Source organism: Streptomyces sp. NPDC057617 (assembly GCF_042800555.1).
GTDB lineage: Bacteria > Actinomycetota > Actinomycetes > Streptomycetales > Streptomycetaceae > Streptomyces.
Map to the genome: position 1 here is coordinate 544,775 of NZ_JBHVGV010000003.1, position 57,671 is coordinate 602,445.

Annotated in this window: 43 protein-coding genes (1 of these 43 cut by a window edge); 22 read left to right on the plus strand and 21 right to left on the minus strand. The window is 70.4% G+C overall.

Features of this window, described 5'->3' with window-relative positions:
- Positions 1-142 precede the first annotated feature (142 nt).
- The 4 genes from ACFU9P_RS11300 to ACFU9P_RS11315 all read right to left on the minus strand — a co-directional run bounded on the left by ACFU9P_RS11300 (position 143) and on the right by ACFU9P_RS11315 (position 5,567).
- Entirely contained in the window at positions 143-1,381 is a 1,239-nt protein-coding gene (locus tag ACFU9P_RS11300) for a branched-chain amino acid ABC transporter substrate-binding protein (RefSeq protein ID WP_376375178.1), read from the minus strand.
- 267 nt (positions 1,382-1,648) lie between these two features.
- A complete protein-coding gene (locus ACFU9P_RS11305; protein ID WP_384078758.1) occupies positions 1,649-2,218 on the minus strand; it encodes a Tat pathway signal sequence domain protein in 570 nt (189 codons plus the stop codon).
- 315 nt (positions 2,219-2,533) lie between these two features.
- Positions 2,534-3,010: a PaaI family thioesterase gene (locus ACFU9P_RS11310; RefSeq protein ID WP_384078760.1), complete on the minus strand. Its 477-nt coding sequence runs from the start codon at positions 3,008-3,010 to the stop codon at positions 2,534-2,536.
- Positions 3,011-3,227: 217 nt separating this feature from the next.
- Positions 3,228-5,567, minus strand: coding sequence for an FdhF/YdeP family oxidoreductase (locus ACFU9P_RS11315; RefSeq protein WP_384078762.1), 2,340 nt, complete (start codon positions 5,565-5,567; stop codon positions 3,228-3,230).
- 155 nt (positions 5,568-5,722) lie between these two features.
- On the opposite strand from ACFU9P_RS11315, the gene polA reads away from it, so the two are divergent.
- Complete coding sequence (gene polA, locus ACFU9P_RS11320; protein WP_384078764.1) at positions 5,723-8,431, plus strand: DNA polymerase I; 2,709 nt, start codon at positions 5,723-5,725, stop codon at positions 8,429-8,431.
- Positions 8,432-8,719: 288 nt separating this feature from the next.
- Positions 8,720-10,405 (plus strand): lytic murein transglycosylase, encoded by a 1,686-nt coding sequence (locus ACFU9P_RS11325; RefSeq protein ID WP_384078766.1) that lies wholly within the window; start codon positions 8,720-8,722, stop codon positions 10,403-10,405.
- Between the two features lie 97 nt (positions 10,406-10,502).
- Here ACFU9P_RS11325 and ACFU9P_RS11330 read toward each other — a convergent pair whose 3' ends face one another.
- Both ACFU9P_RS11330 and ACFU9P_RS11335 read right to left on the minus strand, forming a co-directional pair.
- Complete coding sequence (locus ACFU9P_RS11330) at positions 10,503-13,229, minus strand: ATP-dependent helicase C-terminal domain-containing protein (protein ID WP_384078768.1); 2,727 nt, start codon at positions 13,227-13,229, stop codon at positions 10,503-10,505.
- A 147-nt stretch (positions 13,230-13,376) separates the two neighbouring features.
- The gene (locus tag ACFU9P_RS11335) at positions 13,377-14,270 is read right to left on the minus strand and encodes a class I SAM-dependent methyltransferase (protein WP_384078770.1); all 894 of its coding nucleotides are present in this window, start codon (positions 14,268-14,270) and stop codon (positions 13,377-13,379) included.
- 351 nt (positions 14,271-14,621) lie between these two features.
- Between ACFU9P_RS11335 and rpsA the strand changes: the two genes are divergently transcribed.
- Positions 14,622-16,127: a 30S ribosomal protein S1 gene (gene rpsA, locus ACFU9P_RS11340; RefSeq protein WP_066956593.1), complete on the plus strand. Its 1,506-nt coding sequence runs from the start codon at positions 14,622-14,624 to the stop codon at positions 16,125-16,127.
- A 174-nt stretch (positions 16,128-16,301) separates the two neighbouring features.
- Here rpsA and ACFU9P_RS11345 read toward each other — a convergent pair whose 3' ends face one another.
- On the minus strand, positions 16,302-17,282 hold the full coding sequence (locus ACFU9P_RS11345) for a sheath polysaccharide-degrading enzyme (protein ID WP_376375205.1): 981 nt from the start codon (positions 17,280-17,282) through the stop codon (positions 16,302-16,304).
- 330 nt (positions 17,283-17,612) lie between these two features.
- Between ACFU9P_RS11345 and ACFU9P_RS11350 the strand changes: the two genes are divergently transcribed.
- From ACFU9P_RS11350 to ACFU9P_RS11365, 4 genes are all read left to right on the plus strand, one after another.
- Positions 17,613-19,136: a flavin monoamine oxidase family protein gene (locus tag ACFU9P_RS11350; RefSeq protein WP_384078970.1), complete on the plus strand. Its 1,524-nt coding sequence runs from the start codon at positions 17,613-17,615 to the stop codon at positions 19,134-19,136.
- A gap of 110 nt (positions 19,137-19,246) precedes the next feature.
- On the plus strand, positions 19,247-20,191 hold the full coding sequence (locus ACFU9P_RS11355) for a PAC2 family protein (RefSeq protein WP_376375208.1): 945 nt from the start codon (positions 19,247-19,249) through the stop codon (positions 20,189-20,191).
- Positions 20,192-20,358: 167 nt separating this feature from the next.
- Positions 20,359-20,964 (plus strand): dephospho-CoA kinase, encoded by a 606-nt coding sequence (coaE, locus tag ACFU9P_RS11360; protein WP_376375211.1) that lies wholly within the window; start codon positions 20,359-20,361, stop codon positions 20,962-20,964.
- 131 nt (positions 20,965-21,095) lie between these two features.
- The gene (locus ACFU9P_RS11365) at positions 21,096-21,482 is read left to right on the plus strand and encodes a tetratricopeptide repeat protein (protein ID WP_376375214.1); all 387 of its coding nucleotides are present in this window, start codon (positions 21,096-21,098) and stop codon (positions 21,480-21,482) included.
- Positions 21,483-21,609: 127 nt separating this feature from the next.
- Here the strand turns inward: ACFU9P_RS11365 and ACFU9P_RS11370 are convergent, their stop codons facing one another.
- Entirely contained in the window at positions 21,610-21,939 is a 330-nt protein-coding gene (locus tag ACFU9P_RS11370) for a DUF6343 family protein (protein WP_384078774.1), read from the minus strand.
- 104 nt (positions 21,940-22,043) lie between these two features.
- Positions 22,044-22,385 (minus strand): hypothetical protein, encoded by a 342-nt coding sequence (locus ACFU9P_RS11375; RefSeq protein WP_376375220.1) that lies wholly within the window; start codon positions 22,383-22,385, stop codon positions 22,044-22,046.
- A 194-nt stretch (positions 22,386-22,579) separates the two neighbouring features.
- Here ACFU9P_RS11375 and ACFU9P_RS11380 point away from each other — a divergent pair, with 194 nt between their 5' ends.
- The 4 genes from ACFU9P_RS11380 (at position 22,580) to ACFU9P_RS11395 (ending at position 28,726) form a co-directional block, all read left to right on the plus strand.
- Positions 22,580-23,638, plus strand: a complete 1,059-nt coding sequence (locus ACFU9P_RS11380; protein WP_384078776.1) for a slipin family protein — start codon at positions 22,580-22,582, stop codon at positions 23,636-23,638.
- A 388-nt stretch (positions 23,639-24,026) separates the two neighbouring features.
- The gene (locus ACFU9P_RS11385) at positions 24,027-26,921 is read left to right on the plus strand and encodes a DEAD/DEAH box helicase (RefSeq protein ID WP_384078779.1); all 2,895 of its coding nucleotides are present in this window, start codon (positions 24,027-24,029) and stop codon (positions 26,919-26,921) included.
- Positions 26,918-28,237 carry an SWIM zinc finger family protein gene (locus ACFU9P_RS11390; protein WP_384078782.1) on the plus strand — a complete coding sequence of 440 codons (1,320 nt, stop codon included), beginning with the start codon at positions 26,918-26,920 and terminating at the stop codon, positions 28,235-28,237. The genes ACFU9P_RS11385 and ACFU9P_RS11390 overlap by 4 nt, the downstream gene beginning before the upstream one ends.
- 57 nt (positions 28,238-28,294) lie before the next feature.
- A complete protein-coding gene (locus ACFU9P_RS11395) occupies positions 28,295-28,726 on the plus strand; it encodes a hypothetical protein (RefSeq protein WP_384078785.1) in 432 nt (143 codons plus the stop codon).
- A gap of 54 nt (positions 28,727-28,780) precedes the next feature.
- On the opposite strand, the gene ACFU9P_RS11400 is transcribed toward ACFU9P_RS11395, so the two are convergent.
- From ACFU9P_RS11400 to ACFU9P_RS11410, 3 genes are all read right to left on the minus strand, one after another.
- Positions 28,781-30,667 (minus strand): DNA/RNA helicase domain-containing protein, encoded by a 1,887-nt coding sequence (locus tag ACFU9P_RS11400; protein ID WP_376375235.1) that lies wholly within the window; start codon positions 30,665-30,667, stop codon positions 28,781-28,783.
- Between the two features lie 204 nt (positions 30,668-30,871).
- Positions 30,872-31,072, minus strand: coding sequence for a hypothetical protein (locus ACFU9P_RS11405; RefSeq protein WP_376375238.1), 201 nt, complete (start codon positions 31,070-31,072; stop codon positions 30,872-30,874).
- A gap of 551 nt (positions 31,073-31,623) precedes the next feature.
- Positions 31,624-32,757 (minus strand): S1 family peptidase, encoded by a 1,134-nt coding sequence (locus tag ACFU9P_RS11410; protein ID WP_376375363.1) that lies wholly within the window; start codon positions 32,755-32,757, stop codon positions 31,624-31,626.
- A 194-nt stretch (positions 32,758-32,951) separates the two neighbouring features.
- On the opposite strand from ACFU9P_RS11410, the gene ACFU9P_RS11415 reads away from it, so the two are divergent.
- Complete coding sequence (locus tag ACFU9P_RS11415; protein WP_384078788.1) at positions 32,952-34,310, plus strand: cytochrome P450; 1,359 nt, start codon at positions 32,952-32,954, stop codon at positions 34,308-34,310.
- A gap of 57 nt (positions 34,311-34,367) precedes the next feature.
- A complete protein-coding gene (locus ACFU9P_RS11420) occupies positions 34,368-35,099 on the plus strand; it encodes a hypothetical protein (protein ID WP_217309159.1) in 732 nt (243 codons plus the stop codon).
- A 473-nt stretch (positions 35,100-35,572) separates the two neighbouring features.
- On the opposite strand, the gene ACFU9P_RS11425 is transcribed toward ACFU9P_RS11420, so the two are convergent.
- Positions 35,573-36,784 (minus strand): pyridoxal phosphate-dependent aminotransferase, encoded by a 1,212-nt coding sequence (locus tag ACFU9P_RS11425; protein WP_376375242.1) that lies wholly within the window; start codon positions 36,782-36,784, stop codon positions 35,573-35,575.
- 80 nt (positions 36,785-36,864) lie between these two features.
- Between ACFU9P_RS11425 and ACFU9P_RS11430 the strand changes: the two genes are divergently transcribed.
- The 3 genes from ACFU9P_RS11430 (at position 36,865) to ACFU9P_RS11440 (ending at position 41,045) form a co-directional block, all read left to right on the plus strand.
- Complete coding sequence (locus ACFU9P_RS11430; RefSeq protein ID WP_384078793.1) at positions 36,865-37,539, plus strand: winged helix-turn-helix transcriptional regulator; 675 nt, start codon at positions 36,865-36,867, stop codon at positions 37,537-37,539.
- A 207-nt stretch (positions 37,540-37,746) separates the two neighbouring features.
- Positions 37,747-40,326 carry a SpoIIE family protein phosphatase gene (locus ACFU9P_RS11435; protein ID WP_384078795.1) on the plus strand — a complete coding sequence of 860 codons (2,580 nt, stop codon included), beginning with the start codon at positions 37,747-37,749 and terminating at the stop codon, positions 40,324-40,326.
- 80 nt (positions 40,327-40,406) lie between these two features.
- A complete protein-coding gene (locus ACFU9P_RS11440; RefSeq protein WP_384078798.1) occupies positions 40,407-41,045 on the plus strand; it encodes a uridine kinase in 639 nt (212 codons plus the stop codon).
- 109 nt (positions 41,046-41,154) lie between these two features.
- On the opposite strand, the gene ACFU9P_RS11445 is transcribed toward ACFU9P_RS11440, so the two are convergent.
- The 5 genes from ACFU9P_RS11445 to ACFU9P_RS11465 all read right to left on the minus strand — a co-directional run bounded on the left by ACFU9P_RS11445 (position 41,155) and on the right by ACFU9P_RS11465 (position 46,174).
- On the minus strand, positions 41,155-42,084 hold the full coding sequence (locus ACFU9P_RS11445) for a carbohydrate kinase family protein (protein WP_384078801.1): 930 nt from the start codon (positions 42,082-42,084) through the stop codon (positions 41,155-41,157).
- Positions 42,081-43,001 carry a pseudouridine-5'-phosphate glycosidase gene (locus ACFU9P_RS11450; protein ID WP_384078804.1) on the minus strand — a complete coding sequence of 307 codons (921 nt, stop codon included), beginning with the start codon at positions 42,999-43,001 and terminating at the stop codon, positions 42,081-42,083. The genes ACFU9P_RS11445 and ACFU9P_RS11450 overlap by 4 nt, the downstream gene beginning before the upstream one ends.
- Positions 43,002-43,165: 164 nt before the next feature.
- Positions 43,166-44,395: a formaldehyde dehydrogenase, glutathione-independent gene (fdhA, locus tag ACFU9P_RS11455; protein WP_384078807.1), complete on the minus strand. Its 1,230-nt coding sequence runs from the start codon at positions 44,393-44,395 to the stop codon at positions 43,166-43,168.
- 248 nt (positions 44,396-44,643) lie between these two features.
- Entirely contained in the window at positions 44,644-45,189 is a 546-nt protein-coding gene (locus tag ACFU9P_RS11460) for a methylated-DNA--[protein]-cysteine S-methyltransferase (RefSeq protein ID WP_384078810.1), read from the minus strand.
- A gap of 82 nt (positions 45,190-45,271) precedes the next feature.
- A complete protein-coding gene (locus tag ACFU9P_RS11465; RefSeq protein ID WP_384078813.1) occupies positions 45,272-46,174 on the minus strand; it encodes a glycerophosphodiester phosphodiesterase in 903 nt (300 codons plus the stop codon).
- A gap of 308 nt (positions 46,175-46,482) precedes the next feature.
- Here ACFU9P_RS11465 and ACFU9P_RS11470 point away from each other — a divergent pair, with 308 nt between their 5' ends.
- The 5 genes from ACFU9P_RS11470 (at position 46,483) to ACFU9P_RS11490 (ending at position 53,788) form a co-directional block, all read left to right on the plus strand.
- Complete coding sequence (locus tag ACFU9P_RS11470) at positions 46,483-47,388, plus strand: MHYT domain-containing protein (RefSeq protein ID WP_384078816.1); 906 nt, start codon at positions 46,483-46,485, stop codon at positions 47,386-47,388.
- 72 nt (positions 47,389-47,460) lie between these two features.
- On the plus strand, positions 47,461-49,599 hold the full coding sequence (gene uvrB / locus ACFU9P_RS11475; RefSeq protein WP_376375273.1) for an excinuclease ABC subunit UvrB: 2,139 nt from the start codon (positions 47,461-47,463) through the stop codon (positions 49,597-49,599).
- 183 nt (positions 49,600-49,782) lie between these two features.
- Complete coding sequence (locus ACFU9P_RS11480; RefSeq protein ID WP_046502670.1) at positions 49,783-50,349, plus strand: TerD family protein; 567 nt, start codon at positions 49,783-49,785, stop codon at positions 50,347-50,349.
- 130 nt (positions 50,350-50,479) lie between these two features.
- A complete protein-coding gene (locus ACFU9P_RS11485) occupies positions 50,480-52,504 on the plus strand; it encodes a TerD family protein (RefSeq protein ID WP_384078819.1) in 2,025 nt (674 codons plus the stop codon).
- A 222-nt stretch (positions 52,505-52,726) separates the two neighbouring features.
- Positions 52,727-53,788 (plus strand): TerC family protein, encoded by a 1,062-nt coding sequence (locus ACFU9P_RS11490; RefSeq protein ID WP_384078822.1) that lies wholly within the window; start codon positions 52,727-52,729, stop codon positions 53,786-53,788.
- Here ACFU9P_RS11490 and ACFU9P_RS11495 read toward each other — a convergent pair.
- The 3 genes from ACFU9P_RS11495 to ACFU9P_RS11505 form a co-directional block, all read right to left on the minus strand.
- The gene (locus ACFU9P_RS11495; protein WP_384078825.1) at positions 53,778-54,833 is read right to left on the minus strand and encodes a S66 peptidase family protein; all 1,056 of its coding nucleotides are present in this window, start codon (positions 54,831-54,833) and stop codon (positions 53,778-53,780) included. The genes ACFU9P_RS11490 and ACFU9P_RS11495 overlap by 11 nt on opposite strands.
- Positions 54,834-54,926: 93 nt before the next feature.
- Positions 54,927-55,580: an MBL fold metallo-hydrolase gene (locus ACFU9P_RS11500; RefSeq protein ID WP_384078828.1), complete on the minus strand. Its 654-nt coding sequence runs from the start codon at positions 55,578-55,580 to the stop codon at positions 54,927-54,929.
- Between the two features lie 10 nt (positions 55,581-55,590).
- A complete protein-coding gene (locus ACFU9P_RS11505; RefSeq protein ID WP_384078831.1) occupies positions 55,591-56,277 on the minus strand; it encodes a maleylpyruvate isomerase family mycothiol-dependent enzyme in 687 nt (228 codons plus the stop codon).
- A 228-nt stretch (positions 56,278-56,505) separates the two neighbouring features.
- Here ACFU9P_RS11505 and uvrA point away from each other — a divergent pair, with 228 nt between their 5' ends.
- Positions 56,506-57,671: the 5' portion of an excinuclease ABC subunit UvrA gene (gene uvrA / locus ACFU9P_RS11510; protein ID WP_384078834.1), read on the plus strand. The gene runs 1,780 nt beyond the window's last position; the window shows 1,166 of its 2,946 coding nt (coding positions 1-1,166); its start codon is at positions 56,506-56,508; its stop codon lies off the right edge, out of view.

Sequence of the window (57,671 nt, forward strand, 5' to 3'; positions counted from 1 at the left end):
GGAGAGGTTGGGGGGAGGTTGGGGAGGACGGCTTTTCCACGGGGGGTCCGGGGGGGGGGGGGGGGCAGGGCACGCCCGGGGGGGTTTTTTTTCCCCCCCCCCCGCGGTGTGGGTGTACAGGGTGGGCCGGATCGGGCCCGGGTCAGCCTCCGAACTCGCCGCTCTTGACCGGGACGTGCTTGCCGCCCTTGACCTCGTAGAGGGAGAGCTGCTTGTTCGTGGTGTCGCCGAACTCGTCGAAGCCGACCTTTCCGGAGACACCGTCGAAGGTGACGGTCTGCATGGCCTCGGTGACCTGCTTGCGGGCGTCGTCGCTCTCGGGGAGCTTGCCGTCGTTCTTCTCGGCGACGGCCTTGACGGCCTGGATGATCGCCCAGGTGGAGTCGTAGGCGTAGCCGCCGTACGCCTCGTAGGCGTCCTTGTAGCCGGCCGCCTCGTAGTCCGCTATGAACTTCTTGGCGGTGTCGAGGGTCTCCAGGGGCGCGCCGACCGAACTGGCGAAGTCGCCTTCGGAGTTCTGCTTGGCGAGCTTGATGTACTCGGCGCTGAAGAGCGCGTCGCCGCCGATGGTCGGGACCTTGGCGCCGGCGTTCTTGATCTGGCTGGCCAGCGGGGCGCCGGCCGGGTACTCGCCGCCGTAGTAGACGAAGTCGGGCTTGGCCTGGGCGACCTTGCTGGCGACGGCGGAGAAGTCCTTGTCGTCGGGGTTGATGTGGTCGGTGCCGACGATCTGCCCGCCGAGCTTGGTGAATTCGGTGCTGAAGGTCGCGGCGAGTCCGGCTCCGTAGGTCTTCTTGTCGTCGATGACGTAGACCTTCTTGAGCTTCTTCTCGTTGTACATGTACTGCGCGGCGTACGGGCCCTGGATGGCGTCCGTCGTGGCGGTACGGAAGTACGTCTTGAAGCCGCGGACCTTCTTGCCGCTCTGCCAGTCCTTGCCCTGGGTCAGCTCGGGGTTGGTGTTGGCGGGCGAGACCTGGACGACGTTGGCGTCGGCGAAGACCTTCTGCATGGACTGGCCGACGTCGGAGTTCAGGGGGCCGACGACACCGAGGACGGAGGTGTCGCCGACGAGCTTGGTGGCGTTCTGCTGGCCGGTGGCGGCCTGCGCGACGTCGTCGAGGGCCTCCAGCTTGAAGGTGACGCCCGGGACTTCCTTGTTCTTGTTGGCGGTCTTGATCGCGAGATCCGCCGAGTTCTTGATGCCCTGGCCGAGCGCGGAGAGGTCGCCGGTGAGCGGCGCGTCGAGGCCGATGGTGACGGTGGTCGTGCCGCCGCCGTCACTGCCTCCGGAGCTGTCGTCGCGGGAGCCGCAGGCCGACAGAGTGAGGGCCCCTGCGGTAACCGCGGTAGTGATGATCAACAAAGAACGGTGACGCACGATCAGTCCTTTCCCCTGGCGCGGCGGTCCCTGCTGGAACGCCGGGTCGAGCGCTGGAACCGAACTGAAGGGAATCCGGTGGCGCGGTGACTGGCCGTGACTCTAAGCGCGCTGGTGGGACTGGTGCAGAGGTCCGAGCAATGCTGTGACTCTCTTGTTATGACGCGAGTCATTGGAAGATTGGATGCATGGGGCGGAAAGGGCGGTTTAATACTGTTCGGCAGTCCGGATAGTGAGAACCAGCAGGACGGCGCGGATCCCCGCCGGCTAGGGCGAGTTGCGGGGGCAGGCCTGTTGGAGGGCGGCCGTGAGGTCGTCCGGATAGCTGGAGCCGAGTATGAAACTCTGCTGTTGTATTGCGCGCTTATTACGCAGTGTTACATCGAGGAAAGGGAGTCCGGCATTCCGCTGGACTTTTCCGCAGTCACGGACGTGCACCGTAATGATCGTCTTCTGCGTGGACGAGGTCCGTACGGTGAACGGTGGCTCGGGTTCCGCGGTCAGTGACAGCGCGACCGAGGGCTGGGTGATGTCCTCGACGGTCACGGGTTCGCCCTCCTCGCCGGAGAGCAGGACGGCGAAGCTGAGGGCGCCGTCGCCGTGCGGCGCGGGGGTGGCTCCGCCGTAGCGGAAGTCGACTACCTGCGTGGGCCAGGGCGGCGGGGCCTCGGCGGGTGGCCGGGGCTCGGTGAGTCCGGGGACGCAGAGCGCGGTGACGGCGAGGGCGGCGAGCGCGGCGGTGGTACGGCGGCGGGCGGCCGGGACCGGTGGGGCCGCTGCGAGCGGGGGCTGGAGGAGGGTGTCCGCTCCCGCTTCGACGGGGCCTATGCCGGTCATGTCATGACGCTAGCCGTCAATGCCCGGGGCCACAATGGACCGTAGGGCAGAGCCGCTACGGAAGGTGACGAAGCGGGGTGTTCGTGACGGGCGGGCGGCCGCCCGATGCCCGGTTCGGGCGCCCGCGGTGCCCGGATGCCCGCTCCGGGCGCCCGCCTGACGGCCCGCGGTGTCCGTTTCGGGCGGTGCTTCGGGCGGTCCGCCGCGTGCTGTACGGGTACGGGGCCGGCGGCGGCGGGGCCGTACGGGCAACACTGCGCCCGCCGACGGCCGTTGACGTCCTCCGTACGGGTACGGCCAGGGGGGGCGGCGTGCTCAGCCGTCGGTGCCTGCCGCCGGGGCCACGTCGCGCAGCAGGCAGGTCAGCCGGGCCGTGCAGACCCGCTTGTCCTGCTCGTCGGTGATGACGATCTCGTACGTCGTGGTGGTCCGCCCCCGGTGCACGGGGGTCGCGACGCCGGTGACGACGCCGCTGCGGACCCCGCGGTGGTGGGTGCAGTTGAGATCCACCCCCACGGCGATCTTGGAGCTGCGGCCGTGCAGCATCGCGCCGACCGAGCCGAGGGTCTCGGCGAGGACCGCGGAGGCGCCGCCGTGCAGCAGCCCGTACGGCTGGGTGTTGCCCTCGACGGGCATGGTGCCGACGACGCGCTCGGGGGACGCCTCGACGATCCGCAGGCCCATGCGGTTGCCGAGGTGCCCGGCGGAGAAGAGCGCGGGCAGATCGACACCGAGCGCGGAGTACTCGTCGATGATGTCCTGCGGGAACGTCGTGGTGGAGTGCTCACCCATGGGCCCGGGCTCCGATCGGATCGTCTGCGGTCGTTCGGCGGTGCACCGCGCGCTCCTGCGCGGTGCACCGTCCTGCTTATCAGATGACTGAGCGAACGCTTAGACGAGGGTGAATGCCCGGACGGTGGATCGTGGGTCCGCGCGGGACGCGGGACGGCCCGCGCGGCGCGGGGCCGGGTGTGCGGGACCCGGCCGGGCGCGCCTCGGCGGCCGTCCCTCAGGCCGCCTCTCCGCCCGTCTCTCCGTCCGTCCGCTCGAAGCGCACGATGACGGACTTGCTCGTCGGAGTGTTGCTCGTATCGGCCGTGGCCCCGAGGGGCACCAGTACGTTCGTCTCCGGGTAGTAGGCGGCCGCACAGCCCCGGGCGGTGGGGTAGTGGACGACCCGGAAGCCGGGGGCGCGCCGCTCCACCCCGTCCTTCCACTCGCTGACCAGATCGGTGTACGAGCCGTCGGGGAGCTTCAGTTCGGCCGCGTCCGCGGGGTTGACCAGGACGATCCGCCGGCCGCCCTTGATGCCCCGGTAGCGGTCGTCGAGCCCGTAGATCGTGGTGTTGTACTGGTCGTGCGAGCGCAGGGTCTGGAGCAGCAGCCTGCCCTCGGGGAGCTTCGGGTACTCGACCGGCGCCGCCGTGAAGTTGGCCTTGCCGGTGGCCGTGGGGAAGCGCCGCTCGTCGCGCGGGGCGTGCGGCAGCGCGAAGCCGCCGGGCCGGGCCACGCGCTCGTTGAAGTCCTCGAAGCCGGGAATCACCCGGGCGATCCGGTCCCGGATGTTCGCGTAGTCCTTCTCGAAGTCCTCCCACGGGGTGATGGAGGCCGGGCCGAGCGTGGCGCGCGCGAGCCGGGTGACGATGGCCGGCTCGGAGAGGAGATAGGGGCTGGCGGGCGGCAGATTGCCCCGGGAGGCGTGCACCATGCCCATGGAGTCCTCCACGGTCACGATCTGCCGGACGCCCGCCTGGAAGTCCTTGTCGGTACGGCCCAGGGTCGGCAGGATCAGCGCCCGCGTGCCGGTCACCACATGCGAGCGGTTGAGCTTGGTCGAGACATGCACGGTGAGCCGGGCGCGGCGCATCGCGGCCTCGGTGACATCGGTGTCAGGAGACGCGGCGACGAAGTTCCCGCCCATGGCGAAGAACACCTTGGCCTTGCCGTCGCGCAGCGCCTCGATGGACCGTACGACGTCATAGCCGTGGTGGCGCGGCGAGGTGATGCCGAACTCCTTGTCCAGGGCGTCAAGGAAGGCCGGGTCGGGCCGTTCGAAGATGCCCATGGTGCGGTCGCCCTGCACATTGGAGTGTCCGCGCACCGGGCAGACCCCGGCGCCGGGACGCCCGATGTTGCCGCGCAGCAGCAGGAAGTTGACGACTTCGCGGATCGTCGGTACGGAGTGCTTGTGCTGGGTCAGGCCCATCGCCCAGCAGACGATGGTGCGCCGCGAGGCGAGGACGAGGGCGAGCGCCTCCTCTATCTCGGCGCGCTCCAGTCCGGTGGCGGCCAGCGTCTCGTCCCAGTCGGCGGCTTCGGCGGCGGCCGCGAACTCCTCGTACCCATGGGTGTGTTCGGCGACGAACTCCTCGTCGACCGCGCCGGGCGTGCCCAGGATCAGCTTGTTCAGCAGCCGGAAGAGGGCCTGGTCGCCGCCGATCCTGATCCGGAGGAAGAGATCGGTGAGGGCGGCGCCCTTGACCATGCCCTGGGGGGTCTGCGGGTTCTTGAACCGCTCCAGACCGGCCTCGGGCAGCGGATTGACGGAGATGATCTTCGCGCCGGCCGCCTTGGCCTTCTCCAGCGCGGAGAGCATCCGGGGGTGGTTGGTGCCCGGGTTCTGCCCGGCCACGATGATCAGGTCCGCCTGGTGCAGGTCCTCCAGGGAGACGCTGCCCTTGCCGATGCCGATGGTCTCCACCAGCGCGGAACCGGACGACTCGTGGCACATGTTGGAACAGTCCGGCAGGTTGTTCGTGCCGTACTCGCGGGCGAAGAGCTGAAGCAGGAACGCGGCTTCGTTGCTGGTGCGGCCCGAGGTGTAGAAGAGGGCCTCGTCGGGGGAGTCGAGGGCGGTCAGCTCCTCGGCGATGAGCGCGAAGGCCTGCTCCCAGCTCACCGGTCTGTAGTGGTCGCCGTCCTCACCGTCCGCGGCGTCCTTGCCGTCTGCGTGACCGGTGCCACGCTCCAGAAGCATGGGGTGGGTGAGCCGGCCCTGCTGCCCCAGCCAGTAGCCGCTGCGGGCGGCGAGGTCGGAGACGGAGTGCGCGGCGAAGAACTCGGGGGTGACCCGGCGCAGCGTGGCTTCCTCCGCGACGGCCTTCGCGCCGTTCTCGCAGAACTCGGCGGTGTGCCGGTGATCGCCCTCGGGCCAGGCGCAGCCCGGGCAGTCGAAGCCGTTCTTCTGGTTGACCTTGAGAAGCGTCTGGGCGGTCCTTCGCGCTCCCATCTGCTGGTGTGAGATGAGGAGCGAATGCACGACGGCGGGGATTCCCGCCGCGGCGTGTTTGGGGGCCGTTACCCGCGGTGAGTCCTGTACCGGATCACCTGCTGGCGGCTTGCTGGCCATCACGCTCTCCTTGTGCCTGAGTGTCGACTGTCTACAGTATTCAATTCTCCCACGCCTCTGTGGCAACGTTACGTCCGGCCGGTATCGGGCTCATTGCGGGGCGGGGTTGTCTTGCCGGCGCGGCGTTGTCAGTGCGACGTGGCAGGATCGGGTCTGTGGCTGAGACAGCGTCGAAGAAGACCCCAGACAACCGTCCGCGCCTGCTCCTCATGGACGGGCACTCCCTGGCGTACCGGGCGTTCTTCGCGCTGCCCGCGGAGAATTTCACGACCGCGACCGGTCAGCCGACCAATGCCATCTACGGCTTCGCGTCCATGCTGGCGAACACCTTGCGTGACGAGTCGCCCACGCACTTCGCCGTCGCCTTCGACGTCTCGCGCAAGACCTGGCGCTCCGAGGAGTTCCCCGAGTACAAGGCGAACCGCTCGGCGACCCCCGACGAGTTCAGGGGACAGGTCGAGCTGATCGGGGAGCTGCTCGACGCGATGAGCGCGCACCGCTTCGCGGTCGACGGCTTCGAGGCGGACGACGTGATCGCGACGCTCGCCACCCAGGCCGAGGCCGAGGGCTTCGAGGTGCTGATCGTCACCGGCGACCGGGACTCGTTCCAGCTCATCACCGAGCACACCACGGTGCTGTATCCGACCAAGGGCGTCTCCGAGCTGACCCGCTTCACCCCGGAGAAGGTCCAGGAGAAGTACGGCCTGTCGCCCGCGCAGTATCCGGACTTCGCGGCCCTGCGCGGCGACCCGTCCGACAATCTGCCCGGTATCCCCGGGGTCGGTGAGAAGACCGCAGCGAAGTGGATCAACCAGTTCGGCTCGTTCGAGGAGCTGGCCGCGCGCGCCGACGAGATCAAGGGCAAGGCCGGACAGAACTTCCGCGACCATCTGGAGTCGGTGCGGCTCAACCGCCGGCTCACGGAGATGGTGCGCGATGTCGAGCTGCCCAGGACGGCGCTGGAGCTGGAGCGCGCGCCGTACGACCGGGCGGCCGTGAAGCGGGTGCTGGACGTGCTGGAGATCCGGAACCCGAGCCTGCGCGAGCGGCTGCTCGCGGTGGACCCGGGCGCCGCCGAGGACGAGACCCCGGCGCCCGCCGCCGGAGTGGAGCTGGACGGCGCGGTGCTGGGCTCCGGCGAGCTGGCGCCGTGGCTCGCCGAGCACGGCGGGCAGCCGCTCGGCATGGTCACGGTCGACACCTGGGCGCTGGGCGCGGGCAGTGTCAGCGAGGTCGCGCTCGCCGCGGCCGGCGGCGCCGCGGCCTGGTTCGACCCGTCCCAGCTCGACGAGGCCGACGAGCGCGCCTTCACGGAGTGGCTCGCCGCCCCGGACCGCCCCAAGGTCATGCACAACGCGAAGGGCGCGATGCGGGTCGCCCCCGAGCACGGCTGGCGGGTCGACGGCGTCACGATGGACACCGCGCTCGCCGCCTATCTGGTCAAGCCCGGCCGCCGCTCCTTCGCGCTGGACGCCCTCGCCATCGAATACCTGGGCCGTGAGCTGGCACCGGCCGCCGCCGACGGACAGCTCGCCTTCGGCACGGACGAGCAGGCCGAGGCCGAGGCGCTGATGACCCAGGCCCGCGCCGTCCTCGACCTGGGCGACGCGTTCACCGAGCGGCTCGGCGAGGTCGGCGCGACCGGCCTGCTCGACGAGGTGGAGCTGCCCACCTCCGAACTGCTCGCCCGGATGGAGCGGCACGGCATCGCCGCCGACCGGGCCCATCTGGAGTCCATGGAGCAGCAGTTCGCGGGCGCGGTCCAGCAGGCCGTGAAGGAGGCGCACGCCGCGGTCGGCCATGAGTTCAATCTCGGCTCGCCCAAGCAGCTCCAGGAAGTCCTCTTCGGCGAACTGGGCCTGCCCAAGACCAAGAAGACCAAGACCGGTTATACGACGGACGCCGACGCGCTGGCCTGGCTCGCGGCCCAGACCGAGCACGAGCTGCCGGTGATAATGCTCCGCCACCGCGAGCAGGCGAAGCTCCGCGTCACCGTCGAGGGCCTGATCAAGACCATCGCCGCGGACGGCCGTATCCACACCACCTTCAACCAGACGGTGGCGGCGACCGGACGCCTCTCCTCCACCGACCCCAACCTCCAGAACATCCCGGTGCGCACGGACGAGGGCCGCGCGATCCGCCGCGGCTTCGTGGTCGGCGAGGGCTACGAATCGCTGATGACAGCCGACTACAGCCAGATCGAGCTGCGCGTCATGGCCCATCTCTCCGAGGACGCCGGGCTGATCGAGGCGTTCACCTCCGGCGAGGACCTGCACACCACCGTCGCCTCCCAGGTGTTCGGGGTGGAGAAGTCCGCGGTCGACCCCGAGATGCGCCGCAAGATCAAGGCGATGTCGTACGGACTGGCCTACGGGCTCTCGGCGTTCGGCCTCTCCCAGCAGCTCAGCATCGAGGCGGCCGAGGCGCGCGGGCTGATGGAGACGTTCTTCGAGCGCTTCGGCGGTGTACGGGACTATCTGCACCGCGCGGTCGTGGAGGCCAGGGCCACCGGTTATACGGAGACGATGCTCGGCCGCCGCCGCTATCTCCCGGACCTCAACAGCGACAACCGCCAGCGCCGCGAGATGGCCGAGCGGATGGCGCTCAACGCCCCCATCCAGGGCACCGCGGCGGACATCGTCAAGGTCGCCATGCTCAAGGTCGACCGCGCGATGACCGAAGCCGCCCTGGAGTCGCGGATGCTGCTCCAGGTCCACGACGAAATCGTCCTGGAGATCGCCCCCGGCGAGCGCGAGCAGGTCGAGGAGCTGCTGCGGCGCGAGATGTCGGGCGCGGTCGAGCTGAGCGCGCCGCTGGATGTCTCGATCGGCGTCGGTACGGACTGGGAGTCGGCCGCGCACTGACCGGCGGCAGAGTCACGCGGCGTACGGGAGGCCCCCGGCGCGTCCGGACGGGAAGTCCGGGCGCGCCGGGGCCTCGTCTGTTGCGGGGGTGTTACGACCGGGCGCCTGAACAGGGGATGGCCTCGGGGATTCTTCATACCGGGCCCAGCGGCACTTGAGGGGCTGGGAGGTGGCGAACTGGTGAATACCGGTCACGCACCGGTGTGCTGGGGCCTGGAGTTGACGTAGTGTCGCCTGAGTCCACGCGCGGGGAGCGCGAACCGCCGTCCACCGGGAGGGACCAGACCCATGGCAGCGCTATTCGGCCGCCGACTGCGCAGAGGAGCCACGACGACAGCGGTGGCCGCGGCGGCGATCGCCGCGCTGTCCGCCTCGCAGGCACCCGGCGCGATCCCCAGCGACACGGACACCGACACCGGCAGCAATGCCCAGGCGGCCGACGCGACCCCGCCCCCCGGCACCCCGGTCAGCGGCAACTCCCCGTACTACACCGAGCTTCCGCCGCTGACGACGCCCGACACACCGGGCACCTCGATCGATCTGCCCGCCATCACAGGACCGGCGGAAGCGGGCATTCCGGCCACCGTGCTCGCCGCGTACCAGCAGGCCGAGCAGGCACTCAGGGAGAGCAAGCCCGGCTGCAACCTGCCCTGGCAACTGCTCGCCGCCATCGGCAAGGTCGAGTCCGGACAGGCGCGCGGCGGGCGCGTCGACGCCTTCGGTACGACGACGTCGCCGATCCTCGGCCCGGTCCTCAACGGTGTCGGCTTCGCCAACATCACCGACACCGACGGCGGCGCGTACGACGGGGACACCACCCACGACCGCGCGGTCGGGCCCATGCAGTTCATCCCGTCGACCTGGGCCACCTGGGGCCAGGACGCCAACAACGACGGGCGCAAGGACCCGAACAACATCTACGACGCGGCGCTGGCCGCCGGGCAGTATCTGTGCGCCGGCAACCGTGACCTCTCGGTCGACGCCGACCTGCACGAGGCGATCCTCGGCTACAACCACTCGCAGGAGTACCTGAACACGGTCCTGTCCTGGTTCGAGTACTACAAGAACGGGACGCACGAGGTCCCGGACGGCACCGGAGTGCTGCCCGTCGGCCCCGGACCCGGCAGCCCCGGCCCGGGCACCTCGCCGAGCCCCAGCCCCGGCCCGTCCACCCCCGCCAAGCCCGGCCCCACGCCGTCGAAGCCGGGCACCAGCCCCTCGAAGCCGCCCACGACCGGCACCCCGAAGCCGCCCGGGCCGGGCACCGGCGACCCCAGCACCCCCGCCCCGGATCCCGTCGTCGCCCGGATCGAGAAGACGGCCACGGGCGCGCTGAGCGCGGTGGCCGGCGGCGCGTTCGGCGAGCGCCCCGGCGTACGGGCGGAGGACGCGACGGGCAAGCCCGTCGCCGGCGTCCCCGTACGCTTCGAGATCGTCGGCAGCACCGACGCGAGCTTCTCCGGAGGCGCGTCCGCCGTGACCGTCGAGACCGGCGCGGACGGTACGGCCACCGCGCCGGCCCTCCAGGCGGGCGAGCAGACCGGTGAGTTCACGGTCCGCGCCTCGGTCGCCGTCACGGGTGTCGACGCCGTCGAGTACGCCGCGAGCGTCACGGCCCGCCAGGCCGACGCGCTCGCCAGGACCGATGACGGGGAGCTGACGGCCGCGCCCGGCGCGGAGTTCGCCGGCACGGTCGAGGTCCAGGCCACGTACGGGGGAGTGGTCGCCGGGGGTGTCGCGGCGACCGCCGAGATCACCTCGGCGGACGGTGCCACGACCGCGGGCCCCTACTTCAAGGACGCGGCGGGCAACCCGCTCCGGAGCCTCTCCGGCCTCACGACGGACGCCAACGGCATCCTCCAGCTCCCGAAGATCTACGCGGACGACGCCGTGGGCACGTTCCTGCTGCGCCTCCAGACCGAGGGCGGCGCGACGCTCACCATCGAGCTGAAGGTCGTCGCTGCCGCCGCCTGACTCCGGCACGCGCCGCGCGCTCGGTTCCACAGGACGCCAGCCGCCCTCCGTCCCGTCCGGACGGAGGGCGGTCCGGTTTCGTTCAACGCCCGTCGTTTCAGCGCCGGTTGTTGGTACGGCGCGTCGCCACCGCCGCCGAGGGGTCCTCGGGCCAGGGGTGGCGGGGGTAGCGGCCGCGGAGTTCGGCCCGTACCGCGCGATAGCCGTCCCGCCAGAACGACGCCAGATCAGCCGTCACCGCGGCGGGCCGCCCGGCCGGCGAGAGCAGATGGACCAGGACCGGGACGCCCGCGACCCTCGGGGTCTCGCTCAGCCCGAACAACTCCTGGAGCTTCACGGCCAGTACGGGCTGCGGCCCGCCGTACTCGACCCGTACCCGCGAGCCGCTGGGCACCTCGATACGCTCCGGCGCCAGTTCGTCCAGCCGTGCCGCCTCGCCGGACGCCCAGGGCAGCAGCCGCCGCAGCGCCTGCCCAGCGTCGATCCGTTCCAGATCGGCGCGGCGGGCGGCGCGGGACAGCTCCGGCTCCAGCCAGTCGTCGGTACGGGACAGCAGCGCGGCGTCCGAGACATCCGGCCACGGCGCACCCGCCTCGCGGTGCAGAAACGCCAGCCGGTCGCGCAGCGCCCGCGTGTCCCGGGTCCAGCGCAGCAACCCGAGCCCCTCCCGCTCCAGACCCTCCAGCAGAGCGGTCCGTACGAGCCCGGGAGCGGGCCGCTTCAGCGGCTGTACGGAGAGGTCCACGGCACCGAGCCGTTCGACACGCCGGGCGACCACATCGCCGTCCTCCCAGCGCACCTCCTCACCCGCCACCCGCAGCCGCCCGGCCGCGGCCCGGGCGGTGTCCTCGTCGATGACGGCAGCGAGCCGCACCCGCGCGGAAGCGGCGTGCGCGGGCCGGTCGGCCACGGCCACCGCCAGCCACCCGGCCCCGCGCAGCCCGGAGCCTTCCCCCACCTCGGCCCCGGTCCCGGAAACCATGAGAAACGCGGTCTCACCACGCGCCCGCGCGACCCGCTCGGGAAACGCGAGAGCGGCCACGAGCCCGGCGGCGGCGTCATCGGAGGCGGCCCAGGGCCGGGACCGGGCCGCGGGCTCGACTCCGGACGTGGTCCCGGCCCCGGGCTGCGGCATCGAGTCGGTCCTGGCCGCGGGCCGTGCGTCGGCCGGAGGCCCTGTGGCAGACGGGTGTTCGGCCCCCGAGCCCCACTCGGCTTCGGTCTGCGGCCCCGGCCCGGCTCCGGGCTCGGCCTCTCGCCCGCGCCCGGCCTCCGGCTTCGGGCCCCGGCCGGAGCCCTCGCTCTCCACCGCCGCGGTCAATCGCCGTACCTCCTGGCGCCAGCGCGTCGCGTAGCCGTCTCCGCCTCTGCGGGCCGTGCGCCAGGCCGCCGCCAGGTCGTCTCCGTACTCCCTCGGCGGCTCCTCGCTCAGCAGGGCCACCACCTCGGCCGCCCGGCGCGCGCCCACCTCGGTCGCGCCGTCCAGGAGGGCGCGGGACAGGCGGGGGTGGAGGCCCAGGCGGGCCATCCGGGTGCCGCGGTCGGTCGCGCGACCGGAGCCGTCGACCGCGCCGATCGCGGTCAGTACGGAGCGCCCGGCGGCCAGCGCGCCCGCCGGGGGCGGGTCCAGCAGCGCCAGGCCCTGCGCCGAGGGGTCGCCCCAGCAGGCCGCCTGGAGCGCGAAGGCCGTCAGATCAGCGACCTTGATCTCGGGGGAGGGGAAGCGGACGAGCCGGCTGTCCTCGGCCTCGCTCCAGCAGCGGTAGACCGTTCCTGGGGCCTCGCGCCCCGCCCGCCCGGCCCGCTGCCGGGCGCCTGCCTGGGACACCCGTACGGTCGTGAGCGCGCTCAGCCCGCGCGCGTGGTCGGTACGGGGCTCCCGCGCCAGCCCCGCGTCCACGACGATCCGTACCCCCGGAACGGTCAGGCTCGACTCGGCCACCGCCGTGGCCAGCACAACCCGCCGACGCACCGCAGAACTCGCGGAGCCCGAAGAACCGGCCAGGACCGCGTCCTGCACCGCCGCCGGCGCCCGCCCGTGCACCTGGAGCACCTCGGCACCGGTGTCCGTCAACTGCCCCGCCACCCGGCCGATCTCCCCCACACCCGGCAGGAAACAGAGCACATCGCCCGCCCGCTCGGCCAGCGCCCGCCGTACCACCGACGCCACATGCGCCAGCAGCGCCGGATCGACCCGCATCCCGTGCGGCGGCCGCACCGGCCCGCGCGGCGGCGCCCACACCACCTCCACCGGATAGGACACGCCCCGTGCCTCGACCACCGGCGCGTCCCCCAGCAGCCGCGCCCACCCTTCCGCGTCGGTGGTCGCCGAGGCCGCCACCAGCCGCAGTTCGGGCCGGAGCGCGGCCCGTACGTCCAGCAGGAACGCCGCCACCGTGTCCGCGTCGAGATGCCGCTCATGGCACTCGTCGAGAATCACCGCGTCGACCCCGGCCAGCTCCTGGTCCCGCTGGAGCCGCTGGAGCAGCACCCCGGTGGTCACCACCTCCACCACCGTCGCGCGCCCCACCGCACGCTCCCCGCGCACGGTGAAGCCCACGCGCTCCCCGACCTGCTCGCCGAGCAGCCAGGCCATCCGCCGGGCCGCCGCGCGGGCCGCGATCCGCCGGGGCTCGGCGACGACCACCCGCCGTACAGGACGGCCGTCGCCGAGCAGCCCGGCCAGCACCAGCGGCACAAGAGTCGTCTTGCCGGTCCCCGGCGGCGCGCAGAGCACCGCGCAGCCGTGCGCTTCCAGCGCCCGCTCCAGCGCGGGAACGGCGGTACGGACGGGCAGGCCGGCAAGGATGTCGTCGCGGATCACCCGCTCAGTGTCGTACGAGCACGACACCCGGTCATACGAACGGCCCCCGGCGCCGCACCGGAGGCGCGCCCGACGCCCTGCCCTGCCCCGTACCCGTACGTCGTAGCCCGGCGCCCTGCCCCGTACCCGTACGCCGTACCCGTACGTTCAGTCCCGTTCGCAGACGAAGATCGCCGTCCCCGGGATCAGACTCCCCCGCAGCGGGGACCAGCCGCCCCACTCCTGCGTGTTCCAGTCCGGCCACTCCGGCTCCACCAGGTCGACCAGCCGGAACCCGCCCGCCACCACGTCCCGTACCCGGTCACCGACCGTCCGGTGGTGCTCGACATAGACCGCCCGTCCCCGCTCGTCCTGCTCGACATAGGGCGTCCGGTCGAAGTACGACGCCGACACCGAAAGACCCTCGGGCCCCGGCTCGTCAGGGAACGCCCAGCGGATCGGATGCGTCACGGAGAAGACCCACCGTCCGCCCGGCCGCAGGACGCGCCGTACCTCCCGGAACACCCGCACCGGATCCGCCACGAAGGGCACCGCGCCGTAGGCCGAGCACGCCAGGTCGAAGGAGCCGTCACGGAAGGGCAGCGCCCCGGCGTCCGCCTCCACCAGCGGAAACGCCAGGGAGCGGCCCTCGCCTATCCGCAGCGCGTGCTGGAGCTGGCGGTGCGACAGGTCGAGCGCCACCGGCCGCGCGCCCTGCCCCGCAAGCCAGCGCGAGCACTGCGCCGCGCCCGCCCCGATCTCCAGGACGTCCAGGCCCTTCAGCGACTCCGGCGGGCCCAGCAGACCGGCCTCCACCTCGTCGAGCCCCTCGGGGCCCCAGACGAACCGGTCGTCACCGAGGAAGGTGCCGTGCTCGTTCTGGTACTCGTCGGCGTTCCTGTCCCACCAGCCGCGGTTGGCCCGGCTGCTCTCGGCGGAACCGCTGTCGCGGCGGGTCGCCTCGGGCTCCCGAGCCTCGGACCCCTGGGTCTCGGGCTCCTGGGTCTCGGGCTCCCGGCGCTCAGGTTCCCGCGGCGCTTCTCGCTCGTGCTCTTGGATCATCGTGTCCGTCGTCGTAGTGTGCTGGCAGTAGTGGTGAGCGGCGGGCCGGCCGGGCGCGCTGGCCTCATCAAACGCGGGTTGTGCCGGGTATGTGAGGTTCTGCCCCGGGTGTGCGCCTTCGCGCATTGACCGTGCCCGGCTGCCCCCGTATGCTAAAGGTTGCGCTGCGGGCCTGCGCGCCTCAGACGTAGCAGCCGCGCTCGCATCTGTATGAAAGTCTCCTCGGTTTTCGAGGCGCTTTCCCTGCACCGGGGCAGCGCTTCCTTGGCTGTCCGGCTTGTGCAGAGGCGATACGGGTTCCCGGCGTGGCAGTACCTACGACTCAATGTCCGTACCGGAGCCCTTTCCCACATGACGAGCAGCACCGAGACCACCGCCACCACCCCGCAGGTTGCGGTCAACGACATCGGTAACGAGGAAGCCTTCCTCGCCGCGATCGACGAGACGATCAAGTACTTCAACGACGGCGACATCGTCGACGGCGTCATCGTGAAGGTCGACCGGGACGAGGTCCTGCTCGACATCGGTTACAAGACCGAAGGCGTCATCCCCTCCCGCGAGCTTTCCATCAAGCATGACGTCGACCCCAATGAGGTCGTCGCCGTGGGCGATGAGATCGAGGCCCTGGTTCTCCAGAAGGAGGACAAGGAAGGCCGTCTCATCCTGTCCAAGAAGCGCGCGCAGTACGAGCGCGCCTGGGGCACGATCGAGAAGATCAAGGAAGAGGACGGGATCGTCACCGGTACGGTCATCGAGGTGGTCAAGGGTGGTCTCATCCTCGACATCGGCCTCCGTGGCTTCCTGCCGGCCTCCCTCGTCGAGATGCGCCGCGTCCGCGACCTCCAGCCCTATGTGGGCAAGGAGCTCGAGGCCAAGATCATCGAGCTGGACAAGAACCGCAACAATGTGGTCCTGTCCCGCCGTGCCTGGCTGGAGCAGACCCAGAGCGAGGTCCGTCAGACCTTCCTCACGACCCTTCAGAAGGGCCAGGTCCGCTCCGGCGTCGTCTCCTCGATCGTCAACTTCGGTGCGTTCGTGGACCTCGGCGGGGTCGACGGTCTCGTGCACGTCTCCGAGCTGTCCTGGAAGCACATCGACCACCCCTCCGAGGTCGTCGAGGTCGGTCAGGAAGTCACCGTCGAGGTGCTCGACGTGGACATGGACCGCGAGCGTGTCTCCCTCTCGCTCAAGGCGACGCAGGAAGACCCGTGGCAGCAGTTCGCCCGGACCCACCAGATCGGCCAGGTCGTCCCCGGCAAGGTCACCAAGCTCGTTCCGTTCGGCGCGTTCGTCCGTGTCGACGAGGGCATCGAGGGTCTGGTGCACATCTCCGAGCTGGCCGAGCGCCATGTGGAGATCCCCGAGCAGGTCGTCCAGGTCAACGACGAGATCTTCGTCAAGGTCATCGACATCGACCTGGAGCGCCGCCGTATCAGCCTCTCGCTGAAGCAGGCCAACGAGTCCTTCGGCAGCGACCCGGCCTCGGTCGAGTTCGACCCGACGCTCTACGGCATGGCCGCGTCGTACGACGACCAGGGCAACTACATCTACCCCGAGGGCTTCGACCCCGAGACCAACGACTGGCTGGAAGGCTTCGAGAGCCAGCGCGAGGCGTGGGAGGGCCAGTACGCCGAGGCGCAGCAGCGCTTCGAGCAGCACCAGGCCCAGGTCATCAAGTCCCGCGAGGCCGACGAGGCCGCTGCCGCCGAGGGCGCGGCCGCTCCGGCCGGCGGGGGCAGCGCCCCGGCCGCCTCGGGCGGTTCGTACTCCTCGGAGTCGGCGGACAACTCCGGTGCGCTGGCGTCGGACGAGGCCCTGGCGGCTCTGCGCGAGAAGCTGGCGGGCGGCCAGAGCTGACGCTCGGGCTTCTTGCAGTCGGTAGGTAGCTGTATCCGAACGTACGGAAGGCCCGCTCCCCAATGGGCAAGGGGAGCGGGCCTTCCGCATGCCTGGCGCCGCTGAGTACGGGCCTCAGAGCATGGGCCTCAGGGGGTGACGCCTCAAAGGGCGACGCCTCAAGGGGGCGACGCCTCAGGGGGTGACGGCGATATTCGTCAGGCCCTTGCCGCCCGTCACGGTGTTGCTGCTGTAGACGGTGGTACGGCAGCTCGAACTGCTGTTGGTGACATTGATCGCGAGCTGATTGGCGCCCGTCGAGCCGCCCAGATCGGACTTGTTGGAGCGGAAGACCGTGCCGCAGCCCCAGCCGCTCTGCTGGGTGTGGGTCTCATAGCCGTTGTTGGTCGTGTTCTTGCCGGTGTTGCCCTCGACAAGGACGTTGTTGCCCTTCACATCGACCCATGAGTCGTCGTAGTTGGCGCCGGTGAGACCGCCGCCGTCGAAGGTGTTGCCGATGATGCGCGCGCCGGTGGTGCCCTCCTTGATGTCGACATTCTCGCCGCCGACATCAGGGCCGATGGTGTTGTTGAGGATCTGCGCGTTGTCGCTGCGGTCGGAGAGGGTGTTGGCGGTGCCGACGTACACGCCCTCGCCCATGCCCCGGCCGTCGTTGCCGGTGTCGTAGATCCGCGAGTTCCTGAGGATGCCGTCGCTGCTGGACTGGCGGAAGTGCACGCCCTCCATGTCCAGGTTGTGCACGGTCACCGAGTCGATGACGACCCCGTTGGCCGCGTCCGCGACGATGCCCTTCTGGGCGTCGGTGAGGGTGATGCCCTTGACGGTCCAGTACGCGGCGCCGTTGAGGTGGAGCGCGTACCCCCCGCCGCCGGTGGTGAGGACCGCAGCGGAGGAACCGGTGAGCGTGATGCGCGACCCCGAGGTGCCGGGGGTCGTCGCCTTGAAGTTGCCCTTGTACGTGCCGTTCGCGAGCTGGATCGTGTCGCCGGGGCGTGCCGCGGTGAGCGCCGCCTTGAGTTCCGCGGCCGTGGTCACCTGGATGACCGCCGCGGCTCCGGCGGGTCCGGCGGCGCCGGCCTGCGGGGCGAGCAGGGTCAGTCCGCCGGTGGCGAGCAGCCCTGTCAGAAGGGCCGGGAGGAGTGCTCGGGTGCGCATGGGGGTGCCTTCCCGTAGATGTGGGGGTTTCGGCGTTCTTATGTGTGAACACTGACTGTGTTTCTGAACCCTCGCTGTCCTGTGACCGTAAGGATGCGATCTGAGCATGTCAAGGTCCAGACCAATTCCCGTGTGCGGGAGGCGGTGAGCGGAGGGCAACGCGTGGGACACACACCCATCTGCTGGGCCGTAACAAGCGGTTGCCAGGATCCCGGCACATCTGAAGACCGGAAGGGGTAGCGGGACATGAGTCATGCGCCGAACACCATCACGGGCACCAGCCGCCGCGGCTTTCTGCGTCAGGTGGGCATTTCCGGGGGAGCGGGAGCGATGCTCGCCACCATGGGGGCCCTGGGCCTCGCCCCCACCGCCGAGGCCGCGAGCCGCGAACCCGTCTACCGCGCGCCTCGTACGGGGGACTTCACGCTCACGGGCCGGGGCGCGGCGAGAGTCGTCATCGTCGGCGGCGGCATAGCCGGTCTGACCACCGCGTACGAGCTGGGCAAAGCGGGGTACGACTGTACGGTCCTGGAGGCCCGGGACCGTACCGGCGGGCGCAACTTCACCGTACGCGGCGGGGATTCGAACCTGGATCTGTACGGCAACCGCCAGACGGCCCGGTTCAGCGACGGCCAGTATCTGAACGCGGGACCGGCCCGGATCGCACAGTGGATGGTCACCCTTGACTACTGCCGTGAACTGGGCGTTCCCGTCGAGGTGTTCACCAATACCAACTCCAGCGCCTATATCTACAACGAGAAGGCCGGGATGACCGCCCCGGTGCGCTACCGCACCGCCAAGGCCGATGTGTACGGCTATGTCGCCGAACTGCTCGCCAAGGCCACCGGCAAGGGCGCGCTGGACGGGGAGATCACCGCGGAGGACCAGGAGCGGCTGCTCGAATTCCTCAGGGGCTTCGGGGACATCGGCAGCAAGCTCGCCTACACCGGCAGCGAGCGCCGTGGCTACAGCATCGACCCGGCGGCGGCCGGCACACCCGGTGTCGAACTCGGTCCGGTGCCCTCCGCGTCCGAGGTGTTCGCCAGCGGGGTCGGCCGGTACTTCTCGTTCGAATTCGGCTATGACCAGGCCATGCTGATGTTCCAGCCGGTCGGCGGCATGGACCGGATACCGGCGGCGCTGACCCGGGAGATAGGCGGGCACCGCATCAAGACCGGCGCCGCCGTCGAGAAGATCACCGACAAGGCGCACGGCGTGACCGTCACCTACCGCCACAACGGCCGGGTCCGCACCATCGACGCCGACTACTGCGTCGCGGCCCTGCCCCCCAATATCCTCGCCAAGACCGCCCACAACCTCGGCCCGGCCGTCCAGACGGCGCTGGAGGCCTGCCGCCCCTCGTCGGCCGGCAAGATCGGTCTCGAATACCGCAGCCGCTGGTGGGAGAGCGACCACCGGATCTACGGCGGTATCACGGAGACCGATCTCGATCTGGCCCATGTGTGGTACCCGTCGTACGGGCATCACGGTCGGCGCGGGGTGATCGTCGGCTACTACAACACCGGCGCTTCGGCCGACGCGTACGCCCAGCTCTCACCGCGCGAGCGCGAGGCGCGTGCGGTGGCGCAGGGCGTGAAGATCCACGGCGAGAAGTACCGTACCGAACTGGTCTCCTCCTTCTCCCAGCACTGGCGGCAGACCCCCTACCTGGAGGCCGCCTGGCACTCCCTGTCCGGCGGGCCCGACGCGCCGGTCTTCGATCCGCTCAACAAGCCGACGGGGCGCGTGTACTTCGCCGGTGACCACCTCTCGTACGCCGATGCCTGGCAGCACGGCGCCTTCACCTCCGCGCGCAAGACCGTCACCGCACTGCATGAGAGGGTTCTCGCCTGAGGCGATGAGAAGGGTTCTCACCTGAGGCGCGGGTTTGTCGCATGGGGCGCGGGGAATGCCTGCGCCCCATGACGTGTTCTTCGTTACGAACACGAGGAGGAGCGGTAATCGTGCTTGATCCGCAGGGTTTGTACGAATGGGAGCCCAAGGGCCTGGCCGTCGTCGACATGGCGCTGGCGCAGGAGTCGGCGGGCCTGGTCATGCTGTACCACTTCGACGGCTATATCGACGCGGGCGAGACCGGCGACCAGATCGTCGAGAACCTGCTGGAGTCGCTGCCGCACCAGGTGGTGGCCCGATTCGACCACGACAGGCTGGTCGACTACCGCGCCCGGCGACCGCTGCTGACCTTCCGGCGTGACCGCTGGACGGCCTTCGAGGCGCCGACGCTGGACGTACGGCTCGTGCAGGACGCGACGGGAGCGCCGTTCCTGCTGCTGTCGGGACCCGAGCCGGATGTGGAGTGGGAGCGCTTCGCCATCGCCGTACGGCAGATCGTGGAGCGTCTCGGCGTACGGCTCTCCGTCAACTTCCACGGCATTCCGATGGGCGTTCCGCACACCCGCCCCGTCGGCATCACCCCGCACGGCAACCGTACCGACCTCATGCCGGGCCATCGCAACGCCTTCGACGAGGCACAGGTCCCCGGCAGCGCCGAGTCGCTCGTCGAGTACCGGCTGATGGAGTCGGACCACGACGTCCTCGGCGTGGCGGCGCACGTTCCGCACTATGTGGCGCGGTCGTCGTACCCCGACGCGGCGCTCACCGCGCTGGAGGCGATCACCGCCGCGACCGGTCTCGTACTGCCGAGCGTGGCGCACTCCCTGCGCACGGAGGCACAGCGCACCCAGACCGAGATCGAGCGGCAGCTCGGCGAGGGCGACGAGGAACTGGTCTCGATGGTGCAGGGACTTGAGCACCAGTACGACGCGATCGCGGGCGCCGAGACCCGGGGCAATCTGGTCGCCGAGCCGGCGGAGCTGCCGTCGGCCGACGAGATCGGCCGGGAATTCGAGCGGTTCCTCGCGGAGCGGGAGGGCGAGGGCGGAGCGTAACCGCGGGGCCCCGGTGTGTGGTTTTCGGGGGTCCGTGTGCGTGTTTTCCGTCCCGAGTGCTTCCGGCCGTACGGTGTCCAGCCCGCCTGCTGGGGCCGTGCGGCCGCTCGGCGTCCCGGCGGGGGTCCGGGCCGGGTGACATCCGGGTGACGGCCTAGGCTGGGCGCATGCTGAGGCTGGGACTGACGGGTGGGATCGGTGCGGGCAAGAGCGAAGTCTCACGCCTGCTGACCGGTTACGGAGCGGTGCTGATCGATTCCGACCGGATCGCACGCGAAGTGGTGGAGCCGGGGACGCCCGGACTGGCGGCGGTAGTCGCCGAGTTCGGGCCGGAGGTGCTCACCGGGGAAGGGCGTCTGGACCGGCCCAAGCTCGGCGGGATCGTCTTCGCCGACCAGGACCGGCTGCGGGCGCTGAACGCGATCGTGCATCCGCTGGTCCGCGCGCGCTCGGCCGAACTGGAGGCGGCGGCCGGCCCTGACGCGATCGTGGTGCACGATGTGCCGCTGCTCGTCGAGAACGGGCTGCAGGGGCTGTACGACCTGGTGGTGGTCGTGGACGCCTCGCCCGAGACCCAGCTCGACCGGCTCGTACGGCAGCGAGGGATGGCGGAGCCGGAGGCGCGCGACCGGATGGCCGCGCAGGCGACCCGCGAGGAGCGCCGGGCGGTCGCGGATGTCGTCATCGACAACGACGGCCCGCTGGAACGGCTGGAACCGCAGGTGCGCGAGGTCTGGGAGAAACTGACCGAACGCGCGGCGGCCGGCCGCTGATCACGGGCGGGTGGCGTGCGGCGGGCGGGACGTCGACGACACGCCCGAGGGGGCGCCGCGGAGCGCCGGAGTTGAACCGGGGTGTGAAAGCGCCCGGAGTTGAAAGCGCACAGCCAGGGAAGGATGCGACCGTGCCCGAGAGCCCGGAGACCCACATCATCGACTATCGCGCGGCCGAGCATCTGCTGGCCGCGCGGGATCCGCGCGGGGCCGTGAAGCTGCTCGACTCGGTCATCGCCGCCCACCCGGAGAACACCGCGGCGCGGCTGCTGCGCGCCCGGGCGTTCTTCGCGGCGGCGCAGTTGCGTCCCGCCGAGCTGGAATTCGAACTGGTCCTGGAGCGCGAGCCGGACAACGCGTTCGCGCACTTCGCCCTGGCCCGGACGTTCCAGCGCTCGGGCAGGCCCGAGCTGGCGAAACGACACTTCCGGCTGGCGGCTGCGCTGGATCCGAAGCCGGAGTATGTGAAGGCCGCGCAGTTCGAATCCGGCGGCCAGGGCGGCGAGGGCGAGGCGTAGCCGACTCGGGGCGGGGCGGCTGGTCGTACGGTGCGCCGAGACGCTGATCGTACGAAAGGCCGGGCGGCTGGTCGTACAGGACGGTGAGCCGCTGATCATACGGGCGCCGGCGCGTGGGGCGTACGGCCTACGGGTGGTGCGCGCCGTGCCGGGTCCGGTCGCTCTCGTCGCGATGGGCGCCGTCGACCCAGTGCCAGCCGTCGCCCTGGTCGGGTTCGTACGGCGGGACGTCCCGCCCGGGCTGGTAGTGCGGCCCCTGGCGGATATGGCGTATCACCAGCACCAGGTCCGTCACCACGATCAGGAAGATCACCCCGCATGCGATCGCCCAGCCCGTCCGCCCGGCGAGCGCGAACAGACCGGTCCCGAGGCCGGTCCAGATCAGGCCCCAAACACTCAGCCAGAACCGCATCCGCAGCGGGCTGCGCGCGGTGACCGGCTCACTTCCGGTGCGCATGACTCCCGCACCTCCCAACCGGTGGGCGTACCGCCTCCCCTCCAGTGTGTACCCGTGACCCGGTGCCAGCGCCGTGGGCCGCCGCGGCTCAGCCGACGACTGTGTCAGTGGACGACGGTGAAGCTGAGCCAGGGGCGGGAGCCGGGAGCGATCACATTGGACAGGGTGGTCGCGACATAGGTGATCCCGTCAGGGGTGCAGTCCGGTGTCCGGTACAGGACGAGATCGACGAGCGTGTTGTTCGTGAGTTCCACGGCCCCGGGCGACGACAGCCGGTGACACCCCCTGACCAGGGGGTTCGACACCTGGACCCGGTGGTGCTGCTCGGTGTTGTACGTGATGACGCCCACCGCGTTCCGGCCGAGGCCGGAACAGCCCGCGAGGGAGAGTGACAGGAGCGCCGCCCCGAGGGCGATGCCGAGGCGCCGGTGATCGGTCACGGACATGGGCGGTCCTCTGTCTGTGCTGGCTCTCGCCTGGCCTGTGCCGGCTCTCTCCCGCCGGCCACACTGCCCTGCTGGCCACACTGCCGGATCCGCGCACCGGCGGCACGGGATAGGCGGCCGATCGGGGCTACCGGCGGCTACGGGCAAGGCATACCGTGTTATTAGCACCTCGCTCCGGCGTCAGGGGGCCCATCATGGTCCAGGAACTGGTCATAGCGGTCATAGCGGCGGCGTGCGGCTTGGGGATGTACGGCATGGCCGCCGCCCGGGTCATCAAGCAGTACGAGCGGGGCGTGGTCCTGCGGCTGGGCCAGCTCCGTGAGGGTGTCCGGGGGCCCGGATTCACGATGATCGTCCCGTTCGTCGACAGACTGCACAAGGTCAATATGCAGATCGTGACGATGCCCGTACCGGCGCAGGACGGCATCACGCGGGACAACGTCACCGTGCGCGTGGACGCGGTGATCTACTTCAAGGTCGTAGACGCGGCGGACGCCGTGATCCGTGTTGAGGACTACCGTTTCGCGGTCTCGCAGATGGCACAGACGTCCTTGCGGTCGATCATCGGGAAGAGCGATCTGGACGATCTGCTGTCCAACCGCGAGAAGCTGAACCAGGGCCTGGAGCTGATGATCGACAGCCCGGCGATCGGCTGGGGCGTACAGATCGACCGGGTCGAGATCAAGGATGTGTCGCTGCCGGAGACCATGAAGCGCTCGATGGCGCGGCAGGCGGAGGCGGACCGTGAGCGGCGGGCCCGGGTGATCAACGCGGACGCGGAGCTCCAGGCGTCGAAGAAGCTCGCCGAGGCGGCCAAGCAGATGTCCGAGCAGCCCGCCGCGCTGCAGTTGCGGCTGCTGCAGACCGTGGTGGCGGTGGCCGCCGAGAAGAACTCGACACTGGTCCTGCCCTTCCCGGTGGAGCTGCTGCGTTTCCTCGAACGCGCCACGCCGGCCGAGGCGGCACGGGCGGTGAAGACGGTTTCGGGCGCGATCGGGACTGATGCGGGCGGGGCCGGTAAGGGTGCTGCTGGTGAGGGCGCTGGTGCTGGTGCCGCCGCTGGTGTCGGTACGGGTACTGCGGGCGGTTCCGACAGCTCGGGTGGCTCGGACGGCGTGGCCGGTTCGTCGGGTTCCGGTTCGGCTTCGGCTTCGGGCTCGGCTTCGGGTTCCGGTTCGGGTTCGGGGTCGGGTGAGGCGGCTCCGCGGCAGAAGCCCGTGCCGACACCCAGTCCCGCGTCCGACCCGCTCTGACGCTCCGCGCTCCGTCCGCGCTCCGGCCCGGCGTATCTGCCCGTACCGCCCATATGCTTCCCCGTACACCCCTGAGCTGCGGAAACGCCGCTCAGGGGACCGTTGTCAGACCCCCCGCCTAGACTCGCAGAGGTAATCGGATCCAGGTCCTGTCTGCCACATCCCGCCTGGCTCGCGACGCCTGGCACGCACGCTCGCTGCGTTGTCGGAGTCGCTCAAGTACGTCCAGTACGAGAGCGATCCTCCGCCTTGCGATCGCACGCACCGGACGCCGTGGGCCCCGCCCTTCGGGCGGACGGCGCTATGTGGCAGACAGGACCTGGGCGGGAAGGAGTCGACGGCTGTGGAGCAATTCACGCATACCTTGGCGCAACCGGCCGTGCTTGCCATGCCCGCGTCCACGGCCGCCGGGCTCGCGGAGACCGCCGGACTCACGCGCTGCGCGGTCGTCTTTCTGCCCGCGGGACTGCCGCGCGAGGGGCGGGTCGCCTTCTGGAGTCCGGAGGGGGAGCCGCCCGGCACGACGGCGGAGCTGACGGTCGTACGGAGCGATGGCGACGGCGGCGTACGGACGAGTACCGTCCCCGCGGTGCTGCTGCCTGTCGTCGAGGCCGTTCCCCTGCTGATCCGTGCCCGGCGCGACAAGGCGGCCCATCCCGCCGCCGCCTGCTGGGGTGCCGCCGCGCTCCATGCCCTCCGGCTCGCCGCGCGCGGCAGACTGCTTCCCGGCCTCACCGCGTCCGACCACGACGCCTGGCGGGCGGGCCCGCTCGACGCCGATGACATCGCGCAGTTGAGAGCCATCGCTGCGGCCATGCCTCCCGAGGCGCACGCGGTGCCGTTTCCCGGCCCCGGGCCGCTCCAATTGCCGGACCCCGAAGCCCTGGTGAGGGCGTTCCTGGACGCGGTGGCCGACTCGCTGCCCCGTACTCCCGCGGCGGCGTACGCGGCGGGAGCGCCGTTCGCCGCGCGTGCGGCACAGCATCTCCCGGGCGCCAGGACCTGGGCGGCGGAGGCGGCGGCCGGGATGGACGCGGGGGTACGGGTCTCGCTGCGGCTCGATCTCTCCGCGTACGAGATGTTCGATCACTCCGGACCGGGCGCGGGCGCGGGGGAGGGGGAGGGAGCCGGTGACGCCGGTGTGGTACGACGGGCCGGGGCCGCCCTCGTCCAGGTCCACAGCCTGGCCGACCCGACCCTGGTCATCGACGCGGCCGGACTCTGGGCCGGCGCCGGCGACGAGAGCTTCGGCCCGCGCGCCCGGATCGACGCGATGCTCGCGCTCCGTCGCGCGGCGCGCGTCTGGACCCCGCTCGCCCGGCTGCTGGAGCTGGACGTACCCGACGCGCTGTCCCTCTCCGAGGACGAGCTGTACGAACTGCTCGGCCCGGCGGCCACCCGGCTCGCGGCGGCGGGCGTCGCCGTCCACTGGCCCCGGGAGCTGGCCCGTACGCTCACGGCTGCCGCGGTCGTACGGCCATCGGCCCCCGGCTCGGCCACGGACGGCACACCATTCTTCGACAGCGAGGAACTGCTCGCGTTCAACTGGCAGTTGGCGCTCGACGGCGATCCCCTCAGCGAGCGGGAGATGGACGAGCTGGCCGAGGCGCACCGCCCGATCGTGCGGCTGCGCGACCAGTGGGTGGTCGTCGATCCGGCGCTCGTCCGCAAGGCACGCAAACGCCAACTGGGCCTGCTGGAGCCGGTCGACGCGCTCGCGGTCGCCCTCACCGGGACCGCCGAGGTGGACGGCGAGACGGTGGAGGCGGTCCCGACGGGCGCGCTGGCGGCCCTGCGCGACCGGCTCACCGGCGAGCACGCCACCGTCCCTCAGCCACCGGCCCTCGCCGCCACCCTCCGCGACTACCAGCTCCGCGGGCTCGCCTGGCTGGATCTGATGACCTCGCTCGGCCTCGGCGGCTGCCTCGCGGACGACATGGGCCTCGGCAAGACGGTCACGGTCATCGCGCTCCATCTGCACCGGGCCCGCACCGCACCCACCCTGGTGGTCTGCCCCGCCTCGCTCCTCGGCAACTGGCAGCGCGAGATCAACCGCTTCGCGCCCGGAGTCCCCGTGCACCGCTTCCACGGCGCCGGGCGCACCCTCGACGAGGTCGCGGGCGGCTTCGTCCTCACCACCTACGGCACGATGCGCGGCAGCGCCGAAACGCTCGCCGGGCACACCTGGGGGATGGTCGTCGCCGACGAGGCGCAGCATGTCAAGAATCCGTTCTCGTCCACCGCCAAGGCGCTCCGTACGATCCCGTCGCCCGCGCGGATCGCGCTGACCGGCACCCCCGTGGAGAACAACCTCTCGGAGCTGTGGGCGCTGCTCGACTGGACCACCCCCGGTCTGCTCGGCCCGCTCAAGGCGTTCCGCTCCCGCCACGCCCGGATTGTGGAGAACGCCGAGAACGCGAAGAGCGCGGGCATCAAGGACGTCGAGAACGCCGAGGCGGTGGAGCGTCTGTCCCGGCTGGTACGGCCGTTCCTGCTGCGCAGAAAGAAGTCTGACCCCGGCATCGTGCCCGAGCTGCCGCCCAAGACCGAGAGCGATCACCCCGTCGCCCTCACCCGGGAACAGGCCTCGCTCTACGAGGCGGTCGTGCGGGAGACGATGGCGGCCGTCGAGGCGGCGCAAGGCATCGCGCGCCGGGGCCTCGTCATGAAGCTGCTCACCTCGCTCAAGCAGATCTGCAACCACCCCGCGCAGTATCTGAAGGAGGACGGGGCCCGGCTGGCCGGCCGCTCCGGCAAGCTCGCCCTTCTCGACGAGCTGCTGGACACGATTCTCACGGAGGACGGTTCGACCGGTTCGGTCCTGGTCTTCACGCAGTACGTCACGATGGCGCGGCTGCTCTCCGCCCATCTCACCTTCCGCGCCGTCCCGTCCCAGCTTCTGCACGGCGGTACGCCCGTGGCGGAGCGGGACAGGATGGTGGACCGGTTCCAGTCCGGCGAGATCCCGGTCTTCGTCCTCTCCCTCAAGGCCGCGGGCACCGGCCTCAATCTGACCAGGGCCGGCCATGTCGTCCACTTCGACCGCTGGTGGAACCCGGCGGTGGAGGAGCAGGCGACGGACCGCGCGTACCGCATCGGCCAGACCCAGCCCGTCCAGGTCCACCGGCTGATCGCGGAGGGCACGGTCGAGGACCGGATCGCCGAGATGCTGGCGTCCAAACGGGCCCTGGCCGACGCGGTGCTCGGCTCCGGCGAGGCGGCCCTGACCGAGCTGACCGACCGTGAGCTGACCGACCTGGTCTCGCTGCGGAGGCTGTCATGACGACTCCGTACACCCCGGGCAGCCCGAGCACGTCGCGTGGCCCGAGCGGCTCCCGCGCCGGGCGCGCTGCCCGTACGGCACGGCCACCGCGCCACGACGACCACCGCCGTACGTTCCCGGCGCTGCCGCCCAGACCCGGCGGGGAGGGCGACTTCGCCCTGACCTGGTGGGGCAACGCCTGGGTGGAGTCCATGGAGGACTCCGCGCTCGACCCGGCCCGCCTCCAGCGCGGCCGTGCCTACGCGGGCAGGGGACTCGTCGACGCGATCACCGTCACGCCCGGCCGGGTCATGGCGTATGTGCACGGCTCACGGCCGCGGCCGTACCGCGCGGAGATCCGCCTCCGCACGCTCGACGAGACCGGCTGGGAGGATCTGCTCGACGCCGCGGCGGCCCGTCCCGACCACATCGCGGCCCTGCTGGACAAGGAGATGCCGCATGCCCTCGCCGCGACGGCCGACCTGCTGCCGTCGGCGGGCGATCTCACCCCGGACTGCTCGTGCCCGGACGACGGTTACCCGTGCAAGCACGCCGCCGCTCTCTGCTATCAGACGGCGCACCTGCTCGACCAGGACCCCTTCGTCCTGTTCCTGATGCGCGGCCGGGGCGAGAGCGAGATCCTCGCCGACCTGACCCGGCGCAACGCCGCACGCTCCGCGGCGGAACGGACCTTGGCGCCGCCGCCCATGCCCATGGTCCCGGCCGCCACCGTGCTCGCTCCCCGGGCCCTCCCGGCACTGCCCCCGCCGTTTCCCGCGCCCGCGCAGCCGGGCCGCCCGCCGGTCTATCCGCAGACGCCCGGCGCACCCGACCCGCTCGCGCTCGACCTCCTCGCAGGCGAAGCGGCATCCCGCGCGCACACACTCCTCACCACCGGTCTCGACCCGGTCGGAGCACTGACCCCGTGGCAGGACGCGGTACGGCTGGCCGCCGCCCACCCCGGTTCCGGACTCACCGCCTCCACCCGCGCCCTCTACCGCGATCTGGCCGCCGCCCTCGACCGCACCCCCACCGAACTGGCACGCGCCGTTGCCGCCTGGCGCCAGGGCGGCCTCGCGGGACTCGCCGTACTGGAAGAGCCCTGGGATCCGCCCGCGGGCCCCTTCGACCGGGCGCGCCCGGCCCTGGCCGCCGCGGACTTCCCGCAGTTCCGCCCCTGGCGCAACCAGCTCTCCACCCCCTCGCTCCAGCTCCGCTTCGGCCGCGACGGCCTCTGGTACGGATACGAGTCGGACCGCGACCGCGAGGACTGGTGGCCACGCGGCACCCCCGACACGGACCCGGTCGGCGCGCTCACCGCGCTCCTGGGCAGGTGACCGCTAGGCTTGTTTCTCCATATCGATCAGCATCGATCAGCGGTCCAAGGGGGTTCGGTGGAAGCCGAGTTGGTGGCACTGGCGACAGCGGGGGCGACGACGATCGTCCAGCAGATGGCGACGGACGGCTGGACGCGGGTACGCGACCGGGTCGTCGCGTTCTTCGCGGCCCGGGGCGCGGCCTCCCCGGAATCGGTCGAAGCCGACCTGGAGACAACACGGGCCGAACTGACCACGGCCCAGCAGGACGGCGACGAGGCGGCAACCGAGGACCTCGAAGCCGAATGGCGCACCCGCCTCCGCCGCACCCTCCGCGCCAACCCCGAGGCCGCAGCCGAACTGCGCACGCTCGTGGACGAGTTGACCCCGACCGCCCCCGCCCAGCAGACGGGCGACGTCCACAACACGATCAGCGGCGGCACCTACCACGCCCCGGTCATCCAGGTCGGCAACATGACCGGCGGGCCGCGCACCGGCGGCCAGGGCTGAGTTCCTGCTTGATGCGGGCGCCGCTGGTCGCGGAACGCACTCAGCGGATCCGTGTCACACGGAAATCGCGTCCCGCACCACGTCCTGAACGAGTTCGCGCAATTTCGCCCGGGTCTCCGCGTCGGTCGAATAGATGACAGTCCCGACCATTCCCCGTGTCAGCAGCACCTTGTAGGTGTTGCGGATCAGCCGGTTCACCTCGTGGTCGGGCGTCGACTTCTTGAAAACCGGGTCCTTCGAAGCCGTACGGTCGATGACCCAGTGATCGTTCCGCCACACCAGATCCGGTCCGATGATGACGCCGCTCCAGTCGTACTCGAAGCCCTGGGCGGTGTAGACGCAGCCGACCTGCCCGAAGCCGGCCGGGTCCGTGGCCCAGAGCGCGGCCGGGGGTGCGCCTTCGACCGCTCGGTCGCCGTAGACATTCCACGGCCTGGCCCAGTCACCGATCACGACATCCGCGGGAAGCGCCTGCCCCGGAGCGGTCTTGGTCGTCCACTTCCAGCAGTAACCGGCGGACATTCGTGCGCTGTACCCCTCCGCGCGCCGGTCTTCGAGGAACTCCTCCATCTCATAGGGGCTCTCCGCCACCATGAGCTGCATCTTCGAGTCCGGCTCCCAGCGCCTTGAGCCGCCCTCCTCCAGCCCCAGAAGGCGCAGCACCCATTGCAGATACCCGTCGCTGCCGCCACAGCGGAACTGACCGTCGAGCTCCACCACCGTGCAGCTAAGCCCCTTGGCAGCGGCCGCATCCCTGATCTCCTTCACCGAACCCATCTCACCGGGGCGTACGACCTGGTGCCCATCGAGCAGGAAGACCGGTACCCGAGCGGCGTCGATCAGCTCTGCCACCTGTGCCTTGTCGGTTCGGTTGGCGGCCGGCGTGTAGCGGTTGGCCGATGTCATCCGCATACGGTGCGCTTCGTCGCAGATCAGTACGTCCAGCGCGTTGCGCTCCGCGGTCATGAAGCTGTTGAAGTACTTGAAGAGTTCCTGGACTTCACGTTTCCGTGCGCCCGCGACCCTCCGCATGGTCTTGGTGAAGGACGCGGAGCCGGTTGCGTGCAGCGCGGAGCGCCCCTGGCGGTACAGCTCACCCAGCAGGGACAGCGCGATGACACTCTTTCCACTGCCTGGTCCGCCGGCGACGACGATGACCTGTTTGTGGTCGGACTGCCGTGAATTCCGGACGGCCCTCAGAACCAGTTCGTAGGCCAGTTGCTGCTCACTCAGCAAGCGGAACTGTTCCCGTGCCCGGATCTCGTCCGCGGCGACGGCGATGAGCTGGGTGGACGGTTTGATCTTTCCGGCCTGGAGTTCGTCCGCAGCGAGAGAGCCGGATTCCGGTGCGAGGCGCTCCTGAAGGAAGGTGATGAACTTGCCTCGCTTGTCGCCCGTGAAGAACCGGCCCCGCTCGCTCTGGCCTGCGACATCCAATGAGCCGGCCCCGAACTCCGTCGCATTGTGCAGGTACGCGGCGCCGCTGATCCGGTGTTCCTTCTTGTCGAGCGCTCCGTTGAACTGGGCGAGGTAGTCGCAGTATCCCCGGACCTGCTCGATCGGATTGAGTTTGGGGCGCCCGCTCATCCCGGCGACATGACACAGATTCGGGGCGTCCTCCTCAGGGTAGGCCTCGGTCCACTGCTTCAGTTCGACGACCACGTACGACGGTTCACGGGTCGTTGGATGGACCCCGGCGAGTACTGCGTCCGCCCGCTTGCTGGTGAGTGGAAGCGTGTACTCCAGCATGATCTCGACGTCGCCCAGTCCTGCCTCCAGCAGCGCGTTCACCAGGGCGGGAAGAGAGTGTTTCCATGAACGGATCTCGCCCGGGCCGGGCTTGTGTCCGTGGAGGTAGGAGAACCGGTCCACCATATGGAAATACAGTGCTTCCGACTGAATCTCCGCAGCGACGGAAGCGACGGATTCACGGATCAGCAAGGAGAGCCCCCGGGCAGCACGTAGTGGCTGGAGCGGGTGGGGGCGTGTCCCTTGTCCGTACGAGCGGAGCCCGTCAGAAGCGGAAGCCCGGCGGGCCGCATCAATGTCGCCGTCAACTCTAGCCTGGTCATTCGATGTGGTTTCTGCCTCTCGGGGCGAGGGCCGGTGTCCAGTGGCACAAGGCCCTCGCCCAGGCCGGTAGATCTACTTACTGCGCCACCAAGGGCGCAGAAAATGACGGAACATGGTGGCCAGCGCCCCGATGATCTGTGGTCGGTCGGCCGAGCGGCTGTTCCGGAGCGCGGAACCGGCGATCTTGCCGATCGTGATGCAGACGAAAGCGCAGCAGGCCATTACCGCGGTCGCGGTGACACACCACGCGAGAACGATGTAGTCGGACAGCACAGCAGTCCCTTCGGACGCCCAAGCCGTCACACGAGGGAGAAACGATTCCCCGTGATCCAGACACAGCCGTCGGGTGAGGAGGTCGGATCAGGCGGAGAAGGTACGGGCAGGAGACGGCGGCACTATGCGGCCCCTGCGGCCTGAATGCTGTCCGAATGCCGACGGCTCGGAAAGGCGAGTGGACCTCGCGTGGTGGCCGTCGGGAGGGAGGGAAGACACGTGTGTGCTCCTGATGTAGGCGGAGAGCTTGTCCCTGTGTGGGAAGCCCGTTGATGCCGGAGATCGACCCAGAACTATACGTGGCTGCTGTGCCTATGACAACAAGCGCCCTGGGTTTGATCGGAAGCCTTCGTCGCGCAAGGCTTTTGTGATCGAAACGGCGCTGTATATGCCGTCCATGGCCCCCGGTCCACTGGGGCGGCCATGGTTGTCGGCGCGCCTGTTCGGCGTTGGCGGAGGGCTGCGGCGGACAACTGAGGCCTGCCGCGGCAGTGGCGTGGCTCCGGAGCGGAGCCCCTCGCCGCGGCAGGCCTCGGTCGTGGGGCCTGAGGTCAGGCCGTGTGGAGGGTCAGGCCGTAGCGGCTCAGGATTTCGTTGACCGGCTGGTACCACGTCTCGCCGCCGGTGGAGCAGTTGCCCCAGCCGCCCGAGGTGACGCCCTGGGCCTGGTCGCCGCTGATGAACGAGCCGCCCGAGTCGCCGCCCTCGGCGCAGACGCTCGTCTTGGTCATCTGGTGGACGGCGCCCTGGGCGTAGTTGACGGTCTCGTTCTTCGCCAGCACATTGCCGCAGCGCCAGTGGGTCGTGGAGCCGGAGCGGCAGATCGAGGCGCCGATCGGGGCCTCGTTGGAGCCGCGGACCAACTGGTCGGAGACGCTGCCCCAGCCGAGGACGACCGGGACGGTCCACCAGCCGCTGCCGACGTTCACCCACGCGTAGTCGTTGTCCGGGAAGGACGACCCCTGGAAGTTGCCGATGTACGAGCCGTCCCAGCCGCTCACGCCGGCGCCGGCCTGGCCGCAGTGGCCGGCCGTGACGAAGCCGCCGTAGACGGAGAAGCCGATGGAACAGCGGACGTTGCCCGTGTAGTACGGGTCGCCGCCGACGGTTCCCGCGGCGAAGGTCTGCGGGGCCTTCGCGGTCTCCACGACCGTGACCGGGCCGGCCTGCCGGGCGCGGGCGACAAACGCCGCGACATCGTTGTCGTTCTTCTCGGCGGCGACGACGTTCACCACGACCTTGTTGGCCTTGGGGTCGACATGCCAGCTCGCGACACCGGCCGGCGCGTCGAGCGCGTCGATGGCCGCCTTCGCCGCGTCGAGCTGCCGCGCGCTGTGCTTCACCAGACGTACGGTCGCGCCGGTCGCCCGCACGGCGTCGGCCTTCCCGGCGCTGGTGACGGCGACGGTCAGCGTGCCGCTGTCCGGGTTGAACCAGGAGCCGCCGTACGCCGCGCCCGCCGCGCGCCGTGCCTTGCCGTCCACGGCTGTCGCGGTCTTCTCCGCCGCGATCCGCGCCACGGCCTGGCTCTTCGTCAGGCCGAGGTCCTTCTGCATCGCGGTGAGCAGACCGGCGGAGGCCGGGGCTTCGGTGGTGGTCGGGGCGGGGGCGGCGGCCGCGGGAACCAGGCCGGCGGTGGCCCAGGTGCCGAGGACGAGGAGGGCGGACAGGCCGGTGCGTATCACTGTCGAGCGTCTCAAGGGATTGGCCCTTCTGGTTGTTCCAGCATCGTGGGGGTGGAACAGTGGCCGACTGAGAGCGCTCTCAGTCGACGCCAGCCGGAGCGTATCCGAGGATCATGGACAGGTCCATGCCAATGAACGATCCGGGCCGCCCCCTGCCCGGTCGGCGGTTCCCGCGGTCTGTTTAGGGTGGCTTCATGGCAGTCACGACCTCCGGCGACCCCGCTTCGTCCCACCGGGCGGCCCCCGCCCCGGCGCCCAACTCGCCCCAGCCGCCCGACGATCCGACGCGGGACCTGCTCAACGATCCGTACGCCGTGTACGCGCGCATGCGTGAGACCGGGCCCGTGCGGCGGATCGCCGGGCCCGACGGGCTGCCGGTCTGGATCGTCACGCGGTACGACGACGTACGGCAGGCCCTCGCCGATCCCCGGCTCTCCCTCGACAAGCGCCACGCCCTGCCCGGGGGTTATCGGGGCTTCGCGCTGCCGCCGGCTCTCGACGCCAACCTGCTCAATATGGATCCGCCGGACCACACCCGTATCCGCCGCCTCGTCACCCAGTCATTCACCGCGCGGCGGACCCAGGCCCTGCGCGAGCCGATCCGGCGTACGGCCGACGAACTGCTGGACGCCATCGCCGCCGACGGACAGGCCGATCTGATCGCCTCGTATGCCGCTCCGCTGCCGATCACCGTGATCTGCGAACTGCTCGGCGTACCCCTGGGCCACCGCCGGGACTTCAGGGAGTGGACCGACGCGCTGGTGGTGCCCGATCCCGCGCGGCCGGAGCGTATGAAGCAGGCCGTGGGCAGCATGCTCGGCTTCTTCACCGAACTGCTCGCCCACAAGCGGGCCGAGCCCGGCGACGATCTGCTCTCCGCGCTGATCACGGCCCGCGACCGGAGCGACGACACCACAGAAGCCGCCACCGGACACGGCACAGGGCGTGCAGACTCCGCAGCACCTGCGCAGACCGCAGGGCGCGCCACCGAAGACCGTCGTGTCACCGAAGACCGGCTCAGCGAGGACGAGTTGATGTCCCTCGCCTTCCTCATCCTCTTCGCCGGATACGAGAACACCGTCCAGCTCATCGGCAACGCCACCCTCGCCCTGCTCCGCCACCCCGACCAGCTCGCAGCGCTCCGCGCGGACCCCGGCAGGACCGCCGCGGCGGTCGAGGAGCTCGTACGGTACGACGGCCCTGCCCTGCTGGCCATCCGCCGCTTCCCGGTCGAGGACCTGGTCATCGGCGGCGTGACCGTACCGGCCGGCGAGACCGTTCTGCTCTCCCTGGCCTCCGCCAACCGCGACCCGCACCGTTTCCCCGACGCCGACCGGCTCGACCTCGGCCGCGATACGTCCGGTCATCTCGCCCTCGGCCACGGTATCCACTACTGCCTCGGCGCGCCCCTTGCCCGGCTGGAGACCGAGATCGCCCTCACCGCGCTGCTGGAGCGCTTTCCGCGGCTGGCGCTCGGCGTACCGTACGAGGAACTCCGCCGGCGCCCCTCGACGCGCGCCCGGGGGCTGATCGCACTGCCCGTCCGCTATTGACGGCACGGCCGTTTATTCGTTCGATCACCGTTGTCCGGCCCTGCTAGCGTCCTTGACGTGGCGAAACTCAATCAGATCATCGCAGTGGAGAAGGGCGTCAAGTCCAAGGCACACCAGGACCTGACGGCGGCCCATCACGGCCTCCAGAAGCCGGCTCTGCTCGCCGGTATCTCTCGTACGTATCAGCCGAAGGACGAGGAGGGCGAGCAGTTGCCGCCCGAGTCGACCCGGGTCCAGGTCAAGGCCGAGGACATACTGCGCGAGACCGCGAAGACCCTGACGAGACTGTTCGATGTGACCGCCACCAAGGACTGGGCGAACTGCACGGCGCGCGCCGACATCACCGTCGACGGGCGGGTGCTGGTGAGCGAGGCGCCGGTGTCGTATCTGCTGTTCCTGGAGAAGCAGCTCACCGACCTCAACACCTTTGTGCGCAAGCTGCCGGTGCTGGACGCCTCGGAGTCCTGGAGCCAGGACCCTTCGACGGACGCGTGGAAGACCGAGGCGGTACGGACCCTCCGTACGAAGAAGGTCCCGCGCAACCATGTGAAGGCCGAGGCCACCGAGAAGCACCCGGCGCAGGTCGAGGTGTACTACGAGGACATACCGGTCGGTTACTGGACGACGGTGAAATTCAGCGGAGCCCTTCCTGCCCGCCGGGTGAATGAGCTTCTCGACCGGGTCGAGAAGCTCCAGGAGGCCGTGAAGTTCGCCCGCGAGGAGGCGAACGGCACCGAGGTCACCGACCGACGCGTGGGCGACGCTGTATTCGGCTACCTGTTCGGGTAGCCTCAACATCTCCCCGGCCGCCTGCTTGTGCGGCCGGGGTGCGCGAGGAGCGCAGGCTGAAACTGAAGCTTGTCGTGACTGCGCGGTTCCAGTGGAGGTTCGAGTCCTCCCCGCGGCACATCCGTACGGACGGATGGACGGGCCGCGGTAGCCCAACAGGCAGAGGCAGACCGCGATCAATCTCAGACTATTGCTCCAGACTCAGCATCCGCCGCCGATCGCCGGATCGACCGGGCCCAGGCCCCGGACGTCGAAGTGCTGGTTCAAGTCCGGCCCGCGTAGCTCGATGCGCGGTGGTCCAATGGCAGGACGCGACGACATCATGACTGACCTGGGTTCTCAAGTGTGCCGGCGTGCGACATGGGTGGCATTCGAGGGCTCGGGGGCCGGCTACGCCCCCGGGTCCGCTCCTGCGTCGCCCGCTCCCTTCCTGGCACCTGTTCCGCCCGTTCCGCAAGCCGCCGGGCCCGCCGTCACTGGCGGTATCCGCTCAGGAAGCGCCCTATCCGGCTGATCGCCGCGTCCAGATCGTCCGCGTACGGCAGGGTCAGGATCCGGAAGTGGTCCGTACGCGGCCAGTTGAAGCCCGTGCCCTGGACGACCTGGATCTTCTCGCGCAGCAGCAGGTCCAGTACGAACCGCTCGTCGTCATGGATCTTGTGCACCTTCGGATCGAGCCGGGGGAAGGCGTACAGCGCGCCCTTGGGCTTGACGCAGGACACCCCCGGAATCTCGTTCAGCTTCTCCCAGGCACGGTTGCGCTGCTCATGCAGTCTGCCGCCGGGGGCCGTCAGTTCCCGGATGGACTGACGCCCGCCGAGCGCCGCCTGAATCGCGTACTGCGCGGGCGCGTTGGGGCACAGCCGCATCGACGCGAGCATCGTCAGCCCCTCCAGATAGCTGCGCGCGTGCTGCTTGGGCCCGGTGACAAGGAGCCAGCCGGAACGGAACCCCGCCACCCGGTACGTCTTCGAGAGCCCGCTGAAGGTGAGGACGACCAGATCGGGGGCGAGGGCCGCGGCGGTGTGATGGACCGCGTCGTCATAGACGATCTGGTCGTAGATCTCGTCCGCGAACACCATGAGCTGATGGCGGCGCGCGAGATCCAGGATCCCTTCGATGATCTCGCGCGGATAGACCGCTCCCGTGGGGTTGTTGGGGTTGATGATCACAACGGCCTTCGTACGGTCGGTGATCTTCGCCGCCAGATCGTCGAGGTCCGGATACCAGTCCGCCGACTCGTCGCACAGATAGTGCACGGGACGGCCGCCGGCCAGGGTCGTCACGGCAGTCCAGAGCGGGAAGTCCGGGGCGGGGATGAGGACTTCGTCGCCGTCCTCCAGCAGCGCCTGGACGGCCATCGAGACCAGCTCGGAGACTCCGTTCCCCAGGAAGACGTCGTCGACGCCGACATCGGGCAGACCGAGGGTCTGGTACCGCTGGACGACGGCCCGGCGCGCCGAGAGTATGCCGCGCGAATCCGTGTACCCATGGGCCTGGGGCAGCATCCGGATCATGTCCTGGAGGATCTCCTCCGGCGCCTCGAACCCGAACAGCGCGGGATTGCCGGTGTTGAGACGCAGGACGCTGTGGCCCGCCTCCTCCAGCGCGTCGGCGTGCTCGATCACCGGGCCGCGGATCTCGTAACAGACCTCGCTCAGCTTGCTCGACTGCCGGAACTCCATGCGGTGGCCTCCCAGACCTCGTTCCAGACCTTGTTGCGATACTTGGTTTTACCAAGCTCGGGCTTGGAAAGTCCAACAACATGTCTAGACTGCGCCACATGTCACGCCGCCGAAGTTACGACCAGTACTGCGCCACCGCCCGTGCCCTTGACGCGGTGGGCGACCGCTGGACCCTGCTGATCGTCCGTGAACTGCTCGCGGGGCCACGCCGTTACACCGATCTGCACGCCGATCTGCCCGGCGTCAGTACGGATGTGCTCGCGTCCCGCCTCAGGGACATGGAGCGCGACGAACTGGCCACGCGCCGCAGGCTGCCCCCGCCCGCCGCCGCGAACGTGTACGAACTCACCGAGCGCGGGCGGGGGTTGCTGCCCGTCCTCACGGCCCTCGCCGAGTGGGGCGCCCCGGCGCTGGAGGAGCGCAGGCCCACCGACGCCGTACGGGCGCACTGGTTCGCCGTACCGCTGCTGCCGGTGCTGGACGGGCTGCCGGGCCCGGACGGCGTTGACAGCTACGGACTTGAGGGCGTGGTGGAGATCCGGCTGGACGAAGGCGCGTTCCACATAAGGCTCGGTGACGGCGATCCGGTGTACGGCGACGGCCCCGCGGAGAGCCCGGACGCCCGGCTCGTCCTCGACGCCGACACCTGCCGCGCGCTGAGCGGAGGGGCGCTGACGGTCGGGGACGGGGTGCGGGACGGGCGTATCGAGGTGTCGGGCGAGGGGGCACTGGCCAAGGTGCTGCGGGGGGAGTGAGGGGAGTGAGGGGGTGTCCGCGGGGGAGGCGCGTGGGGAGTGGGGTGCACGCCCCGCTCAAGTGGGGTGCGCGGCCCCGCTCAAACCTCTCCCGCGCCCCTTTGATGCTTTCTTGATGCAAATATCGGTAAAGAGCATATTTGTCACTCAATGCCATACTGAAGGGTGTGAGTGTCCACCGGTGGTCGGAAAGTGAGATGAGCGGCAATGATTCGACCGGACACCGCGAATGGGAACGGGTCCGTCCGGTCGAATGTCTTCGTCGACGAGGAGTTCACGGCCAGGGTCACCGTCGACTCCCGGGGCGTGGTGACAGGGTGGAACGACGGAGCCCGCAGACTGCTCGGATACCGCGCCCCGGAGGTCGTGGGGCGGTCCGTGGCCGAGCTGCTCGCCGACGCGGAGGTCGCGGAGTCGGCCGCCCGGGCCAGCGCGGAAGCGCAGCGGAACCACCGGAATCCGAGCAGGTGGCACGGTACGGTCACGCTGCTGCACCGGAGCGGCGCCCCCATGGACGTACGACTGCTGGCGCACCTCGGCGCCCCGGCCGGCGGCGCCTCGCACGCCGAGCGGGACGACACGGCTCGCGACACGGCGGATGACACGGCGGACGATACGGCTGGGGAGCCCGCCGGGCACGCTACGGCCGGGAATCCTGCCGGCCTGGAATGGCTGCTCGTCTCCCCCCTCGCCCGCACCGCGCCCTCCGCCGAGGACGACGAGCTGATCGAGCAGTCCTTCAACCAGTCCCCGTGCAATATGGCCATCTACGACACTCATCTGCGGCTGCGGTGCCTGAGCGACGACATGGAAAAGGTGCTGGGCCTCTCGGAGAGCGATGTCCGCGGGCTCCGGCTGCCCGAGATCGTGCCCGGCCGGGCGACCGAGGACACCGAGCGTGAGATGCGGCTGGCGCTGGAGACCGGGGTGTCGCGGCGGCTCGCGTTCTCCCACCGCATGGTGGGCCATGACCACGAACTCGCCTGGTCCGTCTCCATCTCCCCGATCTGGGACCACGACGACCAGGTGCGGGGCGTCATCATCGCGACACATGATGTGACGGCGCAGCATCTGGCCCGGCAGCGGCTTCTCCTGGTCAACGAGGCCACCGTCCGTATCGGCAGCACCCTCGACATCGCACGTACCGCACAGGAACTCGCCGATGTGTCCGTCCCTGTCTTCGCCGACTTCGTGACAGTCGACCTGCTGCCCCCGGTCAGTGAGGGCGGGGAGCCGCCTCCGGGGCCCATGTCCGGCCGGATCGAGATGCGCCGCGCCGCCTGCCGGTCCATCTTCGAGGGCAACCCCGAGGCCGTGTACGCGGTGGGCGACATGGCCGTCTACTCCGACTACTCACCCGCCGCCGAGAGCCTGATCACCTCGCGGGCGGTCCTCAACCGGGTGACGGATCCCTACGACCCCTCCGACAACCGGTGGGAGGTCCCCGCCCGGGCCGCCTCGGTGCGCGATTTCGGCTTCCACTCGATCATCTCCGTACCGCTGCGCGCCCGCGGCACCACGCTCGGTGTGGCGAACTTCGCCCGTCACCGGCGCCCCGACCCGTTCGAACAGGAGGATCTGCTCCTCGCCGAGGACATCACGGCGAGGGCAGCCGTCTGTATCGACAACGCCCGCCGTTTCACCCACGAACGCGAGACGGCGCTGACCCTCCAGCGCAGCCTCCTGCCCAGGGAGCTGCCCGAGAACGCGGCGGCCGAGGTCGCCTTCCGCTATCTCCCCGCCGACACCAGGGCCGGAGTCGGCGGTGACTGGTTCGATGTGATCCCGCTGTCCAGCTCCCGGGTCGCCCTGGTCGTGGGGGATGTCGTCGGCCACGGGCTCCAGGCGTCGGCCACGATGGGGCGGCTGCGGACCGCCGTGCGCACCCTGGCCGATGTCGATCTGCCGCCCGACGAACTGCTCACCCATCTCGACGACCTCGTCAACCACCTCGCCGCCGAAGCGGCGAGCGGGGCGAGCATGGGCACCACACCGGAGACGCCCGGCGATGTGGGGGCGACATGCTTGTATGCGATCTACGATCCGGTCTCCCGGCGCTGTTCCATGGCCCGTGCCGGACACCCCCCGCCCGCGGTCGTCCGTCCCGACGGGTCCGTCGAATTCCTTGAGCTGCCCGCGGGCCCGCCGCTCGGCCTGGGAAATCTGCCCTTCGAGTCCGTCGATGTGGAGCTGGCGGAGGGCAGCATGCTCGCCCTCTACACCAACGGTCTGATCGAGTCGCGCGAGCGCGGTGTCGACGAGACGTTCGCCATGCTGGCCGAGGCGCTGGCGCAGCCGGCCGCGCCCCTGGCCGACACCTGCAACGCCGTGTTCCGGGCGCTGCTCCCGGCCCATCCCGCCGACGATGTGGCCCTGCTCCTCGCCCGTACCCGCGCGCTCGACGCCAGCCAGGTGGTCACCTGGGACCTGTCCTGCGACCCCGCCGTCGTGGGCCGGGCCCGTGGAGATGTCACGGCACAGCTCAACGACTGGGGTCTGGAAGAGGCCGTCTTCACCACGGAGCTGGTGGTCAGCGAACTGGTCACCAATGCCATCCGGTATGCCCAGGCGCCCATTCAGCTCCGTCTCATCCATGACCGCACCCTGATCTGCGAGGTCTCCGACGGCAGCAACACCGCCCCGCATCTGCGGCGGGCGCGTGTCTTCGACGAGGGAGGGCGCGGTCTGCTGCTGGTGGCCCAGCTCACGCAGGGCTGGGGTACGCGGCAGGGGGTCGGCGGAAAGACGATCTGGGCGGAACAGAACCTTCCGGTCCTGGGTCTCTGACGGTGCGTCAGGACTTCTGCGTATGAGAGGTGGTCGATCTCGGCTTCTTGTGGGCCTCGCGCCTGAACGATGATGAACGGGTGCGACTCGAAGCGATCACTTGGGACCGGCTGACCGAAGCCCTCGCCGAGCGTCTGCTGGACACCAGCCCGGCGGACGGCGGGCCCTGGCTGCGCGTCGCCATCGACGGAGCACCGGCCGCCGGGACAGCCGGGCCGGCCGAGGCGCTCGCCCAGGCACTGCGGGTACGCGGCCGGTCGGTGCTGACCGTCGGGACGGGCGGGTTCCTGCGCCCGGCCTCGCTGCGGTACGAGTACGGGCGCGAGGACCCCGACACGTACTACGGCGGCTGGTTCGACACCGGCGCACTCTGGCGGGAGGTCTTCGGACCCCTGGAGGCGGGCGGCAGCGGGCGCGTCCTGCCCGACCTCTGGGATCCGGTGACCGACCGGGCGACCCGCAGCCCGCACCGCGAACTCGCGCCCGGCGGTGTGCTGGTGCTGCACGGTCCGCTGCTGCTGGGGCACTGGTTCCCCTTCGACCTCACCGTCCATCTGCGGCTGTCGCCGGGCGCGCTCCGGCGCCGTACCGACGCGGGCGAACTCTGGACGCTGCCCGCCTTCGAACGGTACGAGACGGAGGTCGACCCGGCCGCGGCGGCCGATGTGGTCGTACGGGCCGACGATCCGCGGCACCCGGCCTGGGGCGGACTGTCCTGACCATGTGCGGCCTGACCGCGCCGGCCTGACCGCGCCGGCCTGACCGCGCCGGTCCGGCGAGCCGTGCCGGTCTTGCCGGTCGGCTACCGGTCGGCTGCCTCCGGTACGGCTATCTCTCGTACGGCGGTCGCCCGCCCACCGTCGTCACCGCTTCCGCCCCCGCCCGGCACCCCGCCGCCGCGGCTTCCGCCGGGTCCGCGCCCGCCAGCCGGGCCGCCAGGAACGCGCCGGTGAAGGCGTCGCCCGCGCCCGTCGAGTCCACGGCGTGCGCTCGGACCGGGGGTACGCGGGCGCGCACGGCGCCCGCCTCCGCCACCAGTGCGCCGTCCGTGCCCAGGGTCACCACCGCCACCGGCACCCGTCGGCTCAGCTCGGCCGCCGCGTCCGCCGGATCCGCGAGACCGGTGAGGAGTCTGGCTTCGTCGGCGTTGGGGAGCAAGGTCTCGACTCCCTCCACCGCTGTCAGAAAGCGCTCCGCGCCCAGCCCCTTGAGGAAGCCGGCCGAGGCCGGATCCACACTCACCGGAATCCCCCGCTCCAGCGCCGATCCCATCGCGGTCGCGGCCAGTCGGCGGCTCACCTCGGTGAAGAAGAGATAACCGGAGAGATGCAGCCGGCCGGCCCCGTCGAGCAGGGACGGTGACCAGTCGGCGGGGGAGAGGCGCAGTGCCGCGCCGCTGTCGGTGAGCAGGGTGCGCTCGGCCGAGGCGTCGACCAGGCATATCACCGTGGCGGTCGGCACCTGCTCGTCGATGACCAGCCGTGCCCGTACCCCTGCCCGGCGCAGCCGTTCCGCGTGCCAGTCATGGGCGTCCGCGCCCACCCGCGCCAGCAGCCGTACGTCCGCGCACCCCGTGCGGGCGGCCCAGCACGCCGCGTTCGCCCCGGCGCCGCCCGGCAGCGTACGGATCTCGGCGGCCGTGTCCGTACCGTGCGCGAGCGCCGTGCGGTAACGCGCCACCACATCCGTGACCACGTCCCCGATCACCACCAGGGCCTGTCCGGGCGCGCCGCCGCCGGGCCGGGCGCCCTGGCTCACCGGGCGGCGGTCCGTGCTACGGCGATACGCGCCGCGAGCCGTACGTTGCCGCGCACCGCCGCGAGGTTGGCCTCCAGCGAGGCGCCCCCGGTCCCGCGCATGAGCTGGTCCAGCAGGAAGGGCGTGACGGCCTGGCCGCCGATCCCGCGCTCCCGGCACTCGGTGAGCGCCTCCGCCAGCACCCGGTCGTGCAGCGCCGGATCGAGCTGCTCCGCCTCCGGTACGGGGTTGGCGACGATCAGCGCCGACTCCGGGCCGCCGAGCGCGTCCTGGGCGCGCATCACGGCCGCGACCTCCTCGGGGGTACGTACCGTCCAGCCGACCGGCTCGCCGGACGAGGTCAGATAGAAGCCGGGGAAACGTTCCGTCCCATAGCCCAGAATGGAGACGCCCAGCGTCTCCAGGCGCTGGAGCGTCGCCGGTACGTCCAGGATCGACTTGACGCCCGCGCACACAATCGTGATCCGCGTCCTGGCCAGCAGTGCCAGATCGGCCGACTCGTCCTGGGTCTCGGTCCAGCCGCGGTGGACCCCGCCCAGGCCGCCCGTCGCGAAGACCCGGATCCCGGCCTGCGCGGCGAGGAACGCCGTGGCGGACACGGTCGTCGCACCGCTCGCGCCCGCCGCGATCGCGGGCGCCAGATCGCGGTGGCCCAGTTTCCGTACGGACTCGTCCTGGGCCACCCGCTCCAACTGGTCCTTGACCAGCCCCACATGGGGCCGCCCGTCCAGTACGGCCACGGTCGCGGGCACGGCGCCGCCGGACCGTACCAGCTCCTCCAGCTCCTCCGCGACCGCCAGATTGCGCGGGCGCGGCAGTCCGTGCGCGATGATCGTCGACTCCAGGGCGACCACGGGACGGCCCGCGGCGAGCGCGTCCCGTACCTCTGGGGACGTCAGCGAAGTGGTGTCTGGCATGTCCACATCCATGGCACATTCAGGGCGCCCGCAAACGTCGCCGGGACTCCCGCGAACATCGTTCGCCGAACTGCGGACGTCATTCGCCGACCGGCGGGGCGCCGGTCGGCGAAGGATCGGATCCGCGCGGGACGGTCAGGTCCGGCCGCGAACGGCGCGAACGGTCAGGCCGCCTTGGCGTTGTCCAGCGCGCCGTGCGGATTGAACACGTACTTCCTGCTCGCTCCCTGGTCGAACTCCGCGTAACCGCGCGGGGCGTCGTCCAGCGAGATCACCGTGGCGTTGACCGCCTTCGCGATATGCACCTTGTCGTGCAGGATCGCCTCGGAGAGGCCCCGGTTGTACTTCATCACCGGGCACTGGCCCGTGGTGAACTCATGGCTCTTCGCCCAGCCGAGACCCAGCCGTACCTTCAGCGTGCCGGTCTTGGCGTCCTGGTCGACACCGCGCGGGTCCTCGGTGACATACAGCCCGGGGATACCGAGCTTGCCGCCCGCCCTGACGATGCCCATCAGGGAGTTGAGAACGGTGGCCGGAGCCTCGTCGGTGTCCTTGCCGTGGGCACGCGCTTCAAAGCCGACCGCGTCGACCGCCGCGTCCACCTCCGGCACGCCCAGGATGTGGGCTATGTGGTCCTCCAGCGACCCCAGGGTCAGGTCGACGGTCTCGCAGCCGAAGCTGCGGGCCTGGTCCAGCCGCTGGCTGTTGAGGTCGCCGACGATGACGACCGCCGCGCCGAGGAGCTGCGCCGATGCCGCGGCCGCCAGACCCACCGGTCCCGCGCCCGCGATGTACACCGTGGAGCCGACCTTCGCGCCCGAGGTCACCACGCCGTGGAAGCCCGTCGGGAAGATGTCCGAGAGCATCGTCAGGTCGAGGAGCTTCTCGCGTGCCGCGTCCCGGTCGGGGAACCGGAGCAGATTGAAGTCCGCGTACGGCACCATGACGTACTCCGCCTGGCCGCCTACCCAGCCGCCCATGTCGACATAGCCGTATGCCGCGCCCGGCCGCGCGGGGTTGACGTTCAGACAGATTCCGGTCTTGCGCTCCTTGCAGTTCCGGCAGCGCCCGCAGGCGATGTTGAACGGCACCGACACGATGTCGCCGATGTCGATGAACTCGACGTCGGGTCCCTTCTCGATGACCTCGCCGGTTATCTCGTGTCCGAGGACCAGACCTTCGGGGGCCGTCGTACGGCCACGTACCATGTGCTGGTCGCTGCCGCATATGTTGGTGGCGAGCACCTTGAGGATGGCCCCGTGCCGGCACTTGCGGCCGACATTGGCCGGAGCCACTCCCGGCCCGTCCTGGAGTTCGAGCTTGGGGTAGTCGGTCGTCCTGACTTCGACCTCACCCGGCTTGATGTATGCGACCGCCTTGTTTCCTCCGGTCATGCTGACTCGCCGTCCCTTCCGGCTCTACGTGTCCAGCGGATGACTCGGCCCGTGCGCGGGTCATGGAGTCCGCTACCGCTCGGGCGGCGGGCCGGACGTACGTGCGCCCCGCGCACATGTCCGCCGGGCTGTACGCGCGGTGGTGCTCCACAAATCAGCCTAAGCCCGGCGGAAGAAGCGTACAAGTGGCGGTAAAACCCACCATTCCGGTCATCTTTGGCGGGTTCCGTTCTGTGAGTCCCGCGGGTTCAGAACAGCGGTACCGGGAGCACGCCCTCCAGGGCCAGCAGCCGCCTCTTCGTCTCCAGACCGCCGCCGAACCCGCCTATCCCGCCGTCGCTCTCCACCACCCGGTGGCACGGCACCACTACCGGCAGTGGATTGGACCCCATCGCCACGCCGACCGCCTGGGCCGCGTCCGGCCGGCCCACCCGCCGGGCCAGCTCTCCGTACCCCACCACCGCGCCGTACGGGACGCCCGCGGCCAGCTCGCGCAGCACCTGCCGGTTGAAGCCCCCGGACAGCGACCAGTCCAGCGGCAGCGCGAACTCCCGCAGCTCGCCCGCGAAATACGCCCTCAGCGCGCGTATCGGCCCGGCCAGCAGACCCGACGCCGATTCGGCCGGCTCGGTCCCGAACCGGATCCTGAGCCGCTCCAGCGCCTTCTCCCGTACCGGCCCCTCGGCGTGGAAGACCACGCTCACCAGGCCCTGCCCGGTCGCGGCCAGCAGCAGCGGTCCGATGTCGCTGCCCACGACCGTCCACTCCAGTGGCGACTGCCCGTAGTTGTTCATGCCGACCACCGTACGGTCCGCCACTGACAACGGCCCCCGGCACCGGCCGGCAGCGCCGCTCACCAGCGCCGATGCAATGGGCTCAGCCGACCGCGTCCCGCACGACGTCCGGCTTGTCGGTGATGATCCCGTCCACGCCGAGATCCCTGGCGCGCACCGCGCCCGCCGCGTCGTTCACCGTCCACGTACTGACCGTGAGCGGCTTGCCCTGCGGCCCCTTGAGCCGGTGCACCGCTGCCACATAACCGGCCGTGAGCGAGGTGTACGACGGGTTGATCTGGTCCGTGAAGGCGGCGTACGCAGGCAGCTCGGCCACCGCCGGGGCGCCGAGGAAACCCGTCGTGATCCCGGGCCGCCGCTGGTGCACCGTACGGATGCTGTCCGCGCCGAAGCTCTGGATGACCAGCTTGTCCTGGACATGCGCGGTGTCCAGCCAGCCCTCCTGGCAGAGCACCCGCAGGATGTCCTGCTCGATGCCCGGGTACTGTTCGGGCGCCTTGATCTCCAGCAGCAGCTTCTGGTTGTTGGCCTCGACGGCGTCCAGATACTGCTTCAGGGTCGGCACGCGCTCGCCCGCCCACCGCGCCCCGAACCAGCTCCCCGCGTCGAGCCGCGCGATCTCGGCGGCGGTGAAGTCCTGGACCTTCCACGGCGCCCGGCCCGGGAAGACCTGCTCCACGTCCGTGGTGCGCCCGAGGGTGTCGTCGTGGATCACGACCAGCGTGCCGTCCTTGGTCCGCTGTACGTCGTTCTCCACCCAGTCGATGCCCAGTTCGCCGGCCCGCTCGACGGCCGCCAGGGTGTTCTCCGGCGCGTACGCGGAGGCGCCGCGGTGGGCGATGACGAGCGGGCTGCCGCTCGCGGCGGCGGGGACGGAGACCGCGGTGGCAGCGGCCGGAGCGGCGGATGCCGTGGCGGCGCCCGGCAGCATCAGGGTGACTCCCAGCAGTGCGGTGGCCGTTGTCGCCGAAGTACGCGCGTACACGTGGACTCCTCGCGTCGTGGGGTGACGGTGGCCCCGAGGGTGACAGTCCCCGGCCAACAGGGGGCGGGCGGAGGCTGGCCACCACATGAAGCCACACATCGACATGGAGCCACACCTTGGAGGAGGCATTCGGAGGAGACATACCGCATCGGGCACCCGCGCCGCTCCGTGTCGCTGCATGTCGGCTTCATATCGCCTTCATATCGACAAATCGCCAGGTGCCTGTTTGATTACCGGCGCGGCCGTCCTACTCTCGCCCCGAACCAGCGCTTCCGTATAGGACGCCGAGGGGCGAAGGGCACACCGCTATGCAGGGCACCGTCGAAGGATTCAGCTACGGCCTCGTCACCCCCGTGGCGGCCTTTCTCATGGCCTGTCTCGGGGCCGCGCTGGGCCTGCGCTGCACCGCGAGATCCCTGCGTACCCGGCGCCCCTGGAAGCCCGGCGGGCTGGCGCTCGGCGCGGCCTCGATCGGCTCCGGCATCTGGACGATGCACTTCATCGCCATGCTGGGCTTCGCCGTCACCGAGGTGCCCATCGGCTACGACCGGCTCACGACCTTCGCCAGCCTGGCCGTCGGGATCGTGATGGTCGGCACCGGGATCTTCATCGTCGGATACCGCGGCTCGACACGGATGGCCCTGGTCACCGGCGGTACGGTCACCGGCCTTGGCATCGCCACCATGCACTATCTCGGCATGGACGGCATCCGGCTGCACGGACGGGTCGCGTACGACACCGGGACGGTCGCGCTCTCGGTCCTGATCGCCGTCGCCGCGTCCACGGCCGGGCTTTGGGTGATCGTCGCGCACCGGGGATTTCCGGCCAGTCTTGCCGCCAGTCTGGTGATGGGGGTCGCGTCGACCGGAATGCACTACACCGCGATGGCCGGTGTCGAGGTGCATCTCGACGGGGTCACCTCCGCCCCGGGCGGCGCTCCTGCCGTCGAACTGCTCGTACCGATGCTGATCGGGCCCGCGGTCTTCCTGCTGCTGGCGGGGGTGGCGCTGCTCTTCGACCCGCTCATGGTGGCGGGCGGGCGCGACCGGGACCGGTCCGCAGGACCCGCGGCCGGGCTGTGCGGACGGATCGGGGTGCCCGCCCAGCGCTCCCGCGCCCGCGCGGCACGCCGCGAGGAGGACAGCCGTGAGACGGCCGGCCGGACCGCCGCCAGGGCCCCGCGCAGCGGCCCGCACGACCTCCACGACTGGTGACCGGCGGCGCCGGTCCGGTGATCCGGGGCCGCTCACCGCCCGGCTGTCAGTGGTGGGTCGTACGGTGGTTCCATGCGGCCCGTTTCCAGCATCGAACGTACGGTGGCGCCCTTCGAGGTCGTCAGTCCCTACCAGCCCAGCGGCGACCAGCCGACGGCCATCGCCGACCTTGAGCGGCGTGTCCGCGCCGGCGAGAAGGACGTCGTCCTGCTCGGCGCGACCGGCACGGGCAAGTCGGCGACCACCGCCTGGATGATCGAGCGCCTCCAGCGCCCCACGCTGGTGATGGCGCCGAACAAGACGCTCGCCGCCCAGCTCGCGAACGAGTTCCGCGAGCTGCTGCCCAACAACGCCGTCGAGTACTTCGTCTCGTATTACGACTACTACCAGCCCGAGGCGTACGTCCCGCAGTCGGACACCTATATCGAGAAGGACTCCTCCATCAACGAGGAGGTCGAGCGGCTGCGCCACTCCGCGACCAACTCGCTGCTGACCCGGCGCGATGTGATCGTGGTCGCCTCGGTCTCCTGCATCTACGGCCTCGGTACGCCCCAGGAGTACGTGGACCGGATGGTGCCCCTCAAGGTCGGCGCCGAGATCGACCGGGACCAGCTCCTGCGCCGCTTTGTCGACATCCAGTACACGCGCAACGACGTGGCGTTCGCGCGCGGCACCTTCCGGGTCCGGGGCGACACCATCGAGATCTTCCCGGTCTACGAAGAGCTGGCCGTCCGTATCGAGATGTTCGGCGACGAGATCGAGGCCCTCTCCACGCTCCACCCGCTCACCGGCGAGGTCATCAGCGACGACCGCGAGCTGTACATCTTCCCCGCGAGCCACTATGTGGCCGGCCCCGAGCGGATGGAGAAGGCGGTCAACGGCATCGAGCGGGAGCTGGAGGAGCGCCTCGCCGAGCTGGACAAGCAGGGCAAGCTGCTGGAGTCCCAGCGGCTGCGCATGCGCACCACGTACGACATCGAGATGATGCGCCAGATCGGCTCCTGCTCCGGAATCGAGAACTACTCGATGCACTTCGACGACCGGTCGCCGGGCACCGCGCCCAACACCCTCCTCGACTACTTCCCCGAGGACTTCCTGCTGGTCATCGACGAGTCGCATGTCACCGTCCCGCAGATCGGCGCGATGTACGAGGGGGACGCGTCCCGCAAGCGGACCCTTGTCGACCACGGCTTCCGGCTGCCCTCCGCGCTCGACAACCGCCCCCTGAAGTGGGAGGAGTTCCAGCAGCGGATCGGACAGGCCGTCTATCTCTCCGCCACACCGGGCACCTACGAGATGTCGCGCTCCGACGGTTTCGTGGAGCAGATCATCCGCCCCACCGGCCTGATCGACCCGGAAGTCGTCGTCAAGCCCACCGAGGGGCAGATCGACGACCTGGTGCACGAGATCCGCGAGCGGACCGCCAAGGACGAGCGTGTCCTGGTGACCACGCTCACCAAGAAGATGGCCGAGGACCTCACCGACTACTTCCTGGAGCTGGGCATCCAGGTGCGGTATCTGCACAGCGACGTCGACACCCTGCGCCGGGTCGAGCTGCTGCGCGAGCTGCGCGCCGGGGAGTACGACGTCCTCGTCGGCATCAACCTGCTCCGTGAGGGCCTCGACCTGCCCGAGGTCTCCCTGGTGGCGATCCTCGACGCCGACAAGGAGGGCTTCCTGCGCTCCGGCACCTCGCTGATCCAGACCATCGGCCGGGCCGCGCGCAATGTCTCGGGACAGGTCCATATGTACGCGGACAAGATCACCCCGGCCATGGAGAAGGCCATCGACGAGACCAACCGCCGCCGGGAGAAGCAGATCGCGTACAACACCGCGCGCGGTATCGACCCTCAGCCGCTCCGGAAGAAGATCAACGACATCGTCGCGACCATCGCGCGCGAGGAGGTCGACACCGAGGCGCTGCTCGGCACGGGGTACCGGAAGGCCGGCGGCGCCAAGGACGGCAGGGCGCCCAAGGCCGCGGTGCCCACGCTCGGTACGAAAGCCGCCAAGGGGGCCAGGGCAGGTGGCAGGACGGCGGTGCTCAGCGACCGCCCCGCGGAGGAACTGGCCGGAATCATCGAGGAGATGACCGACCGGATGCGGGCCGCCGCGGCCGAGTTGCAGTTCGAGGTCGCCGCGCGGCTCCGCGACGAAGTGAGTGAACTGAAGAAGGAGTTGCGGCAGATGAGGGAAGCGGGGCTGGCCTGACATCCAGGAAAACATGGTGTGTTGCAAGACCGACACAAAAACGGTCCAAGCCTCCTGCACCGCCCGCGCGACTGCGTAGGGTGCTGCGCAACCGCACGGACGGTTGCGGGGGAACCATTCGAGAGGGGACAGCGCGTGGTGGACGTATCCAAGGGCAGTGCGCCCGGGGGTCCTGGCGTCAATCTGACCAAGGGACAGGCCATCAGCCTGGAGAAGAAGGGCGGCGGCAGCCTGACCGCGGTGCGTATGGGGCTCGGCTGGCAGGCCGCGCCGCGCCGGGGCCTGTTCGGCTCCCGCACCCGTGAGATCGACCTGGACGCCTCGGCGGTGCTGTTCGCCGACAAGCAGCCGGTCGACGTGGTCTTCTTCCGCCATCTCGTCAGTGACGACGGCTCGGTACGGCACACCGGCGACAATCTGGTCGGCGGCGCGGGGCAGGGCGGGGACGACGAGGCGATCCTCGTCGACCTCCAGCGGGTCCCGGTCCATATCGACCAGATCGTCTTCACGGTGAACTCCTTCACCGGCCAGACGTTCCAGGAGGTGCAGAACGCCTTCTGCCGCATCGTCGACGAGACCAACGGCCAGGAGCTGGCGCGGTACACGCTCGACGGCGGCGGGCAGTACACCGCGCAGATCATGGCGAAGGTGCACCGCGCGGGCGGGGGCTGGCAGATGACGGCGCTGGGCACTCCGGCCAACGGCCGTACGTTCCAGGACCTGATGCCGTCGATCCTGCCGCATCTGTAGGACGCACCGCACGGCACGCGCAGCTCCCGGACGTCAGGTCGCCGGGAGCTGCACGGCTGCCGTACACCCGCACTTCCGTATCCGGACAACCGACGTACGACGACGCACAACTGACGAGGGGACAGAGGCGATGACGGCCGAGCTGGTCCGGGGGCAGAACCACCCCCTGCCCCACACCCGCCTGGAGATCCGGGTGACGGCCGGCGCACCGGTCATGGCCTGTGCCACGCTCGCCGACGACCGGGGCACCGTGCACGGCACCGAGTGGATCGCCCACCCCGGCTCGCCCACCCTGCCGGGCGTGGAGGTGTCCCGTCAGGCCGCCGCCGGGCTGCGCTTCCATATCGACCTGGAGGCCGTGCCCGCGCAGGCGCATCTCGTGCGTGTGCTGCTCGCTCTGCCCGAGGGGGTCGGCGGCCCCGACCGTTTCGGCGCCACCGCGGCCCCCTTCGCCGCCGTCACGTCGACCGACGGCACCGAGGTCGCCAGCTTCACCCTGACCGGCCTGGACGCCGAGTCCGCCGTTGTCGCGCTGGAGCTGTACCGCCGCCAGGGCGCGTGGAAGGTCCGCGCCGTCGGCCAGGGGTACGCGGGAGGCCTCGCCGAGCTGTTCGGCGACCACGGCCTGCCGCAGGCCCGTGCCTTCGCCGCCGGTATCCAGGAGGCGGTGGCCCGGCATCTCGCCAGTACGGTGCAGATCCCGCTGCCCGGTGCGCAGGACGGGGTACGGATCAGGCCCGAGGGGCTGCCCTCGTCCGCGGCGGCGGGCCCTGCCACCGCCCCGGGCCCGGCCGCTCAAAGCGGTTCCACCGTCCCCCAGCCACTGGCCCCCGCGCCACAGCCCGCGCCCGACGCCGTACCGCACGCGGCCGGCGCCCCGGGGCCCGGTACGGGCGGAACGCCGGCCGCCGCGGGCTCAGGCAGCGCCGGCGGCGCGGTCAACTACACGCATCCGGGCCGCCGGACCTCCGCGCCCCCGACGCCGCCCCCGGCCGCTCCGCCCGCCGAGCCCGGCCGCCCGCCCCGCCCGGTCGCGGGCGACGCCACGGGCTGGTCCATGGACGAGCGGCTCTACAACCAGGTCTGGGGCATGTTCGAGGACCTGGCCCGCGCCGTCGCCTCGTACCGCAGCGCCATGGACTTCGCCGAGTCCCGGATGGACCAGGAACTGGACCGTGTCCTGTCCGACCCCCGCAGCCGGATCGGCGGCGCCGGCGACGCGGCCCGGGAGGCGGCACGCGCCAAGCACGACCAGCTCGCCGCCCAGGCCCGCGAGGTCCTCGACCGCGATCTCGCCCAGCTCGTTGCCGAGTCCGAGGTCGTCGAGCCGGCCCTGCCCGCCGCGTACGCCCGCTGGGACAACCCCGTCTGGCACGCCTACCGCGTCCCGATGGAGATCCCGATGGCGCTGCGCCTCGGCGATGTCCATCTTCCCGAGCGGCCCGACCTGCGGATCCCGATGCTGGTACGGCTGCCGCTGGAGCGCGGGCTCTGGGTGGACAGCGGCCGGTCCGGTTCCGAGGCCGCGCTGATGATGGACGAGGCCCAGCTCCGGGGGCTCGCCATGGACACCGCGGTCGCGCATGCCGGGCGGCTCCTCGCCGTCTACCCGCCCGGCGAGTTCACCGTCCACGTCATCGACCCGGCCGGTTCCGCGACGCGTTCGCTGGCCCCGCTGACCGCCTCGGGAGTCCTCGCGGCGCCGCCCGCGGCCGGTGCCGCCGGGGTGGCGGCGGTCCTCGGCAAGCTCACCCAGCGGGTGGATCTGGTGCAGATGGCGGTGCGCGGCGGGGCCGCCGAGTCGCTGCCGCCCGGTCTGGACACCGCCGAGCAGCTTCTGATCGTCAATGACTTCCCGCACGGCTTCGACGACCGGGCGGTGACCCAGCTCCGTTATCTCGCCGACGAGGGCCCGGCGGTCGGTGTTCATCTGCTGATGGTCGCGGACCGCGAGGACGCCAGCGCGTACGGGCCGGTGCTGGACCCGCTCTGGCGGTCCCTGCTCCGGATCACCCCGGTCCCCGACGACCATCTGGCCGACCCGTGGGTCGGGCACGCCTGGACGTACGAGCCTCCCGCCGTCCCGGCAGGCAGCCGGGTGCTGTTCCAGGTGCTGGAACAGGTGGCCGCGGCCCGTCGCTCCTGGCGCCGCTGACCAGCACAGTCAACGCCAGTTGACCTTGCTCTTTACCTTTCCTTGGTCTTTCCTGTACTCTCTTTTGGAACGGAGGGGAGTACTCCCATCTCGCGGTGTGCCCGTCAATACGGACCGCAATCGGTCCCGGGGCGCCGGCCCGGCAGCGCTGATGCCGTCCGGGTGGAGGAGACCTCCGGCAGCGACGACGCTGATCAGTAGCCGTACGAAGCCGGAGGCACAGTGGACGTATCCCTGACCCTGTGGGCGCTGACCATCCTTGGTCTGTCCGCCCTGATCGCGGTCGACTTCTTCATCGGGCGCAAGCCCCATGACGTGTCGGTCAAGGAAGCCGGTATCTGGACGGTCGTCTGGATCGCCCTCGCCGTGCTGTTCGGCCTCGGCCTGATGCTGTTCGGTACGGGGCAGGCGTCCGGCGAGTTCTTCGCGGGCTTCATCACCGAGAAGTCGCTCAGTGTCGACAACCTCTTCGTCTTCGTCCTGATCATGGCGAAGTTCTCGGTGCCGTCACACCTCCAGCAGCGGGTGCTGCTGATAGGTGTGCTGATCGCCCTGGTCCTGCGCGCGGTCTTCATCGCAGCCGGCGCCGCGATCATCGCCAGCTTCTCGTGGGTCTTCTTCATCTTCGGCGCGTTCCTGATCTACACCGCCTGGAAGCTGATCCAGGAGGCGCGGTCCGGCGAGGAGGAAGAGGAGTTCGAGGAGAACCGTCTGCTGAAGTCCATCGAGAAGCGGTTCGGAGTCGCCGACAAGTACCACGGCACCAAGCTGTTCATCAGGAACAACGGCAAGCGGGTGCTGACCCCGCTGATGGTGGTCATGCTCGCCATCGGCACCACCGATGTGCTGTTCGCGCTGGACTCCATACCCGCGATCTTCGGCCTGACCCAGGACCCGTACATCGTCTTCACCGCCAACGCCTTCGCGCTGATGGGTCTGCGGCAGCTCTACTTCCTCATCGGCGGCCTGCTGAAGAAGCTGGTGCACCTCAGCTACGGCCTGTCGGTGATCCTGGGCTTCATCGGTGTGAAGCTGGTGCTGCACGCGCTGCACGAGACCGGGGTGCATGTCCCCGAGATCTCCATACCGGTCTCGCTGGCGGTCATCTGCGGTGTCCTGATCATCACCACGATCACCAGCCTGATCGCCTCCAGGAAGCAGGCGGAGCGCGAGGCACTGTCCGCCATGGCTGCCACGGACACCGGGACCGGCGCGCAGAGCAGCGGCAGCGCGCAGAGCACGACCGACAGCACCGGCACCACGGACAGCACGCTCAGTAGGTGACGCTGACGCGCCGCCCGCGTCCGTCCACCCGTACCTGGCCGCCGTACGGGATCACCAGTTGCGGATCGGTGTGCCCGAGGTCCACGTCGAAGACGGCGAGCGTCTCCGGTGCGTACGCCGCGAGTGCGCGCAGGACGGCTTCCCGCTGTTCCCGCGCGTACCGGGCCGCTTCCTCGGGGCTGTTGGGGTGTGCGAACGACCAGGTCTTGGGCCGTGCCATCAGCAGCGCGGGAAAGCGCCGCAGCAGCCCGCGCTCGCCCATGCTGCGCAGGATCCGGAACACCTCCTCGGCGGCCGGCATGTCCTCGGAGGTATCCAGCACCAGCACACAGCCGTCGTACACGGAGAGATCGCTCCGGATCTCCCGGTCCGCCATCAGCAGCCAGGAGAGAATCTCCAGATTGCCGCCCCAGGTCCGGCCCTCCACGACCTGTTCGGGACCGTGCCAGCTCCAGCCGTCGCCCGGCCGGGTCTCCGGTTCGGCCGCCAGGGCCACCGGGTCCGCCCAGTCGACGTCCTTGTCGCGGAAGCGCTCGGCGGGGCGCAGCTCGTACGGTCCCGAAGTGAAGAGCGCGGCCCGCAGCGACTCGGCGGTCAGCGGATCCATCGCCCCTGGCCGGCCCAGCTCGCACATCACGCTCGCACCGTGATAGCCGACGATCCCCGTGTTCCACAGATACACCAGCAGATTGGTGTTGTCGCTGAAGCCGAAGAACGGCTTGGGATTGGCCCGGATCAACTCCCGGTCCAGCAGCGGCAGTACGGTGATCTGGTCGTCCCCGCCGATGCTCGCCATCACGGCCTTCACCGTCGGATCCGCGAAGGCGGCGTGGATGTCGTCGGCCCGCTCCCGGGGTGTCGCGTCCGTCTTCCGGGTCGCCGGATACTCGACGGGGACCAGCCCGAACTCCTTGCTCAGCCGGTCGAGGCCCAGCTCGTACGGAAGAGGAAACTGCCCGGGCAGTCCGGAGGCCGGCGAGATCACGGCGATCCGGTCGCCGGGACGGGGCTTGGGCGGGTACAGCGGACGGACGGGGATCGTCATGGAGTGAGCGTAGAGACGCCGCCCTGCCGTGTTCGACTGGTTTATCGGCCGGGCGGGGCGGCGCCGGATGTCGCCGGGGTACTGCCAGGCGCGTTACCAGCCGCGGGCGCGCCAGGCCGCGAGCTGGGGGCGTTCGGCGCCGAGGGTGGTGTCGTTTCCGTGGCCCGGGTAGATCCAGGTCTCGTCGGGCAGCGGGCCGAAGATCTTGGCTTCCAGGCCGTCCATCAGGCTGGTGAAGTCCGCCGGTTCCGTGGTCCTGCCGGGGCCGCCGGGGAAGAGGCAGTCGCCCGTGAACACATGCGGGTGGCCGTGCGGGTCGTCGTAGACCAGCGCGATGGAGCCCGGGGTGTGGCCCACCAGGTGCAGCGCGGTCAGCGCGATCTCCCCGACCCGGATGGTGTCCCCGTCCTCGACGAGCACATCGGTCGGTACGGGAATGCCCTCGGCGTCGTACCGCCCCGCGTACGTACGGGCACCGGTGGCCGCCACGACCTCGGCGAGCGCCTGCCAGTGGTCGCCGTGCCGGTGCGTGGTGACCACGGAGGCGATGCCGTCGTCGCCGATCAGGGTCAGCAGGGTCGCGGCGTCATTGGCCGCGTCGATCAGGAGCTGCTCACCGGTCGCCCGGCAGCGCAGCAGATAGGCATTGTTTTCCATCGGCCCGACGGCGACCTTGGAGATCATCAGGGCGGTCAGCTCGTGCACATCCGCCGGCCCGCCGACCTTCACCGCTCCGCTGTACGTCATAAGGATCAGCCTATAGCGGGGGCAGTACGGGCAGGGGGCCGCCGGAGAACTCCAGGGCGGCCCCGTCGCGGCGGCCCGCGAGCCAGCCCATCAGGTCCGCGGCGGGACCCGTCACCGGCAGCGGGTCGCCCTCCTCGCCACCGGTACGCCAGGTGCGGCCGTCGGACGCCTTGAGGGTCAGGGGCGGGACCGAGGGGTTCCCGGAGAAGCGCTGTACCAGGAAGTCGATCTCGCGGACCACGAACTCCTCGGACAGGTCCTCCAGATCACGGCCGAGACCGAGATCGACATGGTGCAGCTCCACCTCGACCAGCCGCCGGAACGGAATCCGGGCCGCCATATCCGTCACGCCGTTGCGCAGCTCGACGGTCCGGCTCCAGTCACCGGGCACGGAAGCGGAATGCAGGAAGCGGGCGGCGGTGTTACGTACATCGGCGAGCTGTACACCGAGGGGGCGGGGCGCGTCCCGCTCGATGTCCGCGTCGCGAGTCGCGGCGTCCTCGTACATGGGCCGCCCTTCGAGAACATTGACCAAGGCGTCCGCGTTCCGCGCGAGATGGGCCAGGACATGCCCCCGGCTCCAGCCGGGCAGGCGTGACGGCGCGGCGAGGCCCGCGGTGTCCAGTGCGGCGGCGGCGCTCAGGAGCCGCTCGGTGGCTTCGTGTACGGATGCCAGATCCTGCGCGTGGTCGATCATGGCGCCGACGATAGCCCCGCCACTCGATCGGGTGAAGCGGGTACGGCCCGTCCAAAAATCGAATGCGCGTGCTATAGGCTCGGGAGAGGCATCCTGGCATGTAGGCAATTCCGAGTCCGGCGCTTCCGTGCCGGGCGATCCACCCGTTGGCAACCATCGCTCTGGCGACCCCCATAGTCTGGGAAGGGGGCTCCGCCCCTGCTTCTCATAAGAAAGGTGCGGACCGGCGTGGCCGACCGTCTCATCGTCCGTGGCGCGCGCGAGCACAATCTCAAGAACGTGTCGCTCGACCTCCCCCGTGACTCCCTCATCGTCTTCACCGGGCTCTCCGGGTCGGGCAAGTCCTCCCTCGCGTTCGACACGATCTTCGCCGAGGGCCAGCGACGGTATGTGGAGTCGCTCTCCTCGTACGCCCGGCAGTTCCTCGGCCAGATGGACAAGCCGGATGTCGACTTCATCGAAGGGCTCTCCCCGGCCGTCTCCATCGACCAGAAGTCGACCTCGCGCAACCCGCGCTCGACGGTCGGCACGATCACCGAGGTCTACGACTACCTCCGGCTGCTCTTCGCCCGGATCGGCAAGCCGCACTGCCCCCAGTGCGGGCGGCCGATCTCCCGGCAGTCGCCGCAGGCCATCGTGGACCGGGTGCTGGAGCTGCCCGAGGGCAGCCGTTTCCAGGTCCTGTCCCCGCTGGTGCGCGAGCGCAAGGGCGAGTTCGTCGATCTCTTCGCCGACCTCCAGACCAAGGGGTACAGCCGGGCCAGGGTCGACGGGCAGACCGTCCAGCTCGCCGAGCCGCCCACGCTCAAGAAGCAGGAGAAGCACACCATCGAGGTGGTCGTCGACCGCCTCACGGTGAAGGACAGCGCCAAGCGCCGGCTGACCGACTCGGTCGAGACCGCGCTCGGTCTCTCCGGCGGCATGGTCGTGCTCGACTTCGTCGACCTCCCCGAGGACGACCCCGAGCGCGAGCGGATGTACTCGGAGCATCTCTACTGCCCGTACGACGATCTCTCCTTCGAGGAGCTGGAGCCCCGCTCCTTCTCCTTCAACTCGCCCTTCGGCGCCTGCCCCGACTGCACCGGTATCGGTACGCGCATGGAGGTCGACCCGGAGCTGGTCGTCCCGGACGAGGAGCGGACGCTCGACGGGGGCGCGATCCACCCCTGGTCGCACGGCCACACCAAGGAGTACTTCGGCCGGCTGATCGGCGGACTCTCCCAGGCCCTCGGGTTCCGTACCGACATCCCCTGGGCCGGACTGCCGCAGCGGGCCAAGAAGGCCCTGCTGTACGGGCACAAGACCCAGGTCGAGGTCCGCTACCGGAACAGGTACGGGCGGGAGCGCGCCTATACGACCCCCGCGTTCGAAGGGGCCGTCTCCTTTGTGAAGCG

Bases quoted from the DNA above. Each gene is read 5' to 3' on its own strand.
- ACFU9P_RS11305 (WP_384078758.1), bottom strand. From the start codon at position 2,218: ATGACCGGCATAGGCCCCGTCGAAGCGGGAGCGGACACCCTCCTCCAG.
- ACFU9P_RS11310 (WP_384078760.1), bottom strand. From the start codon at position 3,010: ATGGGTGAGCACTCCACCACGACGTTCCCGCAGGACATCATCGACGAG.
- ACFU9P_RS11315 (WP_384078762.1), bottom strand. From the start codon at position 5,567: ATGGCCAGCAAGCCGCCAGCAGGTGATCCGGTACAGGACTCACCGCGG.
- ACFU9P_RS11325 (WP_384078766.1), top strand. From the start codon at position 8,720: ATGGCAGCGCTATTCGGCCGCCGACTGCGCAGAGGAGCCACGACGACA.
- ACFU9P_RS11335 (WP_384078770.1), bottom strand. From the start codon at position 14,270: ATGATCCAAGAGCACGAGCGAGAAGCGCCGCGGGAACCTGAGCGCCGG.
- rpsA (WP_066956593.1), top strand. From the start codon at position 14,622: ATGACGAGCAGCACCGAGACCACCGCCACCACCCCGCAGGTTGCGGTC.
- ACFU9P_RS11345 (WP_376375205.1), bottom strand. From the start codon at position 17,282: ATGCGCACCCGAGCACTCCTCCCGGCCCTTCTGACAGGGCTGCTCGCC.
- ACFU9P_RS11350 (WP_384078970.1), top strand. From the start codon at position 17,613: ATGCTCGCCACCATGGGGGCCCTGGGCCTCGCCCCCACCGCCGAGGCC.
- coaE (WP_376375211.1), top strand. From the start codon at position 20,359: ATGCTGAGGCTGGGACTGACGGGTGGGATCGGTGCGGGCAAGAGCGAA.
- ACFU9P_RS11370 (WP_384078774.1), bottom strand. From the start codon at position 21,939: ATGCGCACCGGAAGTGAGCCGGTCACCGCGCGCAGCCCGCTGCGGATG.
- ACFU9P_RS11375 (WP_376375220.1), bottom strand. From the start codon at position 22,385: ATGTCCGTGACCGATCACCGGCGCCTCGGCATCGCCCTCGGGGCGGCG.
- ACFU9P_RS11380 (WP_384078776.1), top strand. From the start codon at position 22,580: ATGGTCCAGGAACTGGTCATAGCGGTCATAGCGGCGGCGTGCGGCTTG.
- ACFU9P_RS11385 (WP_384078779.1), top strand. From the start codon at position 24,027: ATGCCCGCGTCCACGGCCGCCGGGCTCGCGGAGACCGCCGGACTCACG.
- ACFU9P_RS11390 (WP_384078782.1), top strand. From the start codon at position 26,918: ATGACGACTCCGTACACCCCGGGCAGCCCGAGCACGTCGCGTGGCCCG.
- ACFU9P_RS11415 (WP_384078788.1), top strand. From the start codon at position 32,952: ATGGCAGTCACGACCTCCGGCGACCCCGCTTCGTCCCACCGGGCGGCC.
- ACFU9P_RS11425 (WP_376375242.1), bottom strand. From the start codon at position 36,784: ATGGAGTTCCGGCAGTCGAGCAAGCTGAGCGAGGTCTGTTACGAGATC.
- ACFU9P_RS11430 (WP_384078793.1), top strand. From the start codon at position 36,865: ATGTCTAGACTGCGCCACATGTCACGCCGCCGAAGTTACGACCAGTAC.
- ACFU9P_RS11435 (WP_384078795.1), top strand. From the start codon at position 37,747: ATGATTCGACCGGACACCGCGAATGGGAACGGGTCCGTCCGGTCGAAT.
- ACFU9P_RS11450 (WP_384078804.1), bottom strand. From the start codon at position 43,001: ATGCCAGACACCACTTCGCTGACGTCCCCAGAGGTACGGGACGCGCTC.
- fdhA (WP_384078807.1), bottom strand. From the start codon at position 44,395: ATGACCGGAGGAAACAAGGCGGTCGCATACATCAAGCCGGGTGAGGTC.
- ACFU9P_RS11460 (WP_384078810.1), bottom strand. From the start codon at position 45,189: ATGAACAACTACGGGCAGTCGCCACTGGAGTGGACGGTCGTGGGCAGC.
- ACFU9P_RS11470 (WP_384078816.1), top strand. From the start codon at position 46,483: ATGCAGGGCACCGTCGAAGGATTCAGCTACGGCCTCGTCACCCCCGTG.
- uvrB (WP_376375273.1), top strand. From the start codon at position 47,461: ATGCGGCCCGTTTCCAGCATCGAACGTACGGTGGCGCCCTTCGAGGTC.
- ACFU9P_RS11485 (WP_384078819.1), top strand. From the start codon at position 50,480: ATGACGGCCGAGCTGGTCCGGGGGCAGAACCACCCCCTGCCCCACACC.
- ACFU9P_RS11495 (WP_384078825.1), bottom strand. From the start codon at position 54,833: ATGACGATCCCCGTCCGTCCGCTGTACCCGCCCAAGCCCCGTCCCGGC.
- ACFU9P_RS11500 (WP_384078828.1), bottom strand. From the start codon at position 55,580: ATGACGTACAGCGGAGCGGTGAAGGTCGGCGGGCCGGCGGATGTGCAC.
- ACFU9P_RS11505 (WP_384078831.1), bottom strand. From the start codon at position 56,277: ATGATCGACCACGCGCAGGATCTGGCATCCGTACACGAAGCCACCGAG.